Below are 44,919 nucleotides of genomic sequence, written 5' to 3' on the forward strand. Positions count from 1 at the left end.
AGAGATATTTGGCTGGCTTAAGACGGTGGGCGGAATGAGAAAGAGCCGATTCATTGGTCAGGCGAAAACCCAGATGGCAGCCTTCATATCCGGCGCGGCCTACAACCTTCTCAGAATTGCGAAATTGAGCAATTCGAGAGCGGAAGCATGAAGCGGCTGCCGAAACAGCCCATCGGAGCGCCCTCCGATGTGCGATTCGGCACCTCGAATCGAATTGAAAAATCAAATCTCGCCCTGAAGTCGCCATGAAAATTACGCTGGGGTCCTTTGCCGGTGCGGAGTCCGGCACTTTTGCATCACCCTGCTAACGACGCTGTAGAAAAACCCGTTTCCGGGCCGAATCGGGACGGCCGGCCCTCGCCGGCTGAATCAGACATCTCATCTTCAGCGTCTCCGTCTTCGCATCATCAGATCCCCTCTCGTGGCTTTACCGGGCCGTTTTGTTCGGTCATTCCGTCTGGGTTCCGTCAATCTATCCCGCATACCCGTGACGCGCCAGCTTTTCGATGTTGTGCACCATGCACAGGCCGAGGGTCAGGTCGCTTATTGTTACCGACGGCTGCTCTCTGAAGGCCCCCTTTCCGATCAGTTTTCGGTCTTTCGGTCGCACCCGCCCGAATGGCCCCTCCGGCCGAGCAGCCACGCCCTCGATCGGACAATGCTTTCGATTCGGCACTTCGTGGGGCGATTCAAGGTTTGATCTCGAAACCGTACCCACGACGAGTCGATCGCCATTGATCGACAGCACCGAGCCGCAAACAAAAACCGGCCCGAAGGCCGGCTTTGCAGTTGCGCGCAGGGGGATCAGCTGCTGAAGCCGATGGTCGTCGGTTTGATCTTCGGCGTGATGAGCATGCCTTTTCTGGCGCGACGATGGCGCAGGCCTTCGAGTTGCGCTGGTTTGTAGCTGGCTTGGGTGGGTTTGCTGCCGCGGCCGATGCCGTCGATTAGCACCACCGCGTCGTTGGGCGGCACGGCGACGGCGGCGAGGCTTTCCTTGTCGTCGAGGCCCATCACGATCACGCCACGGCCACCCGCCTGGGTCTTGAGTTCCGGGCGTGGGAACACCAGGATGCGGCCGTTCTCCGAGGCCGCAATCACCCAGTCGCCGTGCACCTTGTTGGGCGCCAGCACTTTCTCGCCCTTTTCCAGTGTCATGAAGGCTTTGCCGGCCTTCTGGCGGCTGGTGGCGTCGCCGATGTTGCAGATGAAGCCGTAGCCGCCGGAGTTGGCGAACACGTAGCTGGCCTCGGGCGTGTCGCTGACCACCTGGGCGAGCTTGGCGCCGTCCTGGAAGCCGGCGAAGGTGGCAATCGGGGCGCCGTCGCCGCGGCCGCCGGGCAGGTCCGACACCCGTACGGTGTAGGCCCGGCCATTGGTGTCGATGACGATCAGCGGCCATATGGTGCGTGTCTCGATGACCGCAAAGCCGAAGTCACCGGTCTTGTAGCTGATGGCGGCGGTGTCGACGCCGTGGCCCTGGCGGGCGCGCACCCAGCCGTTGCGCGAGACGATCACGGTCACCGGCTCGTCGGGCACGCTGATCTCGGCTGGCGCCACCGAGGCGACGCTCTCGATCAGGGTGCGGCGGTCGTCGCCGTACTTCTTGGCGTCGTCCTGGATTTCCTTGAGGATCAGGCGGGTCATCGCCGCACGGCTGTCGAGCAAGTGCTGCAGGCCGCTGCGCTCTTCGCGCAGATCGTTGAGCTCCTTCTCGATGCGGATGCCTTCGAGGCGGGCCAGCTGGCGCAGGCGGATCTCGAGGATGTCTTCGGCCTGCATGTCGCTGAGGCCGAAGGCCGCGATCAGCGCCGGCTTGGGCTCGTCCGATTCGCGGATCACGCGGATCACTTCCTCGATGTTGAGGAAGGCGATCATGCGTCCTTCGAGGATGTGGATGCGGCGGTCGACTTCGGCGAGGCGGTGGCGGGTGCGACGCTCGACGGTGACGTAGCGGAAGTCGATCCATTCGCGCAGGATCTGCACCAGGTTCTTCTGCTGCGGCCGGCCGTCGCGGCCGATCATGGTCAGGTTGACCGAGGTCGAGGTTTCGAGGCTGGTGTGGGCGAGCAGCACCGCCATGAATTCGTCGCGGCTCTGGCGGCTGGAGCGCGGCTCCAGCACGATGCGCACCGGGGCCTGGTCGGACGATTCGTCGCGCACCGTCTCGACCGCGCCGAGCACCAGCTGCTTGAGGTTCTTCTGTTCCTGGCTGACGTCCTTCTTGCCGGCACGCGGCTGCGGGTTGGTGAGGGTCTCGATCTCGGCGAGCACCTGCGCCGCCGAGACGCCATGCGGCAGCTGCTCGATGATCACCCGCCACTGGCCGCGCGCCATCTCCTCGATGCGCCAGCGGGCACGCAGCCGCAGGCTGCCGCGGCCGCTTGTGTAGGCGTCGCGGATCGCCTCCGGGCTGGAGATGAGCTGGCCGCCGCCGGGAAAATCCGGGCCGGGCATGATCGCCAGCACATCGGCCAGCGTGGCGTCCGGGTGGCGGATGAGGTGGCAGGTGGCCTCGGCCACCTCGCGCAGGTTGTGCGGCGGAATCTCGGTGGCCATACCCACGGCGATGCCCGAGGCGCCGTTCATGAGTACGAAGGGCAGCCGCGCCGGCAGCAGTTGCGGCTCTTCGAAGGCGCCGTCGTAGTTGGGCAGGAAGTCGACCGTGCCACGGTCGATTTCCGACAGCAGCAATTCTGCGATCGGGGTGAGCCGGCATTCGGTGTAGCGCATCGCCGCGGCGGAGTCGCCGTCGCGCGAGCCGAAGTTGCCCTGGCCGTCGACCAGCGGGTAGCGCAGCGAGAAGTCCTGGGCCACCCGCACCATCGCGTCGTAAACCGACGAGTCGCCGTGCGGGTGGTACTTGCCGATCACGTCGCCGACCACGCGCGCCGACTTCACGTGCTTGGAGGTCGACGACAGGCGCATCTCGTTCATCGCGTAGAGGATGCGCCGCTGCACCGGCTTCATGCCGTCCTCAACCTGCGGCAGGGCGCGCGACTTGACCACGCTCATCGCGTAGGCGAGATAGGCGCGCTCGGCGTAGCGATCCAGCGGCAGCGCGTCGTCGCCAAGCTCGCCCCCCTCGTTGTCGGGGGGGGCGGGGGGCGCCGGTGGGGCGCCGTCCTGCTCGGGCGGCGGCGCTGCCGGCAGGGTATCGGGGTCAGTGTCTGCGGGGGGCGTCGGCGTGGTGCCGAACATGTCGAGGGTGTCGTTGCTCATCTGTTGCCTGGCTAAGCGGATTCGGGCGGCCTGGCGCTGGCGCGCGCAGCGGCCCCGGAACGTCGATCAGCGCCGCATTGTACGACGACACCCCGGGCGCTGCGCGTTACAGGGTGATGACCTTGTCCACCAACTGCTGCCATTCGAGGATCTGCAGCATGGTGCCGCGCCAGCGCGAATCGGTGGCATCGATGAGTTCGTAGTGTTCCAGGCAGGAACGGCAGACGACGATCTCGACCTTTGCTTCGACGAGCCCCTGCAGACTGTCGAGGCACGGTGAGCCGTCGCAGGCGAGCTTGACCCCCGCGCCGTAGAAAAGCAGGACGCGCGGATGGAAATTGCCTTCGAGCAGGGTTGCGAAATACTTGGCGGCGAGCATGTGGCGGAGGGCTTCGTCGCCGTGGCCGAGGCCGTCGTTGGAAATAAGGAGTGCGGTGTTGTGCATGTTGTGTCGCGAGCGGGATTGCTTCGCGGGCCTTGAGGTTGAGGTGAGTGAAGGGCGCGGCCCCGGGTGGTCGACCAGGGGTCGGGATGGCCATGGGGTCGGCTAATGGCGCGGATGGGGCCGTCGAGCGTCCGCGCGGGATGGATGTCGCCCGATGACGGTCACGCCGGGATGTCCGGTGCAAGCTGCCTGAGCCGTTCGACGGCGGGCATCGAGCGCGGGTGGACACGCCGCGCGTTCAGGAACGCGAGCGTCGCGGCTTCGGCGTCGTTGTAGCTCAGGAGCAGTTCGCCCAGCTGGCACAGCGCGCCGAAATGGCGCGGTTCGAGCCACAGCGTGCGGCAGATGGCTGCGGTGCATTCGTCGTCGCGACCGGCGAGGTAAAGCACCACCGAGAGCTTGTTCCATGCCTCGGCGTAGTCGGGACACTGGCGCAGCAGCCGTACCAGCCGGGTTTCGGCGATATCGAGACTGTTGCGAGCGATGTCGTCCACCGCCTTGTCGAGCACCCGTTCGGCCGCGGCATTGCGATGCGACATCCAGGTGTCCCAGATCAGGTCCTCGACCTCGTCCGCGTTGCTGGCCGGATGACGCAGCTTGGCGAACAGGATGTCCAGCACCGGCGGCATGGCCGCGGCGGGCCGCCGGTAGGGCAGCGTCGGCAAGAGGCGTAGAACCGTGTCGGCATTGTCGATCATGCTTTTGTCCTCCTCTGTCACTGGGGTTGCGCGCAACCCCGAAGGGCGAGGCTGTGTGCTCGCAAAACCTGCTGCCAGTGCCCCGGGTCAATCTTCCCGGAGCGGTCGTGAGCCATGCGGTGCGACGGGAGCCTGTGTTCCGCGGAACAGGTTCTCCAGTTGCCTTGTTGCGTGCTGCAGTGCGGCATTTGCCGCTCGTGCGATACCGGACAGAAAACCCGAAACTGCCGCGTCGTGTTGACCGCGTGCGCACAGTATGTGTGCCATCAAGTCGGAATGCCTGTGATCCATGACATGCTCCCTGTGGGGTCGCAGCAAACGGCCTTCGCAGCCTTGTGGGCGCGTCGGCAGTCGAAATATAAAACGAATGTTGCATTGCAGCAATCGTTTTCTTTCTCTGGGGCCACTTCCGTGAATTCCGTTCGCCTTCGGGAGCGTTCCGCCTTGCATGAGAGGCGAATCCTGCTATGACGAAATGAGGTTTCAGTATTACCCAATGGTTGGGTTTGCGGAGTGGGCAGCGGTGGCCGGAGCGCGGGGGACAGTGTCGTGGTGTCGTGGCCTTGGTTTGGTCGGGCTGCTCGCGCTCGTCCTGTGGGCGCCGTCCTCACCCGCGCTGGAGCTGGTCGAGACGCCGCAGGTGATCGGTGTGAGCATGCGGAGCCTGGCCGCACGCGGCGACGAGGCCTTCGCCCGGCAATGGCAGGCGGCCCGCCTGCGTGGCGAGACGGGATGCCGGCGGCACTGCGCGATGATCGGCCGGGCGGTCGCTGCGGTGCTTGCGGCAGCGCGTGGGCAGAGTGACTTTGCGCGAGGCGTGGACTGGCGCGTTGCCGTGTCGGCCAGCGGCAGTGCCGAGGCGTATGCCTATCCGGGCGGCCAGATCGTGGTTTCGGAAGGGCTCATCGACAGCCTCTCGCTGAGCGAGGCACAGCTGGCCTTCGTGCTGGCGCACGAGGTGGCACATGTGCTGCTCCAGCACGAGCGGCAGACCCTGGCGCTGGCCGATGCGATGATCCTGCCGCGCGGCGTGTCGCGCAGCATCGACGACCTCTATTTCCAGATGGGCTTCGATTTCGGCATCCTGCTGAAGCTCGAGCCGCTGCTCAAGCGTACCGAGCTGGAGGCCGATGCTGCCGCATTGGTGCTCGGCGCACTGGCCGGCTACAGGCCGAACGACATGGCCGGTTTCGTGCGCAAGCTGGCCGCTTCGGAGGGGGCGACGCAGGCGCTTGTGGCGACCCATCCGGCGGGCCCGGAACGGCTGCGCGCGCTGGAGCAGGCACTGCCGCTGGCGCGCGGGGTCTGGCGCCGCTATGGCATGCCGCAATTGCGAGCGGGCAGGGCACACCAACACGATTGAGCAGGTACGCGGCGGCGCGGCGCCGACCGCCGCCTGGGGTAATGAGTCAGATGTCTGCCTCGACGGTGTCGCCCTTGTCTTCCATCCAGGCCCGGCGGCCGGAGGCCTCGCCCTTGCCCATCAGCAGGGTGAACATGCGCAGCGTGGCCGCCACCGCGCCGGGGCGCACGTGCACCGGCAGTACGCGGCGGGTGGCCGGGTCCATGGTGGTTTCGCGCAGCTGGTCAGGGTTCATCTCGCCGAGGCCCTTGAAGCGACCGATCTCGATCGCCTCGGGTTTGAAACCCTCCTGTGCGACGCGGTCGCGGATCGCCGCGAGCTCGCCCTCGTCGAGCGCATAGAGCCGCCGCGCCGGGCGCTTCTTGCCCTGGGCAGGCACATCCACCCGGTACAGCGGCGGCTGCGCCACGTAGATGTGACCGCGCTCGATGAGCTTCGGAAAGTGCCGGAAGAACAGGGTCAGCAGCAGGGTCTGGATGTGGGCGCCGTCCACGTCCGCGTCCGACATGATCACCACCTTGCCGTAGCGCAGTCCGGAAAGGTCCGGTTCGCTGTCGGCGCTGTGCGCATCGACGCCCAGCGCCACCGCGATGTCGTGGATCTCGTTGTTGGCGAGCAAGCGGTCGGGGTCGACTTCCCACGCGTTCTGCACCTTGCCGCGCAGCGGCAGGATGGCCTGGGTTTCCTTGTTGCGCGCCATCTTCGCTGAGCCGCCAGCAGAGTCGCCCTCGACCAGAAAGATCTCGTTGGCGCTGATGTCCTCGGATTCGCAGTCGGAGAGCTTGCCGGGCAGCACCGCCACACCTGAGGTCTTTTTCTTCTCGACCTTCTGGGCGTTCTTCTGCCGCGCGGTGGCGGCCTTGATGGCCAGCTCGGCGATCGCCTTGCCGGCGTCGACATGGTTGTTCAGCCAGATCTCGAAGGGGTCGCGCAGCATGCCCGAGACCAGCTTGACCGCCTCGCGCGAGTTGAGCTTTTCCTTCACCTGGCCCTGGAACTGCGGGTCGAGCAGGCGCGCCGAGAGCACGAAGCTCATGCGCCCGCAGACGTCTTCCTGCTGCAGTTTGATGCCGCGCGGGGTCAGCGCGTGGTGTTCGACGAAGGCCTTCATCGCCTCGAACACGCCGGCTCGCAGGCCGGATTCATGCGTGCCGCCGGCCACCGTGGGGATCAGGTTCACGTAGGATTCGCAGGGGACCGGGTGCTCGAACCAGCCCAGCACCCAGGCCGCGCCCTCGCCGTTGGCAAAGCTCGCGTCTTCGGCGCCGGCGTATTTCTCGGCGCTGAACAGCGGCGCCACCGGCTCCTGGTCGCCGGCCTGTTCGCGCAGGTAGCCCGACAGACCCTCGGGATAGCTCCAGGTCTTGGTGAGCACGCCGCCGCCAGCCTGTTCGATGTCGAGGCGCACATTCACCCCGGCCAGCAGCACCGCCTTGGAGCGCAGCAGGCGCTCGATCTCGGCCTGCGGCACCTTTGGGTTCTCGAAGTACTTGCCGTCCGGCCACACCCGCACCCGGGTGCCGCTCTGGCGACCGCACTCGCCGACCACGCTGATCTCGCCGATGGTCTCGCCGCCGTCGGCGAAATCGATGCGGTGGATCTTGCCTTCGCGCTTGACCTCGACCTCGATGCGGGTGGACAGCGCGTTGGTCACCGCCACGCCGACGCCGTGCAGACCGCCCGAGAAGGCATAAGCGCTGTTGCCTTCCTTCTTGTCGAACTTGCCGCCGGCGTGCAGGCGGGTGTAGGCCAGCACCACCACCGGTACCTTCTCCACCGGATGCAGCCCCACCGGAATGCCGCGGCCGTCGTCGGCGACGGTCACCGAGCCGTCGCCGTGCAGGGTCACGTGGATCTTTTTCGCGAAGCCGCCGAGGGCCTCGTCGGCGGCGTTGTCGATGACTTCCTGGATGACGTGGGCAGGCGAGTCGGTGCGGGTGTACATGCCCGGGCGCTCGCGCACCGGTTCGAGTCCCTTGAGGACGCGGAAGGATGATTCGTCGTAGTTCTTGTCGCTGGCCATGATGCTTCCGTTTGCTGCCCGGCGCGCTGCGCCGGCGAGATTGCGATTGGCGGCAAGGATAGCGGCTTTGGGCGGGCCGTGCCGAGCGGATGTGGCGGCCGGACGGGCAGGGCGGATAAGCTGTCGGTCCTGCCGCGAGGACATCCGTCGGGTTTCCGCAGCCGGCGCGAGGGAGGCCACGCCATGATCATCGACATCAGCCCCACCATCCATCCGGGCCTTCCGGTCTGGCCCGGCGATGCGCCGGTGGTGTTCGAGCGCACTGCCACGATCGGCCCCGACAGCCCGGCCAATGTCTCGAAGATCAGCATGTCGTCCCACACCGGCGCGCATGCCGACGCGCCCTTTCATTTCGATCCTGGGGGCATGGCGATCGATGAGGTGCCGCTCGAGACTTACCTGGGCCCGTGCAGGGTCATCCACGTGATCGGCACGCGCGGCGCCATCCAGCCGGAGCAGATCGCGGCACGGCTCGACGACTGTCCGCCAAGAGTGTTGCTGCGCACCTGCGCAGTCGCGCCGCGCGACCGCTGGGACAGCGATTTCTGCACCGTCGCGCCGGCCACCGTCGATCTGCTCGCCGCGCATGGCGTGAAGCTGATCGGTATCGACACGCCCTCGCTCGACGCCGAGAGCGCTGCTGTCATGCATGCCCACCTCGCGGTGTGCCGTCATCGCATGGTGATCCTCGAGGGGCTGGTACTCAACGCAGCGGAAGAGCGTGATTACGAGCTGATCGCGCTGCCGCTCAAGCTCGCCGGGCTGGACGCCTCGCCGCTGCGCGCGGTGCTGCGCTCGCTTGGCGGCGCTTGATCGGGCGGTGCCTCAGGCGAGTTCGCGTCCGAGCTGCGCCAGATAGGCTCGCATGAAGGCCACCCGCTGTTCCGCCTCGGCGCGGGCACCGGCGGTGTGCAGGGTCTGTGCGACGCGGAACAGCTTGCGGAAGAAATGATCGACACAGAACGCCTGGTCGTCCGGCTCGCGTGTTTCGCAGAAAGGATCGTCGGGCGAGTAGAGCGGGCGTTGCAGCGTGCAGCCGACAAGCAGACAGCGGGATACGCCGATCGCGCCGAGGCCGTCGATGCGGTCGGCATCCTGCACCACCTGCGCTTCGAGCGTGCGGGCCGGGATGCCGGCGCTGAAACTGTGAGCCTCGATCGCATGGCCGATGGCCGGCAGCAGCGCCTCGCTGTAACCGATCCCGCGCAGGAAGCGGCAGGCCTCGTCGGCGGCGAGCCGTGAGCCGAGGTGACGGTCGGGGTGGTTCTTGGGCAGGCTCACACAGTCGTGCAGCCAAGCGGCCGGGATCACCACCGCAAGGTCGGCGCCCTCGGCGATGGCGAAGCGCCGGGCGTTCTCGACCACTCTGCGCACATGCTGAAGGTCGTGAGCGGGGTCGGGCGGCAGGCGGCCGGCGATGTATTCGGCAAAGCGTGGCTCAAGCTGGTTCAAGGCTGCGTCCGGGTGAAATGGGGACGCCATCTTGAGCCATCGCGGGTCGATCGGGAAGTCCGGCGCCGGTCGCCCGGTCGCCGGGCCGGCAAGGCCCTATTTGACTTCGACGGTGATCGTGGAACTCAAATCGGGTCCGTAGGACTGATGTGCCCCATCGGCAAACTGCAGGGTGAGGGTGTGCTTGCCCGGGGTGAGCTTGAGCATGGTCTCGGTCTGCCCCTTGCCGAAGTGCAGGTGGGTGGCGTCGGCGGGGACCACCGTGCCCTTGGGCGCGGGCTGGCCGTCGATGATCAGGTGATGGTGACCGGTGCCGTCCACCAGCTGACCGGCGGGGGCGACCTTCATGCCCTCGACCGCCATGACGACCTTGAACTCGGGCGGTACGGTCGCGCCGTCCTTGGGTTCGACGAACATGACGCTGCCGGCGGCAAGGGCCTGGCCGACAAGCAAAGCGCTGGTGAAGAGGCCGGTCAGGATCTGTCTGGGGATGTTCATGGTTTTTCCTTGTGGTTGTCTCGGTTGCGATCGCCGCTGCGCGGGGGCGGGCCTTTCAGATTAGGCGCGAAGGCGCTTCGATGCCAGCGGTATCGAGACCTTTCGTGGTGTCGCCCCGGGGCGGTCGTTTCCTCCGGTCCCCTGCGGGTATATGAAAAACCGACATATTCATATGGGCGACGCATCGTCGGCAGGCGTTCTAGTATCGGCGCCATGCCGTGCCTCGATCGAAGGCGAAAAACACGGATCGGCCCGGCAACGAACAACAATGGAGCGCTGCGATGCTGGATGTGGTGGGTGTGGGATCTGTCGTGATTGCCTGTCTTGTGCTGTCGTCGTTTGCCGGCAAGCGCAAGAAGCAGAGCGGGCTCGCGCTTGCCGAAGGTGACCCCGGCAAGGTTTCGCGGCTCTACCTGCGGAAGGCCTCCGATGTTGAGGCGTACTGGCTTCATGTGCAGATGACCAACGGCCGCAAGTATTGCATCGCCGCGCCGTGGGACGTGGAGGCGACGCTTTCACGGCTCGGCCGGGTCGGCCTGGCGCTGTCGACGCACGATCGGGCGCTGCTCGAGGCTTCGGCGAAGCACTGAGCGCGCGTGCGCTCAATCCAGGGTGCGGCGGAAGGTCTTGATGCCGAGCGCCAGCACCGTGAGCATGAACAGGGCGATCGGCCAGATATGTCCCCATAGAAGCTCGACGCCATTGCCCTTCAGCAGGATGCCCCTGACCAATACCAGAAAATGCGTGAGCGGCAGCACGTTGCCGATGACCTGCGCCCATTCGGGCATGCCGCGAAACGGAAACATGAAGCCCGACAGCAGCATCGACGGCAGAAAGAAGAAGAAGGTCATCTGCATCGCCTGCAGCTGATTCTTCGCGATCGAGCTGAAGGTGATGCCGAGCGTGAGATTGGCGAGGATGAACAGCAGCACTACCGCGAACAGCAGGGGCAGGCTGCCGTACATCGGCACATCGAAGATCTGTCGCGCCGCGGCCAGCACCAGGACCACCTGGATCAGGCCGATGAGGACGTAGGGCACGATCTTGCCGGTCATGACTTCGAGTGGCGTGGCCGGCGTGGCGAGCAGGTTCTCGAAGGTGCCGCGTTCGCGCTCGCGGGTCATCGCCAGCCCGGTCATGAGGATCATGGTCATCGTCAGGATCACGCCGAGCAGGCCGGGTACGACGTTGTAGGAGGTGATGCCTTCGGGGTTGTAGCGGCGCTGGATGCGCAGGTCGATCGACTTGGCGGGCGTGGCGCGCGCTCCCGGCAGCTCGGGCGCGAACACTTCGCTGCCGAGCTGGTTGAGTACCGAGATCGCGCCGCCGGTCGCCATCGGGTCGGTTGCGTCGGCCTCCACCAGCAGGGTCGGCGCGGTGCCGCGGACCAGGTCGCGGTTGAAACCGGGGGGAAAGGTCACCACGAACTGCACCTCGCCGCTGTCGAGCAGGGTGTTGGCCTCGCGTGCATCCACCGTGCCGATGATGCGGAAGTACTCGCTGTTCTTCATTGCGGCCACGTAGGCGCGTGCGAAGGGGCCGGGGTCGGCCATCACCACCGCGGTCGGCATGTGTCGCGGGTCGGAGTTGATGGCAAAGCCGAACAGCAGCAGCTGCATGATCGGCAGCATCACGATCATGCCGAAGGTCAGCCGGTCGCGGCGCAGCTGGATGAATTCCTTGATCAGGATGCCGAGCCAGCGGGAAAAGGAAAAGCCGTTCATGGCGCCGCCTCGAACTGGTCGCGGCTGCCCTGCATGAGGTTGATGAAGGCATCCTCCAGCGAGGTGTCGACGCGCCGCATCTTCAGCGCGCCGTCGGCGACCTGCGCGGCGAGGCCACGTTCGAGCAGTGGGCCGTCGCGGCCGCTGACATGCAGGGCGCTGCCGAAGCTCGCCACGAGTTCGCTGCCAGGCAGCTTGCGCAGTGCCTCGGCCATGCCCGGGGCGATGTCGCCGCTGATCTCGAAGGTGACGAGGTGCTGGCTGCGCACCACCTCTTCGCCGCTGCCCGAGGCCAGCAACTCGCCGTAGGCGATGTAGCCGAGGCGATGGCATCGTTCGGCCTCGTCCATGTAATGCGTCGATACCAGCACCGTGATGCCTGCGTTGGAAAGCCGGTGGATCTCCTCCCAGAAATCGCGCCGCGCCTTGGGGTCGACCCCGGCCGTCGGTTCGTCGAGCAGCAGCAGCTTCGGCTCGTGGAGCAGGCAGGAAGCCAGCGCGAGACGCTGCTTCCAGCCGCCCGACAGGGTGCCGGCGAGCTGCTTGCGACGGGTGGAGAGGCCGAGATCCTCGAGCGCGCGGTCGACTGCCTCGCGACGGCGCGGCATGCCGAACATGCGTGCCACGAAATCGAGGTTTTCGGCGATCGTGAGGTCTTCCCACAGGGAGAAGCGCTGGGTCATGTAGCCGACCTTGCGCTTGATGCCTGCGCTTTCGGTGATCACGTCCATGCCGAGGCAGGTGCCGCTGCCGCTGTCCGGCGTGAGCAGGCCGCAAAGCATGCGGATCGAGGTGGTCTTGCCGCTGCCGTTGGGGCCGAGGAAGCCGAAAATCTCGCCCTGGCTCACCTGCAGCGAGAGATCCTTGACCACATGCTTGTCGCCGAAGTGCTTGTTGAGCCCGGTGACGTCGATGATCGGGGCGGTGCCGTCCATGTCATTCGCCCGCCAGCGTGACGTCGACCGGCAGGCCGGGGCGCAGGCGCGGCGCGTCGGCGGGAGAGGGCGCCGCCTCGACCCTGAAAACGAGTTTCTCGCGACTGCCCTTGCTGTAGATCACCGGCGGGGTGTACTCCGCCTGCGGCGCGATGAAGTCCACCGTGGCGCGGATCGGCGTCGTGCAGCCGTCGCAATGCGCTTCGACCGCCTGACCCGGGTGGATTTTCGCCAGCGTGCTTTCGGGCACGAAGAAGCGCAGCCTGCGCCGCGCGTCGGGCAGAAGGCTGGCCACTGGACTGCCCGCAGGCACCCACTCGCCCGGGCGATAGTAGGTGTCGCTCACCTCGCCCGCCGCCGGCGCGCTCACCGCCTTGCGGTCCACCGCCCAGCGTTTCTGGGCCACCACTGCCTCGGCAGCGCGCACCTGCGCCTCGGCGCCAAGCACCTCGGCCTCGCGGCCGAGCGAGGCGCGATAGCTGGCGAGGTGCTGGCGCGCGGCATCCACCTGTGCCCTTGCCGCATCGCGGGCGCTGCGTGCTTCGTCAAGCGCATTGGCCGAAACGAAGTTGCGCCTGGCAAGCGCCTGCTGGCGGGTAAGTGCGGCGTCGGCGAGCGCGAGACTGGCCTGGGCGGCGCGGAATTCGGCTTCGAGCGCGGCGATTTCCGGTGTGCGACGGGGCAACTTGAGGTTCTCCGCGCTCTGGCGCGCGGCTTCGGCCTGCGACTGCGCCTGGCTGAGCGCTTCCGCGTCGGGGTCGCCGGCAATCGCGAACAGCGGCTGCCCGACCTGCACCCGGCTGCCGCGTTCGGCATCAAGCGTGTTCAGGTAGCCTGCCTGCGGTGCGGCAAGGTAGAGGTATTCCCCCTCGATGTAGCCCTGATAGCCGATCTGGGCCTCTTCGTTGCAGGCAGTGAGGGAAATGAGCGCCGCGATGATCGCGAGCGTACCGGCTTGTCGTTTCATCGATCCTTGCTCCCGCCGTCCGGATGCGGCAGCAGTGCGAGCAACTGCGCCAGGCCGGCCTTGAGTTCTTGTTCCGACTGCGGACTCTGTCGTCCGAGGTTGAGGGCCGCCAGTCCGACCACGGCGGCATGGAAGACCATCACGTGCTCGCTGTCCAGCGCGTATCCGAGCCGCGTCAGGAGTTTGCCGATGCTCTGCCGGATATGCGTCACGAGGCGGGCAACCGCATCGCGCAGAGCTGGCTCCTGGTCCGCTGCGGCAAGCAGGCCAAGCAGCATGCGGACCCGTGGCAGGTAGGCCATCGCCGCACTCATCGCTTCGAGTGGGTCGGCTCCCGCGCTTTCCAGCGGCCGCGCCAGCGCCTGGTCCACCGAATGTTCGGCGATCGCCAGCAGCAGGTCGTTACGGGTGGGGAAGTAGTAGGTAAGGTGGCTCTGGCTGACGCCCGCGGCCTTGGCCACGCGTGGTTGGGTGAGCGCTGCGAGACCTTGCTCGTGCAGAAGGGCGAGGCCGGATTCCAGCAGGCGGTGCTTGACGCTCATCGGAAAGGATATGTGTGCGATGTTGAAGGATTTGGTAAATATACCAAATCGTGCCGGGTGGTGCCATCTCGATGATTCCTGCGTCGCGCGGGCCGCTCGAAGGTTTGCTGCCACGTGCCATCGACGGAGCGTGCATGCGGCGATACCGCGGCAGGTGGGGTGGCGAGTGGCCCGGTAATGCGTCCTCGGCATGTATGATGAAAGCCTTGGTTCCGGGGCCGCGCCGGCAGGCTCCTCGGGGCGGGAGTCCGTGCCCGGACGAATGAACTCCGGCAAGATCCGGCGAATCAGTGGCACGGCGGGCAAACCTGCGAGGCTTGTCGACCGCGCCATACCTGGAGCGTATCCGCGGTCCGTTGAACGACATGACGACAAAAACTCTTCTCGAACATCGTGAGACTCCTGCGTGGCGGGCCCTCGCGGCTTACCATGCGCACTTCGGCGAGACGCACCTGCGCACGCTGTTCGGCGATGATCCGCAGCGTTTCGAGCGCTTCTCCGTGGGTGCAGCGGGCCTGACGCTCGACTATTCCAAGAACCGGATCGATGAGCACACTATGGCGCTGCTCTTCGAACTCGCGCGAGAGCGGGGTGTGGAAACCGCCCGCGACAAGATGTTTGCCGGTGCTTCGATCAACAACACTGAGGGCCGTGCGGCGTTGCATGTGGCGCTGCGTTCGCCGGTCGGAACGCATATCGAGATCGATGGGAACGACGTCATGCCGACGGTGCTCGCGATGCGCGAGCGAGTCGGCGAGTTCGTCGAGGCAGTGCGCAGTGGCCGTCGGACCGGCTACACGGGTGAGTGCTTCACGGACGTGGTCAATATAGGTATCGGCGGTTCGGATCTCGGACCCGCAATGGCTTGCGAGGCCTTGGCCGCCTATGGCCATGCGCGGCTGAACATGCATTTCGTCTCCAATGTCGATGGCGATCAGCTTGCCGCCGTCCTGAACCGGGTAGACCCCGCCCGGACGCTGTTCGTGATCGCCTCGAAAACCTTCACCACGATCGAAACGATGACCAACGCGGCCAGCGCCCGCACCTGGTTCCTCGCCAGCGGGGCATCCGAGAGCGATATTGCCCGTCATTTCGTGGCGGTATCGACCGATGTGGCCAAGGTGTCGGATTTCGGCATCGACGAGGCGAACACGTTCGCTTTCTGGGACTGGGTGGGTGGACGCTATTCGATGTGGTCGGCGGTAGGTCTGTCGATCGCGTTGTGGGTGGGGCGCGACCACTTCGAGGCGATGCTCGAAGGCGCACACGAGATGGATCGGCATTTTGCCGAGTCACCGATCGAGGTGAACATGCCGGTGATCCTCGCCATGCTTGGAATCTGGTACCGCAATTTCTTCGGTACGGCGAGCGTGTGCATCGCGCCCTACGCGCAGGCGCTTTCGCGAATGCCGGCCTATCTGCAACAACTCGAGATGGAGAGCAACGGCAAATCGGTCTCTCGTGACGGCGTGCCGGTCTCGGTGGCGACCTGTCCGGTGGTGTGGGGAGAGCCGGGCACCAACGGGCAGCACGCATTCTTCCAGTTGCTGCATCAGGGTACCGAGTTGATCCCGGTGGATTTCATCCTGCCGCTCAAGTCTGCCCACGATCTGCCCGGCCATCATCGTTTGCTGATCGCCAACTGCATTGCCCAGAGCAAGGCGCTGATGGTCGGAAAGACCGCCGAGGAGGTCAGAGCCGAACTCGTCGCCGCGGGAATGAGCGGTGCGGCGCTCGAAGCACTGGTGCCGCACAGGGTGTTCCCGGGCAACCGGCCGAGTAGCACGATCGTGCTGCCCGCGCTCACGCCCCGCACGCTGGGCGCACTGATAGCGCTCTACGAGCACAAGGTGTTCGTGCAGGGCGTCGTCTGGGGCATCAACAGTTTCGACCAGTGGGGCGTGGAACTTGGCAAGCGACTCGCGAGCCGTATCGGCGCGGAGCTCGCGGGCGGCCCGCCCTGTGGCGGGGACGCGTCGACGCGGGGCCTCATCGCGCTGGCTCGGGCCGCCGGGGAATGAGTCTCGTATGCTGTCCATCGATCTGCATGTGAGGCGGGGGGCGCCGCGCTGGTGCGCGGGCGGAGCATGGCATTGAGGACGCTGGGTGTGCGGCGGGCCGGGTATGCGATGCTGGTCTCGGCTGCATTGTTGCTGCTGGCGTTTCTCGAGTGGCTGGGCGAGCCGTCCGCGGCAGTGTCGATGGCCTGTCTCGGAGAGCGTCAGCCGCTGGTCGTCTCGAACCAGATGCCGTATGCACGGGTGGCAGTGGATGGCCGGGAGGGCTATTTCGTCGTCGATTTCGGGGCCGACGTCAGCGCCATCACCCCGCAGGGGTTTGCCGGCGGTATCAAGCCGCAAGCCTTGCCGGGCACCGGCAATGCCTATCGGGATTTCGTCTTCTTCGGAAACTGGGGGCAGGTGCGCCTGCTGTTCCAGCCGCGTGCGCAGGTCAGCGGCAGCGTCGCCCAGGCCGGCGTGATCGGCACCGATTTCCTGTCGCAGCACATCTACACCGTCGATTACCGCGGTGCTGCAATACACCGTGCGCAGCGCGGTGCTTTCTGCAGCGACCCCGAGCTCGCGGCCGCGGGATTCCTGCCGTTATCGACCTCGGGCTACTATGCGGCGAATCGTGCGATCCTGACCTGCCCGCGTGCGGGCGGCCCCGGACACTGTCCGAACATTCCCAGCCTGCCGATCCGCATCGGCGGGGTCGATGCGGTCGCCCAGCTCGACACCGGTTTCGACGATGGCAGCCAGCCGCACTCGCTCAACATCAATCAGGCGATGTTCGACGCCTTGCAGCGCGCAGGCATCCGGCTTCAGGCGAGGCCCGAGATCGCGTTGCAACTGAGTACCTGCCAGCAGGGCATCACCGAGCGCGTCGATGCATACCGGCTGCCTGCCGGTGCGCCGCTGGAATTCATTGGCGGCGCGGGGCAGGCTGTACGCAGCGAGCGCGAGGTGACACTGTTCGTGAAGCGCCCGCCACGCGAGGCGCTGGTGTGTGGCGGTGTCGGTACGTGGAGCCAGCCGGCGGCACAGCTCGGAGCGTCATTCTTTGCGGATGGCGCGCTCGTGGTCGATCCGTTTTCCGCGCGGGTGTGGTTCCGCCGGCGAGGTTAGGCGGGCGTCGCGCCGGAATTGCGTCCGCCCGCTTGGCGGGCGCGTCGCGATGCCTTACGGTGCGCCGAGATCGAGTTCCCGCACATGTGACTTGAGGCGGTTCAGCAGTTCGAGCAGCTGGTGGGTCTCCTTGCTGTCGAGACCGCCGAGCAACTCGATCACCCAGGCTTCGTGCTCCTTGGCCATCTGGCGGAAGGCGCGCTTGCCCGCAGTGGTGAGGTGCACCGAATAGGCCCGCCGGTCCTTCGGGTCGTCGCGGCGCTCCACCAGGCCCTCGGCGACAAGCTTGTCGGTGAGACCGGTGACATTGCCGCCGGTGACCATCAGGCGGCGGGAGAGTTCACGCATCTTGAGGCCCTTGGGGTTGCGGTCGAGCTGGGCCATGAGGTCGAAGCGGGGCAGGGTACAGTCGAAACCGCCGCGCAGCAGGTTGCGCAGGCGCGATTCGACCAGGTTGGTACAGGTCAGCAGCCGTAACCAGACCCGCAGGGCTTCGTGATCATCTTCGCGGGCGCGGGTTTCCTGATCGATCGCGTCGATCTCGCCGGCGGCATCCGTATCGAGTTCTGCGTGGGTCATGGCGGCACCTGCATGAAAGCTTTGAATGGCGGAGTTCCGCCCTGGTGGCCGCATTCTACCTCGCTAAAAGATTTACTTGTAAATGGATGCAAATGAGATTGGGCCATCGGGCGCTGGCCCTGCCGCCCTCATGCCGGCTGCTTGAGGCGGAATCGCTGCAGCTTGCCGGTATCGGTGCGCGGCAGCGCATCCCGGTACTCGATCGCGCGCGGGTATTTGTAGGGGGCAACGGTCTGTTTGACGAAATCCTGCAAGGTCCTGGTCATCTCGGTGCCGGCAGTGAAGCCGGGCTTGAGCACGACGAAGGCCTTGATGATCTGGCCGCGCTCGGGGTCCGGCACACCGATCACGCCGCACTCGGCAACCGCGGGGTGCGCCAGCAGGGCCCATTCGACCTCCGGGCTGGAGACGTTGTAGCCGGAGGTCACGATGATGTCGTCGATGCGGGCGTGGTAGTGGAAGTAACCGTCGGCGTCCATGTGAAAGGCGTCGCCGGGGAGGTTCCAGCCATTGCGGACATAGTTTTTCTGGCGTTCGTCGCCGAGGTAGCGGCAACCGGTCGGACCCTTGACAGCCAGTTTGCCCACTTCGCCGGGTGGCAGCGGGTTCATGTCGTCATCCACGATCATGCCGCGGTAGCCGGGCAACAGCCTGCCCAATGCGCCCGCACGGTAGTCGTCGGGACCGGAGGCGATGTAGATGTGGATCATCTCGGTGCCGCCGATGCCGTCGTGGATCTGGATGCCGCTGGCTTCGCGCCATTTGTCGCGGGTGTCCGTGGGCAGCGCCTCGCCCGCGGACACACACTTGTCGAGGCTGGTGATGTCGTACTTGTCGATCAGGCCGGCCATCTGGCGGTAGGCAGTGGGGGAGGTGAAGCAGATCGTGGCGCGGTTCTCCTCGATGGCCCTCATCAGCGCTTCCGGGTTGAGCTTCTCGAGCAGCACCGTGGCGGCTCGCGCCCATAACGGAAAGCACAACAAGCCGCCGAGACCGAAGGTAAATGCCAGCGGCGGCGTGCCGATGAAGATGTCGTTCGCGGCGGGCTTGAGACAGTGGCGGGGAAAGACCTCGCACATGGCCATCACGTCGCGATGGAAATGTACCGTGCCCTTCGGGATGCCGGTGGTGCCCGAGGTGAAGCCGATCAGCGCCGGGTCGGTGGCGGCGGTGTCGACCGCGGCGAAGTGTGCCGGCTGGGCCTCGAGACGCGCTTCGAGCGCACTGCCTTCGCCGAACAGCACGATCTCGCGAAGCTCTTCTGTGTCCGCCTGTGCGGCGATGAGTTCGTCGGCGAGGGCCGCGTCGCACAACGCGTGGCTGACGCGGGCCAGTCGTACCACTTCCCGGAGTTCCTTGGCTCGGAGCAGGGGCATGGTGCCGACGGCAACGCCGCCGGCCTTCCATACCGCCAGCCAGCAGGCCGCCAGCCAGGGCGTATTGGCCCCGCGCAGGAGCACGCGGTTGCCCGGCACCAGGCCCATTTCGCCGACCAGCAGATTGGCCAGCCTGTCGACCGTCTCCTGCAGGTCGCGGTAGGTCCAGCGAATATCCTTGCCGATGATTGCCAGGCGGTCCGCGTGGCCTTCCGCCACCGCCTTGTCGAGGAGTTCGACGCAGGCATTGAGGTGTTGCGGGAACTGGAGTTCGGGTCGCTCGAAGATGAGTTCGGGCCAGTCCTCGGGTGGCGGAAGTCGGTCGATCACGAAGCGATCGAGGTGGGCGGTGTATTGCATGATCTCTCCTCTGAGCGGGCGCGACCGATCCCCGACGGACGATCGCGGTCTGGGCAGCCTTGGCTGGCTGTCTCGCATGCGAGGAGTTTTTGATATTCCGGCAATAAAGTCAATAAATATATAGTCAATATAAAAATAGTTTAGATATAAACATATCTTCGATCATTGGCTCGCGACGCTGCGCTGCACCCGCATCTTGCGGACCATGGCGTCGAAGAACTTCACCGCGAAGCCACCCTCGCGAATCAGCATCTGGGTCAGATCGGCACATTTCTGGCTGATTGCGGGCTCGAGCGGGGTGTCCTCGCCCGGGATCGTGCCTGCCTGGCACTGGATCTCGGCCGCGCGCTGCACTGTCCATAGCAGGAAGAAGGTCCGCGGAATGTCCATCTCGCCAACCGCCACGCCATGGTTGCGCAGCACCAGGATGTGTTTGTCGCCGAGGCTCGCGAGCATGCGTGCCTTCTCTTCGGCAAACAGCGTGATGCCCTCGAAGGCGTGGTAGCCGACGCGGCCGTAGAGTTGCGCGCCGTAGAAGTTGTCGTGGCTGAAGCCGGCCTTTTTCTGGGCCACCGCCGACACCGGGTTGGTGTGGGTGTGGATGACGCAGTGGATGTCCTCGCGGGCACCGTGGATCGCGCTGTGCAGGGCGAAGCCGGCCGGGTTGGCATCGTAGGGGGAGGGTTCCACCTTGTTGCCCTCGAGGTCCACCTTGAGCAGGTTTGCGGGCGTCACCTCGGTGTAGTTGAGCCCGAAGGGATTCACCAGGTAGGCGTGTTCGCGCCCGGGCAGGCGCGCCGAGATGTGGTTGAAGATGGTCTCGGTCCAGCCGAAGAAATCGACCAGGTGGTAGCAGTGGGCGAGCTGCACGCGCAGCGCCCATTCCTCTTCGCTGATGTGGCTCGGTTTGTCGCTGTTCATGATGGCTCCTGGGGTCGAGGTGTCGCCGCGGCCTGCCGGCCACGGAAACGGGCAAGGGCGATCACCTTGCGGGTGACCGGCATGGGAATGTCGAAACGCGCGGCAAGCTCGAGCACCGCGTCGCCGATCGCGGCGAGCTCGAGCCGGCGGCCGTGGTCGAGGTCCTGCAGCATCGAGGTGCGAACCGGCCCCATTGCTGCGCCCAGTTCAAGAAAGCTGAGCGGATCGATCTCCACCCGCGCGCCGTAGCTCGCCGCCACCAGCAGGGTCTCGCGCATGATCGCGATCACCGTGTCCTGCAGCTCGCCGGGGCGGTAGATCTCCTCCAGTGTCGCGCCGCTCACCACCGACAGCGGGTTGGTGCTGATGTTGGCGATGATCTTGGTCCACAGCTTGTCGCGAATTCGTTCCAGCGGGCGGGCCTCGATGCCTGCGCCGGCGAGTACCCCGCAGAGGTCTTGCAGACGCTCGCTCGATGGCTTGTCCAGTTCGCCGAGCATGATCAGGTGGGGATTGGGCGCGCGGACCTTGCCGGGTGCGTCGGACTCGGCGGTGATGAACACCACGCTACCGAGTACCTGCGCCAGCGGCAGGCTGGCGGCGAGCACCCCGTCGGGGTCGACCGATTTGACCGGGGCGTTGGCGAAGCGTCCGCCTTCGCCATGGAAATACCACCAGGGCACGCCGTTGAGGGCCGGAACGATGACGGTATCCGGGGTGATCAGCGGCGCCAGGCCCGGTGCCATGGCCGGCAGGTCGTGCGCCTTGGTGCAGGTGAAGAGGATGTCCTGGGGACCAAGCTCTGTGGCGTCGCCGGCGCGAACCGGGACCTGGTGATCGCCTTCCCGGTCCGTGAGGCACACCCCGTCGCGGCGCAGTACCTGCAGCGTGGCACCGCGCGCCAATACGCTCACCGCGTGGCCGGCGAGGCCCAGCCGGGCGGCGAGCGTGCAGCCGATGGCGCCCGCGCCTGCAATGCAGATCCGCTTTGGTGACGAGCCTGGACTCATTGCGTGCGCTCCCCTGTCATGGCCGGCGCCAGGCCGGTGGCGGTGCGGTGAAATCCGGCGTGAACGGCCGAGCCTTCGAGGCAGCGGCGCCGGGGACGTGTGGCGGACGTGGTGGTGGGTACGAACATGATCGGGACATCAGGTCGCCAGCATGTCCTGATGCTTGCCACCGAGGCCGAGATAGGTCTCGATCACGCGCGGGTCGTCGGCAAGTGTCCGCGCCGGCCCTTCCATGGCGACGCTGCCGGTTTCCAGCACATAGGCGTAGTCCGCCACCTGCAGTGCGGCGCGGGCGTTCTGCTCGACCAGCAGGATCGACACGCCGCGACGGCGCAACTCGGCGATGATGCGGAAGATCTCGCGCACGATCAGCGGGGCGAGGCCCAGGCTGGGCTCGTCGAGCATCAGCAGGCGCGGTCTGGCCATCAGCGCGCGGCCCACCGCGAGCATCTGCCGCTCGCCACCCGACAAGGTACCGGCAAGCTGCCTGCGCCGCTCCTTGAGGCGGGGGAAGAGGCCGAACACCTCCTCCATGGTCTCGCGGTGGTCGCGCTTGCCGCCGCGGTAGCGCTGGAAGGCACCGAGCAGCAGGTTGTCTTCTACGCTCATCTCGCCGAAGAGTTCGCGTTTTTCGGGCACCAGGTTCATGCCCCGCGTGACCATGCGTTCGACCGAGGGCACGCCCTCGACGCTGCCGTCGAAGCTGACCTCGCCCTTCGAGCCGAGCAGCCCCATGATGGCTGACAGCATGGTGGTCTTGCCGGCGCCGTTGGGGCCGATCACGGTGACGATCTGGCCCTCTCCGACGACGAGGTTGGCCTTGGTGAGGGCTTCCACCTTGCCGTAGGCGACGGTGAGGTCGCGCACCTCGAGGACGGTGCGGGTGGCGGTATTGGTTTCGACACGGGCCAGCATCATTCCACCCCTCCAAGATAGGCTTCCAGCACTGCGGGATTCTTCTGTACCTCGTCGGGCAGGCCTTCGGCGATCTTTTCGCCGAACTCCATGACCACCACCCGATCCACCAGGTTCATGACGAAATCCATGTCGTGTTCGACGATGAGGATCGCCATGCCTTCGGCGCGCAGCCTGCGCAGCAGATCGCCGAGGGCTTCCTTCTCCTTGTAGCGCAGGCCCGCGGCGGGCTCGTCGAGCAGCAGCAGGCAAGGGTCGGCGGCCAGCGCACGGGCGATCTCGAGGATGCGCTGCTGGCCCAGGGCGAGGCTGCCGGCTTCCGCGAACATGTGCTCGCCCAGGCCGACGCGTTCGATCTGGCGTGCCGCCTCCTTGAGCAGGCGCGCTTCCTCGGCGCGGTCGAGGCGCCAGGCCGAAGGCAGCACGCTGCGGCTGCCGCGCATGTGCGCGCCGATCGCCACGTTGTCGAGCACGCTCATCGTCGGCAGCAGCTTGACGTGCTGGAAGGTGCGGCTCATGCCCATGCGCGCGATCTCGCGCGAGTCCTTGCCGGCCACCGGCTGGCCGCGGAACAGCACCTCGCCGGCGCTCGGCGTGTCCACCCCCGAGAGCTGGTTGAACATGGTGCTCTTGCCGGCGCCGTTGGGACCGATCAGGGCGAGGATCTCGCCCGCCCTGACCTCCAGGCTCATATTGTTGTTGGCGACCAGTCCGCCGAACTTGCGGGTCACGTTCTTCGCCTCGAGGATGAGCTCGCCCTTGGCCGGCATCGGCCGGCGCGCCAGCGGTTCGGCCGAGGCGCTGATCTGCTTGTGCACCGCGCGCACCGGCACCAGCTTTGCCAGCAGCGGCCAGATGCCGTCACGGGCACGCTGCAGGATCAGCACCATCATGATGCCGAAGACGATCACCTCGAAATTGCCGGAGGCACCCAGCAGTTGCGGCAGCAGATCCTGCAGCCATTGCTTCATCACGGTGATCACGCCGGCCCCGACCAGCGCACCCCATACGTGACCAGCGCCGCCCACCACCGCCATGAAGAGATACTCGATGCCGATGTGCAGGCCGAACGGTGTCGGATTCACGAAGCGCTGCATGTGGGCATACAGCCAGCCGGAGGCGCAGGCCAGCAGCGCGGCGATGACGAAGATGACCATGCGCGAGCGCGAGGTATTCACCCCCATCGCCTCGGCCATCACCATGCCACCCTTGAGCGCGCGGATCGCACGGCCCTCACGCGAGTCGAGCAGGTTGCGGGTGGTCAGCACCGCGGCGAGCAGGAAGGCCCAGATCAGGTAGAAGATCTCGCCGCCCTTGTCGAGCTCCCAGCCGAACAGGCTGATCGGCGGAATGCCGGTCATGCCGGTGTGGCCGCCGAGGATGTCCATGGTGCCGAACAGGAAGTACAGCGAGATCCCCCAGGCAATGGTGCCCAGCGGCAGGTAGTGGCCGGAGAGGCGCAGCGTGATCGAGCCGATGAGGATCGCCACCACCGCGGTGAGCACCAGGCCGACGAGCAGCGCCAGCCAGGGCGAGCCGGCGGCCCAGGCGATCCAGCCGGGCAGTTCGGTGGCGGTGGTGAGCACCGCGGTGGTGTAGGCGCCGAGACCCACGAACGCGGCCTGGCCAAAGCTGGTGAGCCCGCCCACGCCGGTGAGCAGCACCAGCCCGAGGGCCACCAGCGCGTAGAGGCCGATGTAGTTGAGCAGGGTAACCTGGAACTCCGGCAGCACCATCGGTGCAAAGGCCAGCGCGGCGAGGAAGACCGCGAGTACGGTGCGGGTCGAGGGGGCGTTCGAGCGGCGCGTCTGCGGTACTGTGGTGCTGGCCGGAGTGCCGGGTTCCGTTTGCAGGCGGGGGTTCATTCTTCTTCCTCCACGTGACGGCTGGTCAGTGAGCGCCACAGCAGGAAGGGGATGATCAGGGTGAATACGATCACTTCCTTGTAGGTACTCGCGAAGAAGGCCGAGAAGGCTTCGATGAGGCCGACCAGCAGCGCGCCGAGGGCGGCCACCGGGTAGCTCGCGAGGCCGCCGATGATCGATCCGACGAAGCCCTTGAGGCTGATGATGAAGCCCGAATCGAAATAGATGGTGGTGATCGGCGCGATGAGGATGCCGGACAGCGCGCCGATGAGTGCTGCCAGGAAGAAGCTGGCCTTGCCCGCGAACACAGGCGAGATGCCCATCAGCCGGGCGCCGACGCGATTTACCGCGGTGGCGCGCAGCGCCTTGCCGTAGAGCGTGCGCTCGAAGAACAGGTATAGCGCCACGATCAGCGCCAGCGAAGCGGTGAGCACCCACAGCGTCTGTGCGTTGAGCGTGATCGGCCCGAGCTCGAGACCACCCTCGCCGAAGGGTTGGGTGCGGGCGCCTTCGGGGCCGAAGATCAGCAGGCCGACACCGACCATTGCCACATGCAGCGCGACCGAGACGATCAGCAGGATCAGTACGGGTGCGTTGGCGATCGGCTGATAGAAGAGGCGGTAGCACAGCGGCCCGAGCGGCACCACCAGGGCCAGCGTGAGCGCGGCCTGGAGGGCCATCGGCAGAGACTCGAGCGGCAGCACCTGGATGAGGCCGATGAGCACGAAGGGATAGCCCAGGCGCAGCGCCTGGCCGGTGCCGAAGCGGTAGCGGCCGGTGTCGCGGCGGCCCGCCAGCAGATCGGCGATGGTGGCGATGACGGCCAGCAGGGCGAGCAACCACACCAGCGCGGGCGCATGGCCGGCCTGCAGTGTCGCCATCGTCAGCGCGCCGAAGGCGACGAATTCGCCCTGTGGAATGAACAGTACCCGGGTTACGGTGAAGACCAGCAGGATCGACAGGGCCAGCAGGGCGTAGATCGCCCCGTTGGTCATGCCGTCCTGGCCGAGGAGCATGGCTATCTGAAGGTTCATCTGTGCAACGGTCCTTCTGCTTGGGGGACCCCGTCCGTCTCCCCGGCGGGGTCTGTTCATCCCGGCACCGGCGCATCCGCAGAACGAGCGAACCCGCCGGGCGCCGCCCGCGACAGGCATGGACCTGTCGCGAGGCGGTGTCTCCGGGACATCTCGGACTCTTGCCGCGGACGGGCTGGCCGCCCGCGGTTGAGCCTCTGACCGCTACGCTTCGGCGCGCGGTATTGGCAGCGGAATTACTTGAGGAGGCGCCAGGTGCCGTCTTTCACCGTGATCATTTCGCGGCCGCGGTCGTCGAAGCCGCTGTGATCGGTCGGCGACATGTTGTAGACGCCTTGGGTGCCGACCAGCTCGTGGGTCTGTTCGAGCGCGTCGCGCAGTGCCGCGCGGAACTCCGGCGTGCCCGGCTTGCCTTTCTTCTCGGCCAGCGGGATGGCCTTCTCGAGCAGCAGGCCCGCGTCATAGACGTTGGCGCCGAAGGTGGCCGGCTTCTCGCCGTTGAGTTTCTCGTAGGCGGCGATGTATTCGCTGGCGACCTTCTTGGACGGATTGCTGTCGGGAATCTCGCCGAGCACCAGCATCAGGCTGGCGGCGAGCACGGTGCCCTCGACCTTCTTGCCGCCGAGCTTGAGGAAGCCGGGCAGCGCGGCGCCGTGGGTCTGGTACATGTGGCCCTTGTAGCCGAGATCGTAGAGAGTGGTCTCGGGCAACACCGAGGGGCCGCCCGGGGCGGTCACCAGCACCGCGTCGGGCTTGGCGGCGATGATCTTCAGGGCCTGGCCGGTGACCGAGTTGTCAGAGCGGTTGAACTTCTCGCTGGCGACGATCTTGATGCCGGCCTTGTCGGTGAGCCCGGCCATGACCTTGGCCCAGTTCTCGCCGTAGGGGTCGGCGGTGCCGATCAGGCCGAGCGTCTTGACGTTGTGCTTGGCCATGTAATCCACCAGCGCCTTGGCGATGATGTCGTCGTTCTGGGTGGTCTTGAAGACCCATTTCTTCTGGTCGGTCATCGGCAGCACCACCGCGGCGGTGCCGACCGGTGCGAGCATCGGCACGCCGGCGTCGGCGACGAACTGGATCACGCCCATCGCGTTGGGCGAGCCCGAAGGTCCGATGATCGCGTCGACCTTCTCCTCGCTGATGAGCTTCTTCACCGCCTTGACCGATTCGGTGGGGTCGCTCGCATCGTCGAGCGCGATGTATTCCACGGTGAGGTCGCCGATCTTCTTCGGCAACAGCGGCACCGTGTTCTTCTGGGGAATGCCGACCAGCGCGGTGGGGCCGGTGGCGGATGACACCACGCCGACCTTCACCTGGGCGAAGGCGCTGGCCGAGGCGGCGGCGAGGGAGGCGAGGGCGAGGCTGGCTGCGACTTTCGTGAGGTTCATGGTTTGACTCCGTTATGTCTCGCTAGGGGATGGTCCGACTTCAGATGGTGATGCTGCCGATGCTCGCGCCGCCGCAGACGTAGAGCGTCTGGCCGGTGACGAAGCTGTTGTCCGGAGCGGCGAAGAACATGACCGCGCGGGTCACGTCGTCGGCGCGTCCGACGCGCCGCACCGGGATGCTCGCGGCGAGCGCCTTGTCGCGTTCGCTGCCGGCCTCGATGACTGCGTAGTACATGTCGGTCTGGATTGGCCCCGGGGCGACCACGTTGACCGTGATGCCCTTGGGGGCCAGCTCCAGCGCCCAGGTACGCGCCATGCCGATCATGCCGGCCTTGGTGGCCGAATAGGCGGTGCGGGTGGGCAGGCCCAGCGCGCCGCGGGATGACATCAGCACCACGCGACCGAAGCCGCGTGCGCTCATGCCCGGCAGGAAGGCCTGCATCAGGCTGATCGCCGCGCCGAGATGAATCTGGGTGAGGCCCTGCAACTCGTCGAGCGTGACATCGCCGAGCAGCTTGGGCCAGATCACGCCGGCGTTGTGGATGAAGTGGCTCACCGGGAAATCGCGCGCGATCTGCTGCGCGGCCTCCTCGGTGGCCGCCGCGTCGAGCAGGTCCACCTGCACGCTGGTGAAGCGCGGGTGATCCCATTCCGGTGCGCGGCGGGCCAGGTTCACCACCTCGTAGCCATCCGCCAGCATGCGCTGGCAGATGTCCGCGCCGATGCCCGCCGAACCGCCGGTGACCACTGCGACCTGTCTATCGCTCATCGTCGTCTCCTCAGCCGTTGGTCACGATCGCCATGACCCGCAGCGGGCTGCCGGAGCCGTTGCGGATCTTGAGCGGGGCGGCAAAGATCAGCGCGCCCTGGGGCGGCAGCTGATCGAGGTTGGTGAGGCATTGCAGGCCGTAGCGGTTGTTGCCGTGCATGAAGTAGTGGCAGGGGTAGGGCGGATTGAGGTGATGCGCCTGACCGGCGTCGGTGCCGACCGATTCGGTGCCGAAACCATGCACGTTCCGTTCCCGGATCAGCCAGGGCACCACTTCGGCGTCGGGGCCCGGCGAATGGGCGCCGTCCTCGGCCATGTTGAGGTATTCCTTCGGCGTGACGCGTTTCGACCAGTCGGTGCGCAGCAGCACCCAGGCCCGCTCGGGAATGCGGCCGTGCTGTTCTTCCCAGCGCTTGACGTAGTCGATGGTGAGCAGGAAGTCGGGGTTTTCGGCGGACTCCGCGGAGACGTCGATGACGCAGGCCGCGGCGATGAAATTCTCCACCGGGATCGAATCGACGGTGTTGTCCGGCAGATCCTTGCCGCTGACCCAATGCACCGGTGCGTCGAAGTGGGTGCCGGTGTGCTCCGACATCGAGAAGTTGTTCCAGTACCACGCCGGGCCACGCTCGTCGTAGCGCGAGATCTCCTCGATGCGGAAGGGCCAGGCCTGGCCGAACTCGGGCGGCAGGACGATGGTGGGGAACTCCGGCGCGAGGGTCTGGGTGAGGTCCACCAGCCTGAGCCGGCCGGCGAGGAACTCGGTCATAAACTGGGCGAGGACGGGGTTGCTCATGGGGCTGTCTCCGGGTGTCATTGGCCGAGCTCGCGCTCGACGGCCTTGTGGTTTTCGCGCAGGCGGGTCCGCAGTTCTTCCGCGATGTCACCCACATAGACGTCTTCGAGTCCGCCCTGCAGGCCTTGCACGATGGCTTTCGCCACCGCTGCGGGGGCGAGCTTGGGCGGCGGGGTGAGCTGCTCCCATTCCTCGTCGATCGGGCCGGGGAAGACGTTCATCACGCGCACCCCGGCGCCCGCGAACTCGGCGCGCAGGGTCTGCGCCGCCGACAGTGCCGCGGCCATCGAGGCCGACCACGCGCCGCGCGCGGGCAGCGCCGCCAGCGCATGGATGGAAAGGATGTTCACCCACGCGACCGCGTTGTTGCTGCCGTCCGCGGCGCGAAAACCCATGCCGGGGCCGAAGGCCTGGGCGAGGCGCATCATGCCGAGCACGTTCACCTCGAAGGCGTCGCGGGCGAGGATCACGTCCTTGCGGCCCAGGATGCCGCCGTCGCGCAGGTAGGCGGCAGTGTTCACCAGGATCTCCACCTTGCCGCCGATCGAGGCGGCGAGGCGGTCCACCGAGTCGGTGTCGGTGACGTCGAGCTCGACCGGCTGCACCCGTGGGTCGGATGCCACCAGCGCGTCGAAGGCCTTGACTGTCTTCCAGCTCGTGGGGTCGCCGAGGAATACCGCGTTGGCGCCGGCATCGAGCATCGCCCTGGCCACCGCCAGACCCATCGCTGACTTGCCGTCGCTGACCAGCACGCGGCGGAACTTGGGGTCGCAGGTGGATTCGCGCAGTTGCGGGGCGTCGTTCATGTTCGGGGTGTCCTTCTCGGGCAGGGCGTGGAGTACCGCCTGGCCGCTGCGGTCGAGCTTGAGGGCGAGGCGCACCGCGCCACCTTCGGCGCAGTCCTCATGCACATGGGCCACCACCGACGGGCCGGCGGCCATCTTCACGGTGCCCACCTTCCATGGCAGGCGTTCGCGAAAGTAGAGATCGTTGGAGTGGCGCAGCACCGTGGTGGCGATCAGCGTGCCGCGCGGGTCGGCGTCCTTCCAGACGAGGCGTTCCGAGAGGCACTGGTGGCAGACCTCGCGCGGCGGGTATTGCAGGGCCCCGCAGTCGCCGCAGGTCTGCATCTCGAACACGCCTTCGGCGGCGGCGCGGGTGAGGCCCTGCGCGGCGCGGCTGCGCGGTGCCGGCGGCCGGGTCGGCAGGCGGGTGCGTTCGACCGGGTTTTTCTTTTTCGGTTTGACGAGTGGATCGGTCATGCCTGCCCCCGTTCGAGGATGGCCGCGCCGGAGCACAGGCCGCGGTCGTAGTTGATCATGCCGAAGCCCGATACCAGCCCCACCCGGGCCCCCTCGATCTGGGTGGCACCGGCGCTGTCGGTGAGCTGGCGCATCGCCTGCACCATGCCGAGGTAGCCGCCGGCGGCGCCGGCCTGGCCCACCGAAAGCTGGCCGCCCGAGGTGTTGAAGGGGAAGCTGCCGGCGATGGTGAAGTCGTGTTCGCGTACGAAGGCGGGCGCCTCGCCCTTGGCGCAGAAGCCAAGGTCTTCGAACTGCAGCATGTTGATCACCGGGTAGTCGTCGTAGGTCTCGACGAAATCGACGTCGGCGGGGGCGACTGCCGCGTGTTCGTAGAGGGCGTCCCTGTCCATTGCCCAGCCGCCTCGGAACTGGATCGGATCGTCCGGGAAGGCGTTGTGGCGCTCGATGGTCGAGCCGATGCGCACGAAGGGCAGCTTCATCGCCCGCGCACGCTCTTCGGTCATCACCAGGAAGCCTTCCGCGCCGGCACAGGGCATCACGCAGTCGAACAGGTGGATCGGGTCGGTGATCGGCCGGGCGTCGATGTACTGGGCCAGCGTCAGCGGCTTCTTCATGAGCGCGTGGGGATTCCTGAGGGCGTTCTCGCGCTGGGCCACGCAGAGCTTGCCGAAGTCCTCGCGGGTGGCGCCGTACTGCTTCATGTAGTGGTCGGTGAGCAGCGCGAAGCTCGCGTTGGGGCCACCGGCGCCGTAGGGATAGACCGCGTCCTGGGCGAAGCGCGAGAACTGGCTCACCGTGTTGCGGAAGGAATCCACATGGTTGGTGTCGCCGGCGATGCAGGCGATCACCTCGGCGTCGCCGGCCTGGACCGCGCGGCTGGCGCGGCGCAGGGCGACCACGCCGGAGGCGCCGCCCATGGGGATGTGGTCGAGCCAGCGCGGGCTCATGCCGAGGTGCTGCATCAGGCCCACGGCGGTGTCAGGCCCGAGCGTGAAGCTGGAGACGCACACGCCGTCCACCGCCGCCTTGGCCAGCCCGCTGCCGCGGATCAGTTCGCCGAGCGCGCGGCCCAGCCACCAGTGTGCGCTGCGGGTGGAGTAGCGCGCGTAGGGAATCGTTACCGGCATGACCGCGACCACGCCGTCATAGCCGAGGCGCGTGCGGGGGGCGCTCATTTGTGGTCTCCCTGGCGCTTTTTCATCGCACAGGTGTTCACGCAGTCCGGTCCATCGACCAGGGTAGGCGCCAGCGCCTTGAGCTCGCCGCGCTGGATCTTGTTGGTGGTGGTGAGCGGCAGGGCATCGACAAAGGCGACGTAGCCGGGCGCCTTGTAGTAGGCGAGCCGCGATAGCGTCCAGCGCACGATGTCGGCCGCGGCGGCCTCCATGGTGGCGGTGTCGGTGGGCGGATCCTGCGGCACCACCAGGGCCATCACCTCGTCGCCGCGCACCGGGTCCGGCACCGCCGCCACCGCCACCGCTTTCACCAGCGGGTGTTGCTGCAGCACTGCCTCGACTTCGACCGCGGCGATGTTTTCGCCGCTCCTGCGGATCACGTTCTTCTTGCGGTCGACGAAGTGCAGGTAGCCGTCCCGATCACGGCACACGATGTCGCCGGTGTGGAACCAGCCCCCCGCCCAGGCCTCGTCGGTGGCGGCCTGGTCCTTGAGGTAGCCGGCGAGGAAGCCGTAGCGCGGATCTTCGCCGGCGTGGCGAACCAGCAGCTCGCCCTGTTCGTCGGCAGCCGCCTCGCGGCCCTCGTCGGTGAGGATGCGCACCTGCACGTCGGACTCTTCCTTGCCGAAGCACGAGGTGCCGATGTGGCGCGGCTCGTGGTTGGCGATGATCACCGCACCGGCGCCGGTCTCTGTCATCGCCCAGGCCTCCAGCAGCGGGAAGCCGAAGCGCGCCTCGAAGATGCCGTGCAGGGTGCGATCCACCCCCGCGCCGAAACCGAAGCGTACGTGGTGCTCGCGGTCGGCGGGGCTGGCCTCGGCCTTCATGAGCATTGCCGGCATCACCCCGAGGTAGTGCACCACGGTGGCGCGGGACTCGCGCACGCTGGCCCACCAGCTCTTCGGGTGGAAGCGGTCGAGCGGGATCAGGCAGCCGCCGGTATTGACCATCGCCATCGCCGAGTAGGCCATGGCGTTCATGTGCACCAGCGGAAGCGGCGTGATCATGCGCTCCTTGCCCGGCGCCAGCGCGGCCAGCCCGCCGGCGCCGGCGTACCAGTTGCCGGCGTGCAGGAAGTAGCGGTTGGGCAGGATGCAGCCTTTGGGCCGCCCGGTGGTGCCGGAGGTGTACAGCAGCGCGCACTCGCTGAGCTCGCCGGGTTCGCTGCCGGCAAGCGGCGCCGGGAAGGCGGCGGGCGGCGGCGCGCCGTCGGCGCTCATCGTCTGGAAGGGGCGTCCGGCGGCTTCTGCCGCGGCGATCAGGTCGGCGTGCCGCTCGGGCAGGGCCACGGCGAGCAGGATCTCGGAGTGACCGATGAGGTATTCGAGCTCGGCCGCACGCATGTCCGGGTTGATCGGCACCACCGACACGCCCAGCGCGTTGAGGGCGAACCAGTGCAGAAAGAAGTCCGGGCGGTTTTCCAGCAGCAGGCCGACGCGGTGGCCGTGGCCGTAACCGCTCGCGGCATAGGCGGCGCGCAGCGCTTCCACGCGGCGTGCCGCATCGGCGTAGCCGATTTCGCCCGCGGCGATACCGTAGATGCTGGCCGTCTCGGGCAGGATGCACAGGAAGGGCTGCGTCGCCCAGCGCTGCGCGGCGAGCGAGAAGGCCTGGTGAATGGTGTTGGGCAAGTCCGTCTCCCGCTTACATGAAGAGCTGGATGTTGCCGAAGGCCGCATCGCAGTTGACCAGGTCCACCCGCTTGAGCCGGATACGCAGGCCCTCGGCGGTCTCCACCAGATGGTGGGTGCTCCAGCCGGCGTAGGTGGTGAGCGCGTCGCGGCGCGTCTCGGTGTACAGGAAGGCGGTGCGTACCACGTGCTCGCCGCTGGCCGCGTCGCCGGATTCGACGGTCGGCGCCTGCAGCAGGTGGTGGCTGCGGCTCGACGGTTGCTGCGAGAAGGTGCGTTGCCCGTGCAGGCGCTCGATGCGTACCCTGAGCAGCAGCTTGTCCTCGTACATCAGCGAGGTGTGCAGGTGCGGGTCCTGCTGGTCGTGGGCCAGCGGCATCCAGTAGTAGGCGTCCTCGGTGAACAGCTGGAGCCAGTCGTCGTAGCGGGCTTCGTCGAGCATGCGGGCTTCGGCATAGACGAAGTCGGTGAGGGTCTTTTCGGTCATGGCGGTCATGGCGGGCTCACATCGTTTCGGTCATGAACTGCAGCCAGGCGCGGAACTGGGCGCGCATCTGCATTTCGTTGGTGCCGTTGGTGACAACGTTCTTCTGGCCTTTTTCGGCGGGGTCGTAGAGGCGTCCCACGTTGATCCAGTCGCGGCCGCGGGATTTGAGGCCCTGCTGGGCGCGCTCGTACATCTCGAGGTCGTCGTGACCGACCACCGAGGTGGGCGCGTTGATCAGCCGGTTGTACATGGTGGTGCGTTCGAGCAGCAGGTCGGGCGCGCCGACCAGGCGGAAGGTCCACGATTCCACCAGCGTCTTGTCCGCGGCGATCGGCTTGAACAGGCGCAGGGTCTGGATCGGCCCCTTGACCATGATGTTGGGGAAATACACGGTGTTGTGGCGGGTGTCGCCGAGGATCGCCTTGGCGCGGTCCTCGCCGTAGGCGGCGACCATCTGCTCCCAGTAACCCGGAATCGCCGAGTAGGCGGCGTGGATGGAGTCGGACACGCCGGTGTGGCCGTGGCCGTTCTGCCATACGCGGATTCCCATGTTCTCGAAGAACTCGTAGGACGACATGAAGGGCGCGAAGAGCTCCACCGCCATCGGCTTGGGTGTGCCCTCCGGCGCCTCGTTCCATACCTTCACCGCGGTGCCGGCCGAGGATTCGTGGGCGACCATCGGGTGACAGGTGTCGGTCTGGTTGTCGACCAGCATCTTCCAGTTGCAGTCGTGCAAGTAGCGCAGCACCCCGCCAGCGACCTCGAGCCGTCCCTCGGGCGAGCGGTCCACCATGTTGTCGAGGGTCGACAGCGACTCGCCGAAGAATTCCTCGAAGCTCGGGCCACCCGGGTTGAGACGACAGAACACGAAGTCGCGATAGACCTTGACGTTATGCACCGCGGCCATGCCCTGGCTGGCCTCGCAGCTCTCGAAGCCGGTGTTCTCGTAGCCCTTCTTGAGCGGAATGGCGAGCAGGCTGCCGTCGGTCTTGAAGGTCCAGGCGTGGTAGGGGCAGCGAAAGAACTTGCCGGTGTTGCCGCAGGTCCCGCCCGCGACCTGCACACCCTTGTGGGGGCAACGGTTGTAGAGCACGCGCACGCTGTTGTCGCTGTGGCGCACCATGATCACCGGTTCGGTACCGATGGTGGTGTTGTAGTAGTCGCCCTTGTTGGGCACCTGGCTGGCATGGCCGACATACACCCAGGTGTTGGCGAAGAGGTTTTCCATCTCCAGCTCGAACAGCTCCTGGTCGATGTAGGTGTCCTTGTGCACCTCGGTGTCGCGCACCAGTGCGCGGATGGCGTCCGGATTGTTGCGGTATCTGCTCATTTGCCCGTCCCTCTCGTCAGAGATCCAGCACCAGGCGCGGCGTCTTGGCGCGCGAGATGCAGATCTGGATCAGTTTGCCGCCCGCCTTTTCGGCGTCCGACAGGAAATAGTCGCGGTGATCCGGCACGCCCTCCAGCACGGCCGCGGTGCATACGCCGCATTCGCCGCGCTTGCAGTCGTACATCGGGTCGCAGCCGGCGTCCTCGAGTACCTCGAGAATGGTCTTGTCGGCCGGCACGGTGAGTACCTGGCCAGACTGCGCGAGCTCCACCTCGAAAGCCTGGTCGCCGGCCACTGGTGCGGCCGCGGTGAAGAGCTCGAAGTGGATGTGCTCCGCGGGCCAGCCGCGGGTTTTGGCGCCTTCGATCAGCGCATCGATCATGCCTTTTGGGCCGCATACGTAGAGATGCTGGCTGGGCGAAAGCGTGGCGAGCAGGGCGCCGATGTCGAGCCGCGTGGCGGCATCGTCGTCGGCGTGCACCACCAGGCGCTCGCCGGCGAGGGTCGCCAGCTCATCGACGAAGGCGAGCTGGCTGCGGCTGCGGCCACTGTAGTGCAGCACCCAGGGCCGGCCGGCGGCGGTGAGTGCGGTGGCCATCGAGGCGATCGGGGTGATGCCGATGCCGCCGGCGATAAGCACCGTGGTGGCCTCGCCGGTGGCTCCGACGGCGAGCGGGAAATCGTTCTGCGGGCTGCTGACGCCGAGGCGATCGCCCACGCCAAGCCCGTGCATGTGGCGCGAGCCGCCGCCGCTCGCCTCCTCGAGGCGCACGCCGAGGCGGTACTCGTCCGGCGCGTCGAAGGCCGCACCCGATGCGTCGAAGCTCATCAGGGAATAGCAGCGCGCATCCGCGAGGCCGGGAATGCGCACCTTGACATGGGCGCCGGCGGCGAAGGGCGGCAGCGTGCCGCCATCGACCGCCTTGAGGCGCAGTTCGCGGATCTGCGGGGTGGCCGCATTGACCGCGCTGACGACGAGTTCGAGTTCTTGCATCGGGTGTCTTCCTCTCCGTAAAGTGCCTGCCGTCTTGTGCGGCTCAGGCGGCCACGCGGCTCATCACCGGGGTCTGTGTTTGCGGGCGCATGAGCTGGCCGAGCTGGGCGTCGAGCGCGTGGCCGGCCTCGTCGGCCTGTGCCGCCTCGCGCAGCCGTGCCAGGGTGGCCGCGCCGCCGGGCCGGCCGGCCAGTTCGTCGGCGGCCTTCATGAGCGCCGCAAAGCGCTTGTCGCCGCGGTCGTGGGTGCCGCTGTAACCCTTCACGATCTTGCGGCAGTGGAGCACCTCCACGGCCAGTGCGTAGTCGTTGGCGCCGGCGAGCCGTGTGGCCCGCTCCAGCCAGGACTGGATCTGCGCGCTCTCCACCTGATGGCGCAGCAGGCTGCGACGGAAGCGGCGCATGCCCGAGACCAGGTAGAGGGCGAGGAACCAGCGCAGCGTGCCGCTCTGCACGCGACGGCCTTTCTCAATGTGGCGCTTCACGAAGCCGCCGAAGCCCGCCGAGTTTTCCAGCCAGCGGCCGAGGCCGGCGGGCAGCGTGCCGCAGATCTCCTCGAGGCGCGGATGCATGTACTCGGTGGTGTAGACCAGCTGGCCGGGTTTGGCGCCGACTTCACCGCGCACGCGCTCGAAGCGGCTCGCGCGAGTCTTGAGGTCGGCCACGCGGATCACGTCGTCGTAGCTCATCGCCACCGCGATGCGGTGCGCCGCGGCGCAGGTCAACGCCCAGTCTGTCGCCTCGCCACCGTGGCGGGCGTCCAGCGCCCTGAAGGCGGCACAGCGGGTCAGGTACTCGTTGGCATAGGCAACGTCCTGGTAGTCGATGAGGCGTGCGATGCCGGCACCCAGCATGCCGTGCGCTGCGACCGGAAAGTCGGCGCGGATGAGATCGAGCAGGGCCTGCACCTCGGCTGCCGCGGCGCGCTCGGCCAGCACTGGGGCGGGGCGGGCGGTGTCGATCGGGGCGGGGCTGGCGGGGGCCTTGGCGGCGGCATCGAAGCCCAGCGCGAAGGCCCGCAGGCTGGCCTCCACACCCTTGCCGCCGTGGCGCACGGTGTCCTCGAAGGCCTCGCGGGCAAAGGGCAGCGCGCCCGAACCGGCAATGGCGCCGAAGAGGCTCGCCGAGATCACGCTGCCGGCCTGTTCGGCCATGGCCTGGAGGTCGAAACACATCAGGCGCCGCGCCGCCTCGCGACCTGCGTCGATGACCTTGTTGGGGTCGCCGATGCCGTTGCCCAGGGCGGCCTTCTCGCCCACCGCGTAGCTGCGGTGACTGGAGGTGATGAGGGTGGTCCGCTCGGGCGTCACCAGGCCGCGCTGCATCGCCCGGCCGGCTTCCATGAGTTCGGCCGCGACGACCAGGTCGACGTCGCCCGGAGTGGGCATCATGGCCAGCACCGGCGGGCGGCCGGCGGCGTTCGCGGCGGCCTCGGGCAAGAGCTCGAGATAGTAGATGGTGGCGCCGGTGCGCTGGGCGACGCCCGGCACCGAGGTGGTCTGCGCCCACCAGCCGGCGGCTTCGGCCATCTCGACGATCCAGTCGGCGAGCACGCCGCCGCCCTGTCCGCCCATGGCGAGGATGGCGATCTTGATCGGGGTGTCGGTCTTGAGTTCGATGGTGTTCATGTGGTGGCGCCTCACAGGGCGGTGCGCGCGAGGCGGGCTGCGCGGCGACGTTGCAGGAAGCCGATCACCGCACCACGCAGGCGGCCCATGAAGCGGTCCAGGCCGGTCGGGTTGTGGATGATGTCGGCGCGGTAGAAGGAGGGGCACAGCACCGCGGCTTCGGCCACCTCGCCGCAGTTGCCGCAGCCCACGCAGCCGCTGTCGACATGCGCCACCGGGTCTTCCTTGAGCGGGTCGCCGCTGTCCTTGACCGACAGCGAGGGGCAGCCCGACAGGCGGATGCAGGCGTGGTCGCCGGTGCACACGTCGGGGTCCACCCCGAAGCGTTCCTTCACCGCCCGCTCGCCGGCCTTCACTGCCTTGGCGAAGAGTGGCTTCACGCGCCGCTGCTTGTTCAGCATGCATTCCGACTGGGCGATGATGACCTTGGGTCCGGTCTGTGTCGTGGTGAGCGCCTCTTCGAGGGTGTCGCGCATGCGGCTCACGTCGTAGGTGCGGTCGATGGTGCGCACCCACTTCACGCCGGCACCCTTGATCGCGGCCTCGATCGGGTTCTTGGTGGCGCGGTTGGGGTTGTCGGCTCGCGAGGAGGGGATGTCCTGCCCGCCGGTGGCCGAGGAGTAGAAGTTGTCCACGATGACGATCACGCCGTCGTGCTTGTTGAACACCGCGTTGGCGATGCCTGAAGTGAGACCGTTGTGCCAGAAGCCGCCGTCGCCCATGACCGAGATCGAACGCTTCGAGCTCTTCACGTTGAAGGCCGAACTCGATGCCGCGCCGAGGCCGTAGCCCATGGTGGTGGCGCCGAGGTTGAAGGGCGGCAGGATGGAGAACAGGTGGCAGCCGATATCGCAGGAGACGTGGTGCTCGCCGAGGTCCTGCTCGGTGAGCTTCATCGCGGCGAAGATCGGCCGCTCCGGACAGCCCACGCAGAAGCCGGCGGGCCGGGCGGGGACCACGCCGGCGAGGTCCTTGACGCGGGGGTGGAAGGTGATCGGCACCGCTGCGGGCCGGGCCGCTTGCACTGCGGCGGCCACTTCGTCGGCCGCTACCGCGTCGTGCGTGGCGAGCAGTGCCGGCGCCTGCGTCTTGAAGAAGGCCTCGATGCCGTCCCGCATCGCAGCGGTAGTGTATTCGCCCGCCATCGGCAGCACGTCCTTGCCCGACAGGTGCGCGGTGATGCCGGCCTTGCGCAGGATGGCGTGAAGGTTCTGTTCGATGTAGTCGGGCTGGCCTTCCTCGAGCAGCAGTACCGCGCGCTTGTCGCGGCAGAAATCCGTCACCTCTTCGTCGATCACCGGGTAGGTGACGTTCATGACATACATCGGGATGCGGCTGTTGCCGAAGGCGTCGGCCAGACCGAGCAGCTGCAGTGCGCGGATCACGCCGTTGTAGAGCCCACCCTGGAGGATCAGGCCGATGTCTTCGACGTCGCCCTCGAACACCTCGTTGAGCTTGCGTTCGCGGATGAAGCGCACCGCCGCGGGCCAGCGCTGCTGGATCTTCTCGTGCTCATGGGCGAAGGAGGCGGGCGGCAGCACGATGCGCCCGGTGTCGCGCACCGGATGCTCCATGGCCTGTTTGAGGGTGAAGGCGGGGCGCTTGTTTTCCTTGGTGATGAAGCGGCCATGCACATGGCACGAGCGGATCCGTACCTGCAACATCACCGGCGTGTTGCTCGCCTCGGAGAGCTCGAAACCGTCCTCTACGGACTTGACGATGGATTCCAGGTTGGGGCGTGGGTCGAGCAGCCACATCTGCGACTTCATCGCGAACGCATGCGAGCGCTCCTGCATGATCGACGAGCCTTCGCCGTAGTCCTCGCCGATGATCACCAGCGCGCCGCCGGTGACGCCGCCCGAGGCCAGGTTGGCCAGCGCGTCGGAGGCCACGTTGGTGCCGACCGTGGACTTCCAGGTGACCGCGCCTCGCACCGGGTACATCACCGAGGCCGCCAGCATCGCCGCCGCGGTGGCTTCCGAGGCGCTCGTCTCGAAGTGCACATCGAGCTCGTCGAGGATTTCGTTGGCGTCCGCCAGCACATCCATGAGGTGGGAGATCGGCGAACCCTGGTAGCCGCCGACGTAGCCTACGCCGGACTGCAGCAAGGCCTTGGTGATGGCGAGGATGCCTTCGCCGCGGAACTCTTCCCCCGCGGGGATGCGCAGCTGCTCGACTTCCTTCTTGAACGAGCGCTCAGCCATGGTTTGCCATCCGGAGGGTTTCGGCACATTGCCTGGTCTGCTGCTGGGGGTAAGTCATCGTTTTCTCCTGTCCTTGTCTGCACGGGCGCCCGTCATTTCGTTCGATCGTCGGGTTCCGTGGCAGCGGCTTTCCAATTACTTTAGAAATGAACCATTTTTCTGTCAACAGAAAATATGAAATTTCATGGAAGTCAAAAACCCGCAGGAAAAACAAAGTGATAGATGGTTCATTTTGGTGCGGCACTGCACCAATGAAGTGCTGCTGCGAAGGCCTTTGTTTACGCGGCATCACGTCATGGCGCTGCTGCAGGTGCACAATGCCCTGTCTGTCGGGCACCAAAAAAGGGCGGGCGCCGTGGTCTGCCGTTCCGGGTCCGGCCTGCCGGAAAAAAGCCGTGGATTGGCCGGTCTGCGCAAGCGGGCGGAAGGCGGGAAATCGGGCGCGGGCGCTGCCGGCGGTGCGCGTCAGGGTGTCGGCGGGCCGCTCCGCACGTACACGGCGAGGCGCGCCGATGCCCGCGGTGCACCCAGACGAAAATCGGCCCTGGCGGGCGCTTCGCTAGTCGAGTCCGGTGACCGGCCGCTGCCCTGGACCGGCGGGGCGATCGGCGTCGGGCACGAGCTGCCAGAAGATCCAGGCGGACGCCATGGTGATCGCGCCGACGCACAGGAAGGTGGCGTGGAAGGCGCCGAGCTGTTGCCGGGTGGCAAGTTCCGGTTGTTCGGCAAACACCGCCAGCAGCGCGCCGGCCATTGAGACCCCGAGGCTCATCGACAGCATCTGCACCATCGACAGCAGGCCATTGCCGGCGCTTGCGTGCGGGGCGTCGAGGTCCTTGAGAGTGACGGTGTTCATGGCGGTGAACTGGATCGAGTTGACTGCGCCGAACAAGGCCAGAACGAGCACATGTGTCCAGGTCGGCTGCGCCGGGGCGAACAGCGCGAAGCCGGCCATCGCCATGCCCAGCACCACGGTGTTGCCGACCAGCACGCGACGATAGCCGAGACCGAGGATGAGCGGCGGCACCAGCCGCTTCGAGGCGATCGCGGCGGCGGCCACAGGCAGCATCATCATGCCCGACTGAGAAGGGCTGAAACCCATCGAGACCTGCAGCACCCGCGCGGTGACCAGCTGGCCGAGATTGGCCGACACGGCGCAGGCCAGCGAGCCCGCCACGAACAGGCCGATCGCCGCGGTGAAGATGCGCCGCGTACCGAATCGGTCCGCCAGCCAGCCGCTTGCCGGAATCACCGTGGCCATGGTCAGCGCATAGGCGATCACCACTGACTGCATCCGCAACGGGCTCTCGCCAAGGCTCGCCGCCATGCGCGGCAGCGCGGTGTTGACGATGGTCGCGTCGAGCGTCTGCATGAAAAAGCCGACGGCGACGAGCCACAGCACATAGCGGGAGGCGGGCGGCGGGGCGCTTGGCATGGCAGCCTCATGATCGGGACAAGCGGAGGATTGTAGCCGTCGATGGCGGGGCTCCGCAGGCGGCGGCCGCCGTCACCATGCCGCGCGGCGACGTAGAATCGATGCCCCGAGCTCTGCGCCGCCAACGATCGCCGTCGCGATCCCGCCATCACCCCGAATGCCACAGACCCTTGCCGCGCCGGTACACAGCGAACTGTTGATCAAGAAGAGCCGCTTCATCGGCTGTGTCCAGCCGGTGCCCGATCGCGCAGGCGCACAGCGCATCGTCGCCGCCCTGCGCGCCGAGCATCCCGGTGCCAACCACGTGTGCTGGGCCCTGCTTGCGGGCGGACAGTCCGCCGCGGTGGACGATGGCGAGCCTGGCGGCACGGCGGGTCGGCCGATGCTCGACGTGCTCCGCCACCAGGACCTCGAAGGTGTGCTGGCGACCGTGGTGCGCTACTTCGGCGGCATCAAGCTGGGCGCCGGCGGTCTCGTGCGCGCCTATACCGACAGCATCGCCCAGGCGCTGCGCGACGCGGAGAAGGTCCCCATCGTGCGCATTCAAACGCTGCGCTGCCGCGTGCCCTACGCGCTGGAAGGACTGCTGCGGCGCGAGATCGAGCTTGCCGGCGCCGCTCTGGGGGAGGTCACGCACGGCGCCTCGGTGGAGATGACATTCGCGCTGCCCGAGGATGCGGCGCAGGCCTTCATCGCGCGCCTCGGGGAAAGCGGTCAGGGAAAGCTTGAGTGGCTTGGTGAGGACGAGGCGTGAGCCGCGCCTGCGCCGCAGTGTCGTCTGGACTGACGCGCTGGACATGACCCGCAGCGCGAACCGCCGACACGCTTCGCTGCGACATCGGCCCACTCGTCGTACCATGCGCTGCAGCTATCCCGGATTCATGCCCATGCACACCCCCATTACCACTCGAGGCGGCCATGGCCGCTGACCCCCACGCCGCAACCCGCCGTTATGGCTACGTGCTCGGTGGTATCAGCATCGTCGCTGTTCTAGCCGTCTGCACACTCTATTTCAATGGTGCCCTGCAGGACCGCCAGGACCCCAATCGCAACCTGGTAGTCGCTCCCGGGGCCCGCGAGCTCGTCTTGCTACGCAACCGTGCCGGCCACTACATCGTCCCCGGCGAGATCAACGGCCGGCCGGTGCGCTTCCTGCTCGACACCGGCGCTACCCTGGTCTCGGTCCCGGCGAAACTCGGTGGTGCGCTCGGCCTGCAAGCCGGTCCCCGCGGTGCCGCCCTCACTGCCAACGGCCCCGTTGAAGTGCGCGCAACGCGTATCGACACGCTTACTCTCGGCCCCTTTCGCCTCTCCAACGTTTCCGCCCACCTCAACCCCGGCATGGTCGGCGAAGACATCCTCCTCGGCATGAGCGCGCTGCGCCATCTGGAATTTACGCAGAGGGGGGACAGACTGACCTTGCGGGTGGCGGAGTGAGGGCCCGCGGATACTGTCGACTGGCTGAGGTCGGGCGGCGCCAACAGTGTCGAAGCTCCATCACCGTCCCGATCAAACGATGGCAAGAACTTCAGGCAGGGGCTTGCGCGGTTTCTGCGGCCAATTGCTGACTGCCGGATGACCGACAGCGACGATCATCACCGGCAGTTCAGTGGTGGCGAGCCCAAACTCGCGAGCTACCTGGGCGCCATCAAATCCACCCATGGCGCACGAACCAAGCCCCATGCCTTGCGCCGCAAGCATTAAGGTCATGGCGGCCAGAGAGGCAGAGCGCACCGCCTCATCGCGCTGCAATGCCGGGTCATCTTGATGGGACTCGGTCACCTGTGCCACCCATGCGTCGACCGTCCGTTGATCCATGATGTTGGCTTCTACGCTGGGTTTAAGCGCTGTCCTCAAATGCCCATGCGCCGCAAGCGTGCCGCAGATGATGAAAGCCACAGAGGCATCACCGACTTTTCGCTGCCCGAAGGCTGCCGACTTCAGGCGCGCTTTCGCGTCTTCCGAGCGCACGGCGATGAATCGCCAGTTCTGCAGGTTATAGGCAGATGGCGCCTTGGTGGCCAGATCAACCAGCGTTGCAATCGCATCATCATCCAACGGACGATCGGGTTGAAAGTTATTGACCGATGTGCGGGTTTCAATCGCGCTTTGTATGGAGATGTTCATGTCGTTGCCTGATGGAAAGACGAAGGGTTGAGAAGGGCGGTAGTCACTTGCCACGTGCTGTTGTCCACTGCACGGCGAAGACGCTTGCCAACACAATCAACAGTCCGAGAAGTGCAGTTCCCGTGATGGATTGTGAAAGGAGCGCCCAACCCAGTAGCACCGCGGTAAGAGGACTCAGCAGCCCCAGGGATGCAACGGCCACTGTCGGCAGACGGGTCACGCCGCGAAACCAGAGCGCATAGGCAAGCAAGGCACCGGCCAAGCTGAGGTAGGTGTAGGCAGCCCATTCCAGACGCCCCAAGGCCGGCAACGGTGCATCAGCCAGCCACGCGACGGGCGCGAGCATCAATCCGCCGATGACAAGCTGCCAGCCGGTCAGTGGCAACAAGGGCAGGTCCAGCTTCCAACGGCGTGTAAGCCATACGCCGGCCGCCATGCATGCCGCTCCCAACAATGCAGCGGCGATGCCTACGGGCTCGAACACCGTCTGCGGCGACAACAGCAGGACAGCCATTCCGAATATGCCCGCGACTGCCGACCAAAGCGTGGTTTGTGCAGGCGACCGACCGTCTACAGCCCAAGCCAGTACCATCACCAGCAAGGGCTGAATCGCGCCAAGCACTGCCGCCAGACCTCCGGGCAGGCGATAGGCTGCCACGAACAACAGGGCCTGGAAGATGCCGATGTTCAACGCCCCGAGTACCAGCAAACGCCACCAGTCCCGCCCGGCAGGCATCTGACGGGTGAACACAAGCAGCAGCAGACCGGCAGGCAGCGCCCGGATGAGTGCAGCCGTGAAAGGGCGATCCGGCGGCAGGAGTTCTGACGTCACGATGTAGGTGGAGCCCCAGATCGCCGGGGCCACTGCCGTAAGAAAGACATCGCGCCAGTGGTGAAATGGGGTTGCGTTTGACATGGCTGTGATTTATCTTCAGTTCAAGATAAAATGAGTGTGCCGACTACTTATCTTGAAGTCAAGACAAATGAAAGATCAATCCAGCCAACGACAACGCGACGCAGTAGATGTCATCCTCGAGCAATGGCAGAAGGAACGCCCCGACCTTGATGTCAGTGCGATGGGACCGATCGGACGCATCAAGCGATGTACGGCGCTTCTGGAGCGGCGCCTGGAATCCGGATTCGCAAAGTTCGATCTGAACCTATGGGAGTTCGACATGCTGGCCACGCTGAGACGTGCCGGCGCACCGTATCGCCTGAGTCCGACCGAACTGTTCTCTGCGCTCATGGTGACTTCGGGAACGATGACCCATCGACTCAAAAGGCTGGAAACCAGGAATCTGGTCGAGCGTGCCCCCAACGAGCAGGATGCCCGCAGTACGCTCGTGCAACTCACGCCCGAAGGGCTCACGCTGATAGATCGCGCTGTCGAGGGGCACGTTGAAAACGAGCGCTTGATGCTTTCGGCGCTGCCTGCCGATGTGCTCGCAGGTCTCGATGCCCATCTTTCTGTATTGCTGCAAGCCTTGGAGACTGCCGCCGAGCGTAGCGAATCCACACAAGCGGGCTAGTTGCACTGCGAAGCCCCCGCTGCACCGCCGGCTTCGTTGGCGTCCTCGCTCCGGCCGAACCCGGCGGGCCGCGTCGAAACTCGCCCTGAGGGTTCGGACAGCGACGCGACAATTCTATCGACTGAAAGAGAAACTCAAGACCGAACTCGTCCGCTCAATCGATGAGCAAGCGCGATCGGGCGAGGAAATCTGAATTACCCCAGCGAGGAAAATTCGCTTGCACTTGACAGTGTTGAGCACAGCCGGGCAGTCAGGGTGGGCGCCACTTGGGCAATCAGATACAACGATCCTAGACCCGACCCCGGCGCTGTTGCGGGATCAAGGCACCGTTGTGCACACTGCCACATTGAACGTCACGAAATCGAGGGCGCGCCATAGGTGCTCGTAGCAGAGCATGCGGCAGCAAGGCAGTTCTGTGAAAAGGCGCGGGCGCTTGCCGTCGGGGGCGCCTGTGGCCAGGGCGGGGCTGCTCAGTGCCTCTGTGCACGTGCAGGCGTAGTCACAGGGCCCGCCGCACGATCCTGCCCACGCATCCCCGGATGCAGCCCGAAATGGGCCGCGATCTCGCGGTAGCTGTAGGCACCGCTGGCATGGGCGGCAATGATCGCCTCATCCCTGGTAGCGTGGCTTGCCGCGATGGCGGCCAGCGAAGGGGCAGGGGTTATGGCGTAGTGTGACGAGGAGAGCTATTTCGGCTAGCCGTTTGCTTGCCGGCTCTTGACTTGAAAGACGGTATCTGACGCCGTTATCCGCGCTCTCGGATATCGTATTTGATAGCAAAGTCATATTTGGTTAGGCTCACAGGGCGATGAAAAAGCGCTAGACTCCTCACCGGCAAAGGACCCCAGCGTAATTTTCATGGCGACTTCAGGGCGAGATTTGATTTTTCAATTCGATTTGAGGTGCCGAATCGCCCATCGGAGGGCGCTCCGATGGGCTGTTTCGGCAGCCGCTTCATGCGCCCGCCCTCGAATTGCCCAATTTCGCAATTCTGAGAAGGTTGTAGGCCGCGCCGGATATGAAGGCTGCCATCTGGGTTTTCGCCTGACCAATGAATCGGCTCTTTCTCATTCCGCCCACCGTCTTAAGCCAGCCAAATATCTCT

General features: G+C 66.4%; 40 protein-coding genes and 2 pseudogenes. 9 read left to right on the forward strand and 33 right to left on the reverse strand.

Going from position 1 to position 44,919, the window contains the following annotated elements:
* A pseudogene (locus tag GQB03_RS21105) lies at positions 1-151 on the forward strand (IS5/IS1182 family transposase); the annotation flags it as partial.
* Between the two features lie 653 nt (positions 152-804).
* Here the strand turns inward: GQB03_RS21105 and parC are convergent.
* From parC to GQB03_RS21120, 3 genes are all read right to left on the reverse strand, one after another.
* Positions 805-3,222 (reverse strand): DNA topoisomerase IV subunit A, encoded by a 2,418-nt coding sequence (gene parC / locus GQB03_RS21110; RefSeq protein WP_159693519.1) that lies wholly within the window; start codon positions 3,220-3,222, stop codon positions 805-807.
* 106 nt (positions 3,223-3,328) lie between these two features.
* Positions 3,329-3,667, reverse strand: a complete 339-nt coding sequence (locus tag GQB03_RS21115; protein ID WP_159693521.1) for a DsrE family protein — start codon at positions 3,665-3,667, stop codon at positions 3,329-3,331.
* Positions 3,668-3,828: 161 nt separating this feature from the next.
* A complete protein-coding gene (locus GQB03_RS21120) occupies positions 3,829-4,365 on the reverse strand; it encodes a hypothetical protein (protein ID WP_159693523.1) in 537 nt (178 codons plus the stop codon).
* Positions 4,366-4,813: 448 nt separating this feature from the next.
* Here GQB03_RS21120 and GQB03_RS21125 point away from each other — a divergent pair, with 448 nt between their 5' ends.
* Positions 4,814-5,728: a M48 family metalloprotease gene (locus GQB03_RS21125; protein WP_159693525.1), complete on the forward strand. Its 915-nt coding sequence runs from the start codon at positions 4,814-4,816 to the stop codon at positions 5,726-5,728.
* A gap of 46 nt (positions 5,729-5,774) precedes the next feature.
* Here GQB03_RS21125 and GQB03_RS21130 read toward each other — a convergent pair whose 3' ends face one another.
* Positions 5,775-7,751: a DNA topoisomerase IV subunit B gene (locus tag GQB03_RS21130; RefSeq protein ID WP_159693527.1), complete on the reverse strand. Its 1,977-nt coding sequence runs from the start codon at positions 7,749-7,751 to the stop codon at positions 5,775-5,777.
* 183 nt (positions 7,752-7,934) lie between these two features.
* On the opposite strand from GQB03_RS21130, the gene kynB reads away from it, so the two are divergent.
* Positions 7,935-8,564 carry an arylformamidase gene (gene kynB, locus GQB03_RS21135; protein ID WP_159693529.1) on the forward strand — a complete coding sequence of 210 codons (630 nt, stop codon included), beginning with the start codon at positions 7,935-7,937 and terminating at the stop codon, positions 8,562-8,564.
* A gap of 12 nt (positions 8,565-8,576) precedes the next feature.
* Here the strand turns inward: kynB and GQB03_RS21140 are convergent, their stop codons facing one another.
* Positions 8,577-9,203 (reverse strand): HD domain-containing protein, encoded by a 627-nt coding sequence (locus tag GQB03_RS21140; protein ID WP_200832356.1) that lies wholly within the window; start codon positions 9,201-9,203, stop codon positions 8,577-8,579.
* 96 nt (positions 9,204-9,299) lie between these two features.
* The gene (locus GQB03_RS21145; RefSeq protein WP_159693533.1) at positions 9,300-9,701 is read right to left on the reverse strand and encodes a DUF4399 domain-containing protein; all 402 of its coding nucleotides are present in this window, start codon (positions 9,699-9,701) and stop codon (positions 9,300-9,302) included.
* 281 nt (positions 9,702-9,982) lie between these two features.
* Between GQB03_RS21145 and GQB03_RS21150 the strand changes: the two genes are divergently transcribed.
* The gene (locus GQB03_RS21150) at positions 9,983-10,291 is read left to right on the forward strand and encodes a hypothetical protein (protein ID WP_159693535.1); all 309 of its coding nucleotides are present in this window, start codon (positions 9,983-9,985) and stop codon (positions 10,289-10,291) included.
* 12 nt (positions 10,292-10,303) lie between these two features.
* Here the strand turns inward: GQB03_RS21150 and GQB03_RS21155 are convergent, their stop codons facing one another.
* The 4 genes from GQB03_RS21155 to GQB03_RS21170 are packed head-to-tail and all read right to left on the reverse strand — an operon-like array spanning position 10,304 to position 13,869.
* Complete coding sequence (locus GQB03_RS21155) at positions 10,304-11,425, reverse strand: ABC transporter permease (protein ID WP_159693537.1); 1,122 nt, start codon at positions 11,423-11,425, stop codon at positions 10,304-10,306.
* Entirely contained in the window at positions 11,422-12,360 is a 939-nt protein-coding gene (locus tag GQB03_RS21160) for an ABC transporter ATP-binding protein (RefSeq protein WP_159693539.1), read from the reverse strand. The genes GQB03_RS21155 and GQB03_RS21160 overlap by 4 nt, the downstream gene beginning before the upstream one ends.
* Position 12,361: 1 nt before the next feature.
* On the reverse strand, positions 12,362-13,327 hold the full coding sequence (locus GQB03_RS21165; RefSeq protein ID WP_159693541.1) for an HlyD family secretion protein: 966 nt from the start codon (positions 13,325-13,327) through the stop codon (positions 12,362-12,364).
* On the reverse strand, positions 13,324-13,869 hold the full coding sequence (locus tag GQB03_RS21170) for a TetR/AcrR family transcriptional regulator (protein ID WP_159693543.1): 546 nt from the start codon (positions 13,867-13,869) through the stop codon (positions 13,324-13,326). The genes GQB03_RS21165 and GQB03_RS21170 overlap by 4 nt, the downstream gene beginning before the upstream one ends.
* A 365-nt stretch (positions 13,870-14,234) precedes the next feature.
* Here GQB03_RS21170 and pgi point away from each other — a divergent pair, with 365 nt between their 5' ends.
* Both pgi and GQB03_RS21180 read left to right on the forward strand, forming a co-directional pair.
* Positions 14,235-15,890, forward strand: a complete 1,656-nt coding sequence (pgi, locus tag GQB03_RS21175; protein ID WP_159693545.1) for a glucose-6-phosphate isomerase — start codon at positions 14,235-14,237, stop codon at positions 15,888-15,890.
* Between the two features lie 72 nt (positions 15,891-15,962).
* The gene (locus GQB03_RS21180) at positions 15,963-16,997 is read left to right on the forward strand and encodes a hypothetical protein (RefSeq protein WP_159693547.1); all 1,035 of its coding nucleotides are present in this window, start codon (positions 15,963-15,965) and stop codon (positions 16,995-16,997) included.
* Positions 16,998-17,051: 54 nt separating this feature from the next.
* Here GQB03_RS21180 and GQB03_RS21185 read toward each other — a convergent pair whose 3' ends face one another.
* From GQB03_RS21185 to GQB03_RS21280, 20 genes are all read right to left on the reverse strand, one after another.
* Positions 17,052-17,576, reverse strand: a complete 525-nt coding sequence (locus GQB03_RS21185) for a MarR family winged helix-turn-helix transcriptional regulator (protein ID WP_159693549.1) — start codon at positions 17,574-17,576, stop codon at positions 17,052-17,054.
* A gap of 128 nt (positions 17,577-17,704) precedes the next feature.
* Complete coding sequence (locus GQB03_RS21190; RefSeq protein WP_159693551.1) at positions 17,705-19,312, reverse strand: AMP-binding protein; 1,608 nt, start codon at positions 19,310-19,312, stop codon at positions 17,705-17,707.
* A 162-nt stretch (positions 19,313-19,474) separates the two neighbouring features.
* On the reverse strand, positions 19,475-20,233 hold the full coding sequence (locus tag GQB03_RS21195) for a class II aldolase/adducin family protein (protein ID WP_159693553.1): 759 nt from the start codon (positions 20,231-20,233) through the stop codon (positions 19,475-19,477).
* The gene (locus tag GQB03_RS21200) at positions 20,230-21,243 is read right to left on the reverse strand and encodes a ketopantoate reductase family protein (protein ID WP_159693555.1); all 1,014 of its coding nucleotides are present in this window, start codon (positions 21,241-21,243) and stop codon (positions 20,230-20,232) included. The genes GQB03_RS21195 and GQB03_RS21200 overlap by 4 nt, the downstream gene beginning before the upstream one ends.
* Positions 21,244-21,381: 138 nt before the next feature.
* Positions 21,382-22,161, reverse strand: coding sequence for an ABC transporter ATP-binding protein (locus GQB03_RS21205; RefSeq protein ID WP_159693557.1), 780 nt, complete (start codon positions 22,159-22,161; stop codon positions 21,382-21,384).
* Positions 22,158-23,894: a branched-chain amino acid ABC transporter ATP-binding protein/permease gene (locus GQB03_RS21210; protein WP_159693591.1), complete on the reverse strand. Its 1,737-nt coding sequence runs from the start codon at positions 23,892-23,894 to the stop codon at positions 22,158-22,160. Before GQB03_RS21210 ends, GQB03_RS21205 begins: the two co-directional genes overlap by 4 nt.
* 125 nt (positions 23,895-24,019) lie before the next feature.
* On the reverse strand, positions 24,020-25,057 hold the full coding sequence (locus GQB03_RS21215; protein WP_159693559.1) for a branched-chain amino acid ABC transporter permease: 1,038 nt from the start codon (positions 25,055-25,057) through the stop codon (positions 24,020-24,022).
* Between the two features lie 236 nt (positions 25,058-25,293).
* Positions 25,294-26,445 carry an ABC transporter substrate-binding protein gene (locus tag GQB03_RS21220; RefSeq protein WP_159693561.1) on the reverse strand — a complete coding sequence of 384 codons (1,152 nt, stop codon included), beginning with the start codon at positions 26,443-26,445 and terminating at the stop codon, positions 25,294-25,296.
* A gap of 40 nt (positions 26,446-26,485) precedes the next feature.
* A complete protein-coding gene (locus GQB03_RS21225) occupies positions 26,486-27,214 on the reverse strand; it encodes an SDR family NAD(P)-dependent oxidoreductase (protein WP_159693563.1) in 729 nt (242 codons plus the stop codon).
* Positions 27,215-27,224: 10 nt separating this feature from the next.
* Positions 27,225-28,010 carry a cyclase family protein gene (locus tag GQB03_RS21230; protein ID WP_159693565.1) on the reverse strand — a complete coding sequence of 262 codons (786 nt, stop codon included), beginning with the start codon at positions 28,008-28,010 and terminating at the stop codon, positions 27,225-27,227.
* 17 nt (positions 28,011-28,027) lie between these two features.
* Entirely contained in the window at positions 28,028-29,272 is a 1,245-nt protein-coding gene (locus tag GQB03_RS21235; protein WP_159693567.1) for an SDR family NAD(P)-dependent oxidoreductase, read from the reverse strand.
* A complete protein-coding gene (locus GQB03_RS21240; RefSeq protein WP_159693569.1) occupies positions 29,269-30,450 on the reverse strand; it encodes a thiolase family protein in 1,182 nt (393 codons plus the stop codon). Before GQB03_RS21240 ends, GQB03_RS21235 begins: the two co-directional genes overlap by 4 nt.
* Positions 30,447-32,081 carry an AMP-binding protein gene (locus GQB03_RS21245; RefSeq protein WP_159693571.1) on the reverse strand — a complete coding sequence of 545 codons (1,635 nt, stop codon included), beginning with the start codon at positions 32,079-32,081 and terminating at the stop codon, positions 30,447-30,449. Before GQB03_RS21245 ends, GQB03_RS21240 begins: the two co-directional genes overlap by 4 nt.
* Positions 32,082-32,094: 13 nt before the next feature.
* Positions 32,095-32,577, reverse strand: coding sequence for an aromatic-ring-hydroxylating dioxygenase subunit beta (locus GQB03_RS21250; RefSeq protein WP_159693573.1), 483 nt, complete (start codon positions 32,575-32,577; stop codon positions 32,095-32,097).
* A 7-nt stretch (positions 32,578-32,584) separates the two neighbouring features.
* Positions 32,585-33,898 carry an aromatic ring-hydroxylating dioxygenase subunit alpha gene (locus GQB03_RS21255; protein WP_159693575.1) on the reverse strand — a complete coding sequence of 438 codons (1,314 nt, stop codon included), beginning with the start codon at positions 33,896-33,898 and terminating at the stop codon, positions 32,585-32,587.
* A gap of 16 nt (positions 33,899-33,914) precedes the next feature.
* Positions 33,915-34,892 (reverse strand): PDR/VanB family oxidoreductase, encoded by a 978-nt coding sequence (locus tag GQB03_RS21260; RefSeq protein ID WP_159693577.1) that lies wholly within the window; start codon positions 34,890-34,892, stop codon positions 33,915-33,917.
* A gap of 43 nt (positions 34,893-34,935) precedes the next feature.
* Complete coding sequence (locus tag GQB03_RS21265; protein WP_235027170.1) at positions 34,936-36,534, reverse strand: indolepyruvate oxidoreductase subunit beta family protein; 1,599 nt, start codon at positions 36,532-36,534, stop codon at positions 34,936-34,938.
* Positions 36,531-38,723, reverse strand: a complete 2,193-nt coding sequence (locus GQB03_RS21270; RefSeq protein ID WP_159693579.1) for an indolepyruvate ferredoxin oxidoreductase subunit alpha — start codon at positions 38,721-38,723, stop codon at positions 36,531-36,533. Before GQB03_RS21270 ends, GQB03_RS21265 begins: the two co-directional genes overlap by 4 nt.
* Positions 38,716-39,060 carry a hypothetical protein gene (locus GQB03_RS21275; protein ID WP_159693581.1) on the reverse strand — a complete coding sequence of 115 codons (345 nt, stop codon included), beginning with the start codon at positions 39,058-39,060 and terminating at the stop codon, positions 38,716-38,718. Before GQB03_RS21275 ends, GQB03_RS21270 begins: the two co-directional genes overlap by 8 nt.
* 222 nt (positions 39,061-39,282) lie before the next feature.
* A complete protein-coding gene (locus tag GQB03_RS21280; protein WP_200832358.1) occupies positions 39,283-40,158 on the reverse strand; it encodes an MFS transporter in 876 nt (291 codons plus the stop codon).
* A gap of 157 nt (positions 40,159-40,315) precedes the next feature.
* On the opposite strand from GQB03_RS21280, the gene GQB03_RS21285 reads away from it, so the two are divergent.
* Entirely contained in the window at positions 40,316-40,912 is a 597-nt protein-coding gene (locus tag GQB03_RS21285; protein WP_159693583.1) for an IMPACT family protein, read from the forward strand.
* Positions 40,913-41,076: 164 nt separating this feature from the next.
* The gene (locus tag GQB03_RS21290; RefSeq protein WP_159693585.1) at positions 41,077-41,595 is read left to right on the forward strand and encodes a retropepsin-like aspartic protease family protein; all 519 of its coding nucleotides are present in this window, start codon (positions 41,077-41,079) and stop codon (positions 41,593-41,595) included.
* Positions 41,596-41,667: 72 nt separating this feature from the next.
* On the opposite strand, the gene GQB03_RS21295 is transcribed toward GQB03_RS21290, so the two are convergent.
* A complete protein-coding gene (locus GQB03_RS21295; protein ID WP_200832360.1) occupies positions 41,668-42,339 on the reverse strand; it encodes a nitroreductase family protein in 672 nt (223 codons plus the stop codon).
* Entirely contained in the window at positions 42,329-43,201 is an 873-nt protein-coding gene (locus tag GQB03_RS21300; RefSeq protein ID WP_159693587.1) for an EamA family transporter, read from the reverse strand. The genes GQB03_RS21295 and GQB03_RS21300 overlap by 11 nt, the downstream gene beginning before the upstream one ends.
* Before the next feature lie 67 nt (positions 43,202-43,268).
* On the opposite strand from GQB03_RS21300, the gene GQB03_RS21305 reads away from it, so the two are divergent.
* On the forward strand, positions 43,269-43,814 hold the full coding sequence (locus GQB03_RS21305) for a MarR family winged helix-turn-helix transcriptional regulator (protein WP_159693589.1): 546 nt from the start codon (positions 43,269-43,271) through the stop codon (positions 43,812-43,814).
* 954 nt (positions 43,815-44,768) lie between these two features.
* On the opposite strand, the pseudogene GQB03_RS21310 reads toward GQB03_RS21305, so the two are convergent.
* Positions 44,769-44,919 (reverse strand): annotated as a pseudogene (locus GQB03_RS21310) (IS5/IS1182 family transposase); the annotation flags it as partial.

It is taken from the genome of Cognatazoarcus halotolerans, assembly GCF_009800965.1.
Taxonomy (GTDB): domain Bacteria; phylum Pseudomonadota; class Gammaproteobacteria; order Burkholderiales; family Rhodocyclaceae; genus Cognatazoarcus; species Cognatazoarcus halotolerans.

Excerpts from the sequence above, each read along its gene's own strand:
- parC (WP_159693519.1), bottom strand. The coding sequence starts at position 3,222 with ATGAGCAACGACACCCTCGACATGTTCGGCACCACGCCGACGCCCCCC.
- GQB03_RS21115 (WP_159693521.1), bottom strand. The coding sequence starts at position 3,667 with ATGCACAACACCGCACTCCTTATTTCCAACGACGGCCTCGGCCACGGC.
- GQB03_RS21120 (WP_159693523.1), bottom strand. The coding sequence starts at position 4,365 with ATGATCGACAATGCCGACACGGTTCTACGCCTCTTGCCGACGCTGCCC.
- GQB03_RS21125 (WP_159693525.1), top strand. The coding sequence starts at position 4,814 with ATGAGAGGCGAATCCTGCTATGACGAAATGAGGTTTCAGTATTACCCA.
- GQB03_RS21130 (WP_159693527.1), bottom strand. The coding sequence starts at position 7,751 with ATGGCCAGCGACAAGAACTACGACGAATCATCCTTCCGCGTCCTCAAG.
- kynB (WP_159693529.1), top strand. The coding sequence starts at position 7,935 with ATGATCATCGACATCAGCCCCACCATCCATCCGGGCCTTCCGGTCTGG.
- GQB03_RS21145 (WP_159693533.1), bottom strand. The coding sequence starts at position 9,701 with ATGAACATCCCCAGACAGATCCTGACCGGCCTCTTCACCAGCGCTTTG.
- GQB03_RS21150 (WP_159693535.1), top strand. The coding sequence starts at position 9,983 with ATGCTGGATGTGGTGGGTGTGGGATCTGTCGTGATTGCCTGTCTTGTG.
- GQB03_RS21155 (WP_159693537.1), bottom strand. The coding sequence starts at position 11,425 with ATGAACGGCTTTTCCTTTTCCCGCTGGCTCGGCATCCTGATCAAGGAA.
- GQB03_RS21160 (WP_159693539.1), bottom strand. The coding sequence starts at position 12,360 with ATGGACGGCACCGCCCCGATCATCGACGTCACCGGGCTCAACAAGCAC.
- GQB03_RS21165 (WP_159693541.1), bottom strand. The coding sequence starts at position 13,327 with ATGAAACGACAAGCCGGTACGCTCGCGATCATCGCGGCGCTCATTTCC.
- GQB03_RS21170 (WP_159693543.1), bottom strand. The coding sequence starts at position 13,869 with ATGAGCGTCAAGCACCGCCTGCTGGAATCCGGCCTCGCCCTTCTGCAC.
- pgi (WP_159693545.1), top strand. The coding sequence starts at position 14,235 with ATGACGACAAAAACTCTTCTCGAACATCGTGAGACTCCTGCGTGGCGG.
- GQB03_RS21185 (WP_159693549.1), bottom strand. The coding sequence starts at position 17,576 with ATGACCCACGCAGAACTCGATACGGATGCCGCCGGCGAGATCGACGCG.
- GQB03_RS21190 (WP_159693551.1), bottom strand. The coding sequence starts at position 19,312 with ATGCAATACACCGCCCACCTCGATCGCTTCGTGATCGACCGACTTCCG.
- GQB03_RS21195 (WP_159693553.1), bottom strand. The coding sequence starts at position 20,233 with ATGAACAGCGACAAACCGAGCCACATCAGCGAAGAGGAATGGGCGCTG.
- GQB03_RS21200 (WP_159693555.1), bottom strand. The coding sequence starts at position 21,243 with ATGAGTCCAGGCTCGTCACCAAAGCGGATCTGCATTGCAGGCGCGGGC.
- GQB03_RS21205 (WP_159693557.1), bottom strand. The coding sequence starts at position 22,161 with ATGATGCTGGCCCGTGTCGAAACCAATACCGCCACCCGCACCGTCCTC.
- GQB03_RS21210 (WP_159693591.1), bottom strand. The coding sequence starts at position 23,894 with ATGGTGCTGCCGGAGTTCCAGGTTACCCTGCTCAACTACATCGGCCTC.
- GQB03_RS21215 (WP_159693559.1), bottom strand. The coding sequence starts at position 25,057 with ATGAACCTTCAGATAGCCATGCTCCTCGGCCAGGACGGCATGACCAAC.
- GQB03_RS21220 (WP_159693561.1), bottom strand. The coding sequence starts at position 26,445 with ATGAACCTCACGAAAGTCGCAGCCAGCCTCGCCCTCGCCTCCCTCGCC.
- GQB03_RS21225 (WP_159693563.1), bottom strand. The coding sequence starts at position 27,214 with ATGAGCGATAGACAGGTCGCAGTGGTCACCGGCGGTTCGGCGGGCATC.
- GQB03_RS21230 (WP_159693565.1), bottom strand. The coding sequence starts at position 28,010 with ATGAGCAACCCCGTCCTCGCCCAGTTTATGACCGAGTTCCTCGCCGGC.
- GQB03_RS21235 (WP_159693567.1), bottom strand. The coding sequence starts at position 29,272 with ATGACCGATCCACTCGTCAAACCGAAAAAGAAAAACCCGGTCGAACGC.
- GQB03_RS21240 (WP_159693569.1), bottom strand. The coding sequence starts at position 30,450 with ATGAGCGCCCCCCGCACGCGCCTCGGCTATGACGGCGTGGTCGCGGTC.
- GQB03_RS21250 (WP_159693573.1), bottom strand. The coding sequence starts at position 32,577 with ATGACCGCCATGACCGAAAAGACCCTCACCGACTTCGTCTATGCCGAA.
- GQB03_RS21255 (WP_159693575.1), bottom strand. The coding sequence starts at position 33,898 with ATGAGCAGATACCGCAACAATCCGGACGCCATCCGCGCACTGGTGCGC.
- GQB03_RS21260 (WP_159693577.1), bottom strand. The coding sequence starts at position 34,892 with ATGCAAGAACTCGAACTCGTCGTCAGCGCGGTCAATGCGGCCACCCCG.
- GQB03_RS21270 (WP_159693579.1), bottom strand. The coding sequence starts at position 38,723 with ATGGCTGAGCGCTCGTTCAAGAAGGAAGTCGAGCAGCTGCGCATCCCC.
- GQB03_RS21280 (WP_200832358.1), bottom strand. The coding sequence starts at position 40,158 with ATGCCAAGCGCCCCGCCGCCCGCCTCCCGCTATGTGCTGTGGCTCGTC.
- GQB03_RS21285 (WP_159693583.1), top strand. The coding sequence starts at position 40,316 with ATGCCACAGACCCTTGCCGCGCCGGTACACAGCGAACTGTTGATCAAG.
- GQB03_RS21290 (WP_159693585.1), top strand. The coding sequence starts at position 41,077 with ATGGCCGCTGACCCCCACGCCGCAACCCGCCGTTATGGCTACGTGCTC.
- GQB03_RS21300 (WP_159693587.1), bottom strand. The coding sequence starts at position 43,201 with ATGTCAAACGCAACCCCATTTCACCACTGGCGCGATGTCTTTCTTACG.
- GQB03_RS21305 (WP_159693589.1), top strand. The coding sequence starts at position 43,269 with ATGAAAGATCAATCCAGCCAACGACAACGCGACGCAGTAGATGTCATC.